The following is a 57,671-nucleotide window of genomic DNA, read 5'->3' on the forward strand; positions in this document are numbered from 1 at the left end:
GAAGGACGCGCCGAAGGCCCCGAGGGCCTGAGGAGAGTCCGAGGAGCCGGAGCGTGCGATCGCGGCCCTGCATCGATTCTCGGTGCAGGGCCGCGCGTTCCAGAGGGTGGGTGTCGTCCTGGGGCCCGGACAACGCACGGGGCCGAGCACGGCCGTACGCGGTGTCGAGGAGCCGGTTCCCGCCCGTCAGGACGGTGCCGGCCCGCTCGAGGCTCCTTTGACGAGCCGCACCGGCACGGTCTCCTGCGCGACCGAACTCGGCTCCTGCAGCTGTTGCTGCAAAAGCGTGAACGCACGGCCGCCGATGGTGTGCTGGTCTTGTTCGATGTGCGTGAGAGGTACCGCGGCCTCATCGAAGCCTGCCGGTGCGTCGAAAGAAACGACCGAGAGGTCTTCCGGTATCGAGCGGCCCGCGCGCTTCGCCGCATGCAGCACCACGAGTGCGATGCCGTATTCGCTGGTCACGCAGCCGGTCACCTCGGGGTGGTCATTCAGGAAAGTCGCAATCCGCTCGATGTCCCCGCCCGACGCCACCGGCGAACCGGGGACGATGGGGCCCACCTCGGTGAGCACATGCTCCGGGGCCAGCCGGACGTGGCGTGCGGCATGTGCGTCGACGACCCCCCGCCGGCGGGCATCAAGCGTCGAGACCGGATTGGCAGAGGTGACGAGTGCGAGCTGGGTGTGGCCGAGCTCGAAGAGATGTTCGGCAGCCAACCGTCCGCCGTTGACATTGTCGGAGGTCACGGTGCTGACGGGCGTGCCGGGCAGCGTCCGGTCCACGATCACGATGGGGAAGCGTCGACCGATCAGGGTGGCGACCGCAGGGGGTATGAACCTGGACGAGGAGGGCTGAAGGATCAGGCCGTCGATGCCGTGCTCAATCTGCTCCTCGATCAGGTCTTCCTCGAGACGGGTGTCGCCACGCGAGTTCGTGACGACGACGCGGGCACGCTTCGTCGCGGAGTGCAGGAGCCCGTTCAGCAGCCATGTGCCGAACGCGTCGTCGAAGCCGGGGAGTACGTAGGCGATAAGCGGGAGCGAGGCCGCCCGCTCACGTTGGGTCGAGGCTCGACTTGCAACGACGGTGCCGATTCGCGGCCGCCGCGTGACGTAGCCGTCGTCGCGAAGCAGGTCGAGAGCACGGTTGACGGTTATCGGGCTGACGGCGAACTCGGCCCCCAGCGACTCCTGAGACGGCAGCCGGTCGCCCTCCGACCACACGCCGTCGGTGATGCGGGCGCGCAGTGCCTCGTACACCTTCGCGTACAGCGCCTCGGTCACGCGCGTCCCTTCTCCTGAGCGTCACGGTGCGGTAGCACCGATTTCAGTATCGCCCACGCGACGTTCCGGGCTTCCACCGTGCTGGCGCACCGGCCGGAGCCGATGCTCACTCCAGTGGTTAAAGGCCTGGTTCGCCGTAGCCTTCGGGCAATTCGAAGTCCTCGAACAGGGCGAGTTGGGGTTGGACACGTGCCTGTGCCGCCTCCGCTGCCTCGCGGGGCGTGGCCGAGCCGATGAGCACGCTCTCCTGGGCGTCGCCGAGGGCGTCGCTGAAGAGCTGCCCGACGGGTAGCGGCGGACGCGAGATCGAGTAGTCGAGGAGGCTGGCCATGAATGCCTCTTCCTTGCCCGGCGGCTCATACGCCGCCAGCGTCGCCAGGTGAGTAGGGATCTTCGCCAGCGGGTTCATCGCGATGCTCTGGCCAGCGCCCCCGCAGAAGTACTTCATCAGTTCCCACACAGCAGGGGAGAGCGTCGAACCGGTTGGAGCGACGAGCGAGAACCCGCCCGACCAGGTGTAGACGTCATCGCCCGGTTCCCACACCGGCAGATACGTCACACCGAAGTCGAGATCGGGAGCGTAGTTGCGGATGTTCTGGATCAGGATCGACGCGTCGACGACCATCGCTTGCTGACCTCCGAAGAACGAGGTCTGCGCAGGGGGACTGTTCGGTGGCTGGTACGTCGCCTTGAACGCCTCGATGCGAGGGAAGCTCCACTCCTGCGCCCATGCCTGGAGCTGCTCGAGTACGTCGATCACGTCCGGCGATGTGAGTTGAATCTTACCGGTCGCCCTGTTGTAGAACTCGACGCCACGTCCGACCATCCACGTGAGTGCGCTGCCCTGCGCGTCCCACGGGATGAGGCCGAAACGGGTGTAGTTGCCCCGTCCGTCCACCTCGGCGAGGACCTCGTTCAGCTCGAGCACCCTGGCGACGGTGATCGGCCCATTCGCGGGATCGAGCTCGTCCGGATCCAGGCCGGCCTGCCGGAAGGTGGCCTTGTTGTAGAAGAGCCCTCGGGTGTCGGTGTCGAAGGGCAGTCCGAAGACGTGACCGTCGTAGCGCAACTCATCCATCGCGAACGCGGCCCAGTCGTCCTCGAAGCCGGGCGACTCCTCGGCGATGAGGTCGTCCAGCGGTTCGACCAGGCCGAGGGCGGCGTACTGGGCAGTGGTGAAGCGGTCCATCGCCCACAGGTCCGGAGCCGTACCGCCACGGACCGCGGTGATGGCATAGGTGGCGTCCCCGGGTTCTGACGCCGGGGTCATCCGCTGCCGGACGGTCACGTCCGGGTAAGAGTCGAGAAACGCGTCGATGACCTCCTGCTGGACGTCGGCCTCGGCGCCTCCGAAGCCCCACAGGCGTACCTCGCCCGGCGCACTGGTCCGCGTGCAGCCGGCCGCGAGCATGCCCACGGTGATCGTTCCCGCGGCCGTCAGGAATGTTCGCCGGTCGATCACTTGAACCCTCCGATCGTGATGCCGCGGATGAAGTACCGCTGGAAGACGAAGAAGAGCACCAGGAGTGGCAGCAGGACGAGAAAGGAAGCCGCCATCAGGAGGTTGAACTGGATGTCCTGGGCATGAACCTGGCGGAACACCTGCAGACCGATCGACAGCGTCTGACGATCGACGTCCTGCAGGTAGATCAGCGGGCCCATGAAATCGTTCCAGGCGCCCACACCGGCGAAGATCGCGACGGCGGCCAGCGCCGGCCGCGCCTGTGGGAAGACCACCGTCCATGCGATCCGCCACTCGCTGGCCCCGTCCACGCGTGCAGCGTTGAGCATGTCCTGTGGGACCTGCATGAGGAACTGGCGGAGCAGGAAGGTGAAGAATGCTGCCGCGAACATGTTGGGCAGAATGAGCGGCGCCCAGGTGTTGACCAGCCCGAGCTTGGCCCACATGTCGAACATGGGGATCAAAGTCACGGGGAAGGGCAGAAAAAGGGTCGCGATGACCACGTAGAACAGCTTGTCGCGGCCGCGCCACTGAATGCAGGAGAAGCCGTAGGCCACAATGAAGTTCGACAGGACGGCGAGCGCGACCGAGCTGACCGTGATGGCCGCGGTGTTCCGGAAGAAGGTGAGAAACGGCATCGCGGTAACCGCGTCGACGACGTTCGACCAGCGCAGCTCGCTCGGCCAGAAGGTCGGCGGGAACTGTGCCAGTTCGACGTCGCTCTTCAACGCTGAGACGACCATCCAGTACAGCGGTGTGAGGAAGAGCAGGCAGAGCGCGATGAGGACCACGCGGGAGAGCACCCTGGAGGTGGCGCTCTGGTAGCTGCCATCGGGGTTTCGCCCGCGTTCGCGGCGGGGTGCGCTCTCGCTCCCTTTGACGTTGCGGTTGCCGGTGATGGTGGACGTCAATGACATATCGGGGGCTCCCTCATCCGGCTGCGGCGTCGTAATGGACGAACCTGCGGGACAGGTAGAAGACGAGGCTGGCGAGCAGCATCCCGGCCAGAAACAACAGCACCGCCATGGCCGAGGCGAATCCCAGCTGGGCGTAGCTGAACGCGTTTCGATAGAGGTAAAGCATGTAGAACAGCGTTCCGTTGTCCGGGCCGCCGTCGGTCATGATGAAGGCCTCGGTGAAGATCTGCAGAGCCCCGGAGATGCCGGTGATGAGATTGAACAGGATGACCGGGGAGAGCAGGGGGACCGTAATCGACCAGAACTGCCGCCACCGTGAGGCGCCGTCGACACGGGCCGATTCATACAACGTCGTCGGGATGTTGCGCAGGCCAGCGAGGTAGATCAACGCCGCGTTCCCCGCGCCCAGCTGCGCGATGAGCACGATGACCAGTTTCGCCGTTGTCGGGTCGGCGAGGAGGTCGACGTTCTGGCCGCCGAACACTGCGAGGAATCGATTGAACAGTCCGAACTGCGGGTTCACGAAGACGATGAAGATGAAGGCCATCGCGAAGGCCGGGACGAGCGAGGGGACGTACAGGGCGGTGCGGTAGAAGGCCACCTCGCGGACGTTCTGGTTCATGGCCAGCGCAAGGATCAGGGCGACCACAAGGCCCAACGGCACGGCAAGCCCGGCGTAGAACAGGGTGTTCGACACCGAGATCCGCGCAAGCGGGTCGAGAAAGATCGCGACGTAGTTGCCCAGGCCCACGTACTCGGGCGTGTGCATCCCCGAGTACCGCATCAACGAGATGACGATCGAGTAGACCAGCGGATACAGCACGAAGACCGTGACTCCGACGAGCCACGGCGAGACGAACAGTAGGCCGAGCTTCAGCTGCCGTTTGTCTCGGGCCGTCCATGGGCGTCGCTTCCGGTGTCCGGTTGTGCGCGAGGAGGGTTCCGCGCCGTGCCTGTGTGTGCGCACGTCCGTCGTCACAGTCATATCGCTCCCTTGCGAGCCGTAACGCGACATATGATTGCATGGAATAGATTTAAAGACCAGAACTTCTGACTGAACCGGCCCGCCGCCTGTCCGATGGAGGAGCTCGTCATGGCGACTGTCCCTGCGATCGACGCCGGAACCGTCGGCCGAACCGAATTCGCCTCGTCTTGGGAGCAGGGAGAGCCCCAGCCGTCCGCCCGTGTGGTCGAGGCCGAGAATGTGGTGTGCGGTCCCGCGGACGGGCAGCCAGGGATGGGCATGCAGGTCGGTTCAGGACCGGATATCGCGTACACCGCCAGACGGCACGTCGGGTTCACCGGCGTCCGCGCGCTGGGATACTCCGGTCGGCAGGTCTCGTCCGGCCACGGGAGGGCGGTCGGTGAACTGTTCTCCGTCGAGCTCGACGTCACCGAGACGACTGAGTTGTCCTACAAGGTCATTCCCGCCGATCCCAGCGACGGGCGGGAGTTGCCCGCTCCGGGGGCGTTCGTCGCCGTCGACCTCGAGTTCTCGGACGGTACGCGTCTGCACCACCTCGGCGCCACGGATCAGCACGGGTACGCCCTGACGGGCGCGGGGCAGGGTGCGGCCAGGGTGCTGATGGCCAACCAGTGGAACTCCGTACGTGTAAACGTCGGCTGCGTCGCAGCGGGCAAGACCATCACCCGGATTCTGCTCGCCTACGAGCGGTCCGGGGACGCACGAGCGTTCGCCGGCTGGATCGACGACCTGGCACTCACAGCGCATCCGCCGGCCGACGAGCGTAGCCACCCTTCGGACTGGGTCGACACCAGGCGAGGGACGAATTCCAACGGGCTCTTCTCACGCGGTGGAACGATTCCCGCGGTGGCGGTTCCGCACGGTTTCAACTTCTGGACGCCGGTGACCGACGCCGGCTCGCGCAAATGGCCCTACCAGTTCCAGCAGCACAACGACGCGGACAACCTGCCCTGCTTGCAGGCGCTCGCGCTGAGTCACCTGGACTATCCCTGGGGCGTCGACCACGGCACGTTCCAGGTCATGCCCACCACCGACCCGGCGGTCCCGAACCCCGACCGAAAAGCGCGTGCACTGTCCTTCCGACGTGCGGATGAATTCGCCCGGCCGTATCACTACGCGGTCACCTTCATCGGCGGCCTCCGGGCCGAGGTGGCACCCACGGACCACGCCGCCGTCTTCCGGTTCACCTTCCGGGGAGAGGACGCGAACCTCGTCTTCGACAACATCGATGGGCAGACCGAGTGGCTCCGGTTGAACCCGCAGACCGGCTCGCTTACCGCGCAGACTGGTGACGGGCCGCACCGGATGTTCGTCCACGCCATCTTCGACCGCCCTGTCGTCCGTGGCGGGCCGCTCCAGGGCGAACGCGGTGGGATGGGGTACTTCCGCTTCGACGTCTCTGCGGGCCCGACCGTCGAGATGAGGGTGGCCACCTCCCGTATCAGCGCGGAGCAGGCCAGGCACAACCTCGACATCGAAATCGGTGCGGACGAGACCTTCGAGACCGTCCGGAATCGGGCCCGGGATGCGTGGGACGCCACTCTCGGCGTCATCAGTGACGTTCAGGGCGCGCACCGGGAACAGCTGACGACGCTGTACTCGTGCCTATACCGGATGAGCCTCTACCAGAACTCGCGGTTCGAGAACGTAGGCACCGAGGCGGAGCCGGACTACCGGTATGCCTGGACGCCGCACAGCGGATCGGTCGCCCGGGCCCGGGTGACCGAGTCGGTGCGAGCCGGACAGCTCATCCACTCCACCAACTTCTGGGACTCCTATCGAACCACGTGGCCCGCGCTTGCCCTGCTCTATCCGACGAAGACCGGCCGGTTGCTGGATGGCATCGTCGCCGCCTACCGGGAGTTCGGTTGGTTGGGTCTGGGGATGGTCGGGACGAACTCCGACGTGGCACTTGCCGACGCGTATCTGCGAGACGTGAGCGAGATGGACGTGGAGGGCGCCTACGAGTCGGCGGTGAAGAACGCCACGGTTGTCTCCGACGACCAGCGGCTGGGCCGCCCCGGACTGGCCCGGTCGATCTTCCTCGGCTACGCCCCGATTGCCGACGGTGACGTGCGCGACGGGGGGTCCTCGGACGAAAGAGCGGCGGAGGCCCTGGAGAACTACCTCAACGACTTCGGTATCGCGAACCTCGCGAAGGCGCTGCATGCCAGGACGGGCGAGCAGCGGTACCTGGACGAGTACCACTACTTCCGGAACCGGGCGTTGGGCTACGTCTTCCTCTTCGACCCGGCTACGGGCTTCTTCCAGGGGCGGACCGTGGACGGGCGCCCTCGCCTGTCACCGGAGGAGTACGACCCGAAGACCTGGGGATACGACTACACCGAGACCAACGGGTGGGGCATGGCGTTCTCGGTGCCCCACGATGGGCGCGGCCTGGCCAACCTGTTCGGCGGCCGGGAGGCGCTCCGTGCGAAGCTCGACGAGTTCTTTGCGACGCCGGAAAGGTTGCAGGACAGCGGATCGTACGGGGCCATCATCCACGAGCAACGCGAGGCCGCGTACGTACAAATTGGACAGTGGGGCCTGAGCAACCAGCCCGCCTTCCACATCGCGCACATGTACCACTTTGCGGGTAGGCCGGATCGGGCACAGGAACGTATCCGTGAGGCACTGGCTCGGCTGTTCGCCGGTGGCGACATCGGCCAGGGGTATCCCGGCGACGAGGACACCGGCTCGATGTCGGCCTGGTTCGTGCTGAACGCGCTGGGTCTGTACCCGCTCGTGGTAGGCGCTCCGGAGTTCGTCATCGGATCGCCGCTGTTCCGGTCCGCCACGGTGAATCTGGAGAACGGCCGTACCATCGAGATCAAGGCACCGCGGAACAATCCGGAGAACGTGTACGTCCAAGCCGTGCGGATCAACGGCGAGCCGTACGGGCGGGCGTCGGTGCCTCATTCGGTCCTCGCCCAGGGCGCGACGATCGAGATCGACCTCGGCCCGGAACCGTCACGGTGGGCCACCGCACCGTCGGCAGAGCCGGCATCGCTCACCCGGGGGGCCGAGCCCGCGACGCCGATGCGCGACCTGACCGGCATGGCCGCCGGGGTGGCCACGAGCTCCGGCGGTGGGAGACTCGACGCCCTGTTCGACGACACCTCCGAGACGGAACGGGAACTCGGTCAGAACCCCGCCGTGACCTGGGAGTTCACGGACGAGATTCCGCGGGAGGTGCAGTTGTACACCCTGACCTCGGGCCGGACGGTCGCTGATCCGTCGGACTGGGAACTCCAGGCGTCGACCGACGGTGCGACCTGGGTCACGATCGACCGCCGGAGCGGCGAGCGGTTTCCTTGGCGGCGTCAGACCCGCGCATTCCGAGTCACGCATCCGGGGAAGTTCGTCTACTACCGGCTCGTCGTGAGCGACGCGCCGGACGCGCGTCCGACCGGCCTGGCTCAGATCGAGCTCATCGGTCCGATCTGACGACCCCGGACGCCGGGCTCGGTCACGCCGCGGCGAAGTCCTGCGTGTGCTCGCGGGCCCACTGGCGAAACGTCAGTGCGGGGCGACCGGTTACGGTCTCGACCGTCGCCGACACCGGCTCCGGCTCCTCGACCAGGCCCGCCCAGTAGGCCATCCCGAGCTCGGCGTACTCGGGGCCCATGGCGGCGGTGATCGCCTCCCGCGCCTCGTCCTCGGGCTGTTCCTCCCACCGCACCGGCACCCCGATCTCCTCACCGATGATCCGGACCTGGTCGGCCTGACGGATCGATTCCGGCCCGCTGACGGTGTAGCTCCGGCCCACGTGGTCATCCTCGAGCAGCGCACGGGCGGCCACGGCTGCGACGTCGCGCTCGTGGACGAGGCTCCGGGAAGCCTGGCCGAACGGGGCGCGAACGACACCGCCGGCGAGCTGGTCCGCCCACTGCAGGGTGTTGCTCGACAGCCCGGTCACCCGGAGGAACGTGTACTCGCGGCCGGAACCTCGTACCGCCTCCTCGACCTGCCCCCACCCGCTGCCGGGATCGCTCGCCCCTGTCGCCGAGAGGTAGACGACTCGCGGCGCCTCACGGGTGAGCGCGTCGACCACCGGCCCGGCGCCGTCGGCGTCGAAAGACGGCCACAGCAGGTAGGCGCCGGCTGTGCCGCGGGCCGCCTCCGCCACGGCCTGCGGGTCGGTGAGGTCGCCGGTGACGGTCTCGACGCCCTCGGGTAGTCGTGCTCGCCCGGGATCGCGAACGAGTGCCCGAACCGGCGCGCCGGCGGTGAGCAACTCCTCGACGAGGTGGCGTCCGGTGTTCCCCGTGGCCCCGGTGATGAGGAAGGGCTTGCGCATGGTGATTCTCCGTTGTGGGTGACGTCCCGGCGCGGCCGGGGTGGGTGTGCCGGACCAGTCTCGAACCTCAACTAAAGATGAGGTCAAGAGGTGGGTGCGGTCGCGCGCCCCGTCGCCCGCAGCCGGAAGTGGCACGATGGTCCGCGCACGACCACCGGGAGAACACGAGGGAACGATGGGACGACTGTTCGGCACCGACGGGGTACGCGGGCTCGCCAACCGGGACATCACCGCCGAGCTCGCACTCGACCTCGGTTCGTCCGCCGCCCGGGTGCTCACCGCGCACCAGGCTGCCGGGGAGCGCCGGCCGCGCGCCGTCGTCGGCCGGGACACCCGCATCTCCGGTGAGTTCCTCTCCGCCGCCATCGCGGCCGGCATGGCCGGCGCCGGCGTCGACGTCACCGACGTCGGCGTGCTGCCCACCCCGGGCATCGCTCATCTGACCGCCAGCACCGACGTCGACCTGGGCGTCGTCATCTCCGCTTCCCACAACCCCATGCCGGACAACGGCATCAAGTTCTTCGCCCGGGGTGGGTACAAGCTCGAGGACGCCGTCGAGGACGAGATCGCCGCTGGCCTGGGCGCCGCCTGGGATCGGCCGGTCGGCGCCGACGTCGGCCAGATCGCACCCGGCTCGAGCTTCGCCGGGCGCACCTACATCGACCATCTCGTGGCCGCCGCCGGACAGCCGTTCCGCGGCCTGCGGATCGCGCTCGACTGCGCGAACGGGGCCGCCTCGGACGTCGCCCCACTGGCGCTGCGTGAGGCCGGCGCCGACGTCGTAGTCATCAACGCCTCGCCGGACGGCCGCAACATCAACGAGAAGTGCGGCTCGACCCACCCGGAGCAGCTGCAGGCCGTCACCGTCGCGTCCGAGGCTGCGTTCGGCGTGGCCTACGACGGCGACGCCGACCGATGCATCGCCGTCGACCACACCGGCACGCTCATCGACGGCGACCAGATCATGGGGCTGCTCGCCACCGCCATGAAGGAGGAGGGCACCCTCCCGGACGACACCCTTGTCGTCACGGTGATGTCCAACCTCGGCCTGCTCCTGGCGATGAAGGACGCCGGTATCGCCACCGTCCAGACCGCTGTCGGAGACCGCTACGTCCTCGAGGCCATGCGCGCCGGCGGCTACGGGTTGGGCGGGGAGCAGTCCGGACACATCATCACCACGCGCCACTCCACGACCGGGGACGGGATCCTCACCTCGCTGCTGCTCGCCTCCCGGGTGGTGGCCACCGGTCGATCCCTGGCCGATCTCGCCGCGGTCGTCCCCCGGCTTCCGCAGGTCCTGGTCAACGTGCCGGACGTGGACAAGGCGCGCGCCGGCGAGGACGACGGCGTCGCGGACGCGGTCCGACAGGCCGAGGAGCGCCTCGGCGAGACCGGGCGGGTGCTGCTGCGCCCATCCGGGACCGAGCCGCTCGTCCGGGTCATGGTCGAGGCGGCGACCCAGGATCAGGCCGAGGATGTGGCCGGTGGTCTGGCCGATGTGGTCAAGGAGCGTCTGGCGCTCTGATGTCGCCGGAACCCCGGGGCGCGCTCTCGCGTTCTCAGGGGGCAGATCCGGGGGATGACCGATGTCCGTGCGCGGACCCGTGTCGTACGGTGACAGCACCCGGCCGGGGCCAGACGTAGGGAGAGGGCATCCATGGACTTCATGGCGGCGGTGGAGGATGCCGTCCTCACCCTGGGCGCCTCGCCCTGGCTGCTCGTCGCAGTGTTCCTGCTGAGCGCGATCGACGGCTTTTTCCCGCCCGTCCCCAGCGAGTCGGTCGTCATCGCGGCGGCCGTACTCTCGGTCGCCGGCAACGGACCGAGCCTGTGGCTCCTGGTCCCCGCGGCGGCCGTCGGCGCGTTCCTCGGTGACCTCATCGCCTACTCCATCGGGACCAAGATCCCGGTGGAAACGATGCGCCTCTTCCGCGGGAGGCGCGGCCGGGCCGCGCTCGAGTACGCCAAGCGCATGCTCGCCCGGCGCGGCAGCGTCTTCATCCTCTCCGGCCGGTTCATCCCGGTCGGGCGGGTCGCCGTCAACATGACCGCCGGCGCGGTCGGCTATCCGCGGTCCCGCTTCGCCGCCATCGACGCCCTCGCCGCCGTGGTGTGGGCCGGCTACTCGACCCTGATGGGGCTGGGAGCCGGGCACGTGCTGCACGAGCACCCGGTCATCGCCGTCGTCGTCGGCGTCGTGGGCGGCGTGACCGTCGGCCTCGGCGTGGACAAGCTCCTCGGCCTCGTCCACCGGCGCTTCTTCCCGGACGTACCGCCGCCGGAGGAGCGGATGCACGTCGCCGATTCGCCCGACGACGGACCGGCCGGCCCGTCGGGAGACGGCGCGGACGGCGGGGACGGGTCCGGCCCTCCCGGCGGCACCGGGGCCACGGCGTCAGGAGCCGGAGCGGGCCACGGCGGCGACCCGGAACCGGACGACGCGGGCCGGCCGGCCCACGGCCCGGGCCAGGCCTCGTCCCGGTCACCGGTCACGGCGGGTGAGCCCTGAGCCGCCCGTTCTCAGAGCTTGCGCAGGCGCATCCGGTGCATGCGGTGGTCGGACGCCTTGGTCAGCACCAGCCGTGCACGGCCCCGGGTGGGCAGGATGTTCTGCCGCAGGTTCGGAGCGTTGATCGACTCCCAGATCGACTCCGCCTTGGCGCGGGCCTCCTCGTCGTCCAGGTCGGCGTAGCGGCGGAAGTACGAGTCCGGGTCGGCGAACGCCGTGCGGCGCAGGGTGAGGAACCGGTCGATGTACCACTGCTTGATGTCGCGGCTGCGGGCGTCGACGTAGATCGAGAAGTCGAAGAAGTCGCTCACCGCGAGCGATGACGTCCCATCGGCGGTGGCCCGTGCCGGCGCCAGTACGTTCAGCCCCTCGAGGATGAGCACGTCCGGCCGGCGCACCACCTGCCGCCGGCCCTCGACGATGTCGTAGACGATGTGGTCGTACAGCGGGGCGGCGACCTCCTCGGCCCCACCCTTGACCTCGGCGAGGAACCGGAGCAGCGCGCGGCGGTCGTAGGATTCCGGGAACCCCTTGCGCTCCAGCAGCCCCCGCCGGCGCAGCTCGGCGTTCGGGTAGAGGAACCCGTCCGTGGTCACCAGATCCACGCGCGGCGTCTGCGGCCAACGCCGCATCAGCTCCCGCATCAGCCGCGCCGTCGAGGACTTGCCGACGGCGACGGACCCGGCGATCCCGATCACGTACGGCGTCCGCGCCGGCCGTTCGTCCAGGAAGGTCGACGTCGCCCGGTGCAGCGCACCGTTCGCGGCGGCGTAGAGCTGGAGCAGCCCGGACAGCGGCCGGTAGACGGCGTCCACCTCGGCGAGATCCACCGGGTCGCCCAGGCCGCGGAGGTTCGCGACGTCGGTGTCGGTCAGCGGCAGCGGCGTCGACGCGGCGAGCCGGGACCAGGAGGCACGGTCGAACTCGACGAACGGCGTCGGGGCAGGATGGTGCTCTGTCTCGCGCGGCAAGGACACGGCGCCCAGTCTCTCGCATCCTCCGTCGCTGTCGTGCCTCGCCCGTGGTCGGCGTACCGGGGCGGAGCGACGGCGGGCGCCGCGCGAGGTCCGGGCGCCCTTAGCGCGCTGCCAGGCCCAACCAGCCCCGCGACCGCTCCGCCAACCGCCACGCCCGCCGACGCTGGGTCGGCCGCGATCCGGCGGTGGGGTCGGACACAGCTGCCGGGTCGCCTCCGGGCCGAAACGTATGCTGGCGACCATGTGCGGAATCGTCGGCTACGCGGGCCCCGGCTCGCCCAGCACACGCCCCCTCGACGTCACGCTCGACGGGCTTGCCCGCCTCGAGTACCGCGGCTACGACTCCGCCGGGATCGCCGTCGTCGGGCCGGAGGGCCTGTCCTCGGTGAAGCGGTCCGGCAAGCTCGCCAACCTGCGTGCGTCCCTCGAGGAGACCCCGTTGCCGGCGGCGACGGCCGCCGTCGGGCACACCCGCTGGGCCACACACGGGGCCCCCACGGACGTCAACGCGCATCCGCACCTGTCCGCCGACGGCAAGCTCGCCGTCATCCACAACGGGATCATCGAGAACTTCGCCCAGCTCAAGCGCGAGCTGGTTGACCTCGGCACCGAGTTCACGTCGGAGACCGACACCGAGGTCGTCGCCCACCTCCTCGCACGCACCTACGACGAGGTTCACGATCTCACCGACGCGATGCTCGCCGTCGCCCGCCGGTTGGAGGGGGCCTTCACGCTGCTGGCCGTGCACGCCGATCAGCCCGGCACGGTCGTCGGCGCCCGCCGCAACTCCCCGCTCGTGGTCGGGTTGGGTGACGGCGAGAACTTTCTCGGCTCCGACGTCGCCGCCTTCATCTCCGGCACGCGGGAGGCCATGGAGATCGACCAGGACCAGGTGGTGACCATCACCGCCGGGTCCGTGCGGGTCATCGACGCTGACGGCCGCGAGGTCGAGGGACGGCGCTTCACCGTCGACTGGGACGCCGACGCCGCCGTGAAGGACGGGTTCGATACCTTCATGGACAAGGAGATCCACGACCAGCCCAAGGCGGTCGCGGACACCCTGCTCGGACGGCACGACGACGACGGCGACCTCGTCCTCGACGAGCTGCGCGTGGACGAGTCCGTGCTGCGCACGGTGGACAAGATCATCGTGGTCGCCTGCGGCACAGCCGCCTACGCCGGCCACGTGGCCAAGTACGCGGTCGAGCACTGGTGTCGCATCCCGGTCGAGGTCGAGCTCGCCCATGAGTTCCGGTATCGCGACCCCGTGGTCAACGTGCGGACCCTGGTCGTGGCGATCTCCCAGTCCGGGGAGACGATGGACACCATCATGGCGATCCGCCACGCCCGCGAACAGGGCGCGAAGGTGCTCGCCATCGTCAACACCCACGGCTCGACCATCGCCCGCGAGTCCGACGCCGTGCTCTACACCCACGCCGGACCCGAGGTCGCCGTCGCCTCCACCAAGGCTTTCCTCGCCCAGATCACCGCCTGCTACCTGGTCGGGCTCTATCTGTCGCAACTGCGCGGTTACAAGTACGTCGACGAGGTCGCCGGCTATCTGGACGAGCTCGGCAAATTGCCCGCCAAGATCCAGGACATCCTCGACCGCGAGGGTGAGATCAAGGCGGTGGCCGAGGCGATGAAGGACACCTCCTCGGTGCTGTTCCTCGGCCGGCACGTCGGCTACCCGGTCGCGCTCGAAGGCGCGCTGAAGCTCAAGGAGCTCGCCTACATCCACGCCGAGGGGTTCGCCGCCGGCGAGCTCAAACACGGCCCGATCGCGCTGATCGAGCCCGGCCAGCCGGTGTTCGTCGTCGTCCCGACCCCGCGGCGCCCCACCCTGCACAACAAGGTGGTCTCCAACATCCAGGAGATCCGCGCCCGCGGTGCCCGCACGTTCGTCATCGCCGAGGAGGGCGACGAGGCGGTGACGGAGTACGCCGACGTGGTCTTCCGGGTGCCGCAGACCCCGACCCTGATGATGCCGCTGGTCACCGTGGTGCCGCTGCAGATCTTCGCCTGCGCGCTCGCGGGCGCGAAGGGCCTCGATGTCGATCAGCCGCGGAATCTGGCCAAGTCGGTCACGGTCGAGTGAGGACGACGGCGATGTGCCGCCGGCCGCTGTCGGGTAGGCCCGCGACGGGGCGCTCGGTGACGGAGGGGGCGCCGTGATCGTCTCGGTGGGGATCGATGTCTGCGACGTCGAACGTTTCATGGCCGAGCTGGACCGCGCCCCGCGCCTACGGGAGAAGCTGTTCACCGAGGAGGAGCGGAATCTTCCCGACGCCTCCCTCGCCGCGCGGTTCGCCGCCAAGGAGGCGATCGCCAAGGCGCTCGGTGCCCCGGCGGGAATGCGCTGGCACGACTGCACCGTGCACCGGGTGGCCGGGGGCGCCCCCGTGGTCGAGCTGCGGGGGACGGTCGCCGCACGTGCGAGTGAACTCGGCATCGCCCGGTGGCACCTGTCGATCTCGCACGACGCCGGCATCGCCTCGGCCATGGTCGTCGCCGAGCGCGACCCGGACGCTGAGGCGCGGACGCCGGGCTGACCGGAACCGATCGCGCCAGAGGGGCCGCGACGGCGCGCAAGGGCCTTGCTCGGCGACCGGTCCGTCTGCGAACCGTCCAGCGCGACGGTCAGGAGGTCGACCATGTCACCGGGTCGGCCGTGTCGAAAGCGCAGCTGGCGAGCCGCACGTCCCATCTCCGCGTCGTGGGTGACGATGACGAGCCCGTCGATGTCGGACCGCAACGCTGAGGCCAGATGGTTGGCGTCGAGGGGCTTCACATGCGGCACGATCGTCTCGGCCTCCTGCATGATCGCGTGGTCGAGCGGGACAACGTCCACGTGATCGAGGAGCGCGTGGCGTCGCCCCAGTTCGAGCCCCTCCGAGCAAGGCCCCTCGGAGCGAACATGGCTCCTCGACGAGCCTCCTTCGCTCCGGCGGGCCTTGTTCGGCGGCCGGCCCCGGTTCGGCCGCCGGTGGTGCGCTGCACACAATTGACCACTCGGCACAGCGTTGACCACTCGGCGCGAGAATGACGAGTCGGCGCGGGAGGGCGCGGGGCGGGCGGGTCGGCGGCACGATGGGGGCATGATCCGTGCCCACACCGCCGCCACCGTGCGTGAGGCCGAGGAGCCACTGCTCGCCGCCGGGGAGCCGCTCATGGCGCGCGCCGCCTGCGCGCTCACCACCGAGGTCGCCCGCGAACTGCGCGCCCGCGGCAACCGCGTCTCCGGGTCGTCCGTCCTGCTGCTGGTCGGAGGCGGCAACAACGGCGGCGACGCCCTCCACGCCGGGGCGCACCTCGCGCGCCGCGGTTGTCAGGTTCGCGCGGCACTGCTCACCGATCGTCCGCATCCCGCCGGGCTCTCGGCCGCCCGGGGCGCCGGCGTGCGCCTGCACCACGTGCTGCAGGCCGAGGACGTGGCCGGCGCCGTCCTCGATCTCGCGGGCCGGGCCGACGTCTGGGTCGACGGCCTGCTCGGCATCGGTGCCCGGGGCGGACTGCGCGAGCCGCTCGCCGGCGCCGTCGCCGCCCTCGCCGAGGAACGGGCCGCCTGGCCGGTCGAGCCGCTCGTCCTCGCCGTCGACGTCCCCTCCGGGATCGGAGTCGACGACGGTACGATCCCCGGCCCGGTGCTGCCCGCCGACGTCACCGTCACGATGGGCACCGCGAAACCTGGCCTCCTGCTGCCGCCCGCCGCCGGACTGGCCGGCCGCGTCGAGGTGGTCGACCTCGGTCTGGGACTGGACGCCCTGGCTCCGGCGGCGTGCACGCTGACGGCCACCGACGTCGCCGACCTGCTGCCGGTACCCGGGCCGGAGGACCACAAGTACACGCGCGGCGTCCTGGGCATCGCGGCGGGGTCGCACGCCTACCCCGGCGCGGCCGCACTCACCGCGACGGGCGCACTGCGCACCGGCCTCGGCATGATTCGCTACCTCGGTCCCGAGGTGCCGACGGGCCTCGTGCGAACCCGGCACCCCGAGGTCGTGACCGTCCCCGGACGGGTCCAGGCCTGGGTCCTCGGACCCGGCACCGCACCCGACGACGCCGCGCGCATGGAGGAACTCGCCGAACACCTCGGCGAGGCTGCTCGTACCGGCGTCCCCGCCGCGCTCGACGCCGGCGCGCTCGCTCTGCTTCACGAGGAGACGGAGCTCACCGGGCCGGCGGTCCTCACCCCGCACGCCGGTGAGCTCGCCCAGCTCCTGACCGCACGCGGGGAGGCGGTCACCCGGGAGGAGGTCAGCGCCGCCCCGGCCCGCCACGCCCGCCTCGCGGCCGAGATCACCGGCGGGACCGTCCTCCTCAAAGGGGCCACGACCGTCGTCGCCGCGCCGCACGGCCCGCTCTACGCCCAGCACGACGCCACGCCGTGGCTGGCGACCGCCGGATCCGGCGACGTCCTCGCCGGCGTGCTCGGCGCGCTGCTCGCCTCCTACGGAGACGTCATCGCCGACGGCGGTGACGTCCTCGCAGGCCTGCCCGCCACCCTCGCGGCCACCGCCGCGTTCCTGCACGGCCGCGCCGCCCGTCTCGCCGCCGGTCTGCCCGCCGAGCCTGCCCCCACGGCCGGTGCGGGTGTGCCGATCACCGCCACCGACGTCGCCGACGCGCTGCCCGCGGCCCTGCGCACCATCCCGCGCTGAAGCGGGGCAGACTTGGCCCCGATGAGTGCCACCCGTCTCGCGGCCGCCGACGTGCACCCGGCGCGCGCCGTCGTCGACCTCGCGGCCATCCGCCACAACGTGCGGACCCTCGCGCGCACCGCGCCGACCGCCGAGGTCATGGCGGTCGTGAAGTCGGACGCCTACGGCCACGGTCTCCTCCCGGTGGCGACGGCGGCCCTCGACGCCGGCGCCGGCTCGCTGGGCGTCGCCCAACTCGCCGAAGCCCTCGACCTGCGCGCCGGCCTCGACGCCGCCGGCCGCCACCCCCGGATCCTCACCTGGCTCTTCGCGCCCGGCGCCCCGCTCGAGCAGGCGCTGCTCGCCGACCTCGAGCTGTCCGCGTCGGCGCCCTGGGCGGTCGAGGAACTCGCCGCCGCCGCCCGCAGCACCGGCCGCACGGCCCGAGTCCACCTCAAGATCGACACCGGCATGAGCCGCGGCGGCGCACGCCCGGAGGACTTCGGCGAACTCCTCGACGCCGCAGCCCGTGCCGAGGCCGCAGGCGCTGTGGACGTGGTCGGCATCTGGTCGCACCTCGCCTGCGCCGACGAGCCGGACAGCTCCGTCACCGGCGAGCAGCTCGAGGTCTTCGGGGCGGCACTCGAGCAGGCGGCCCACGCCGGCATCCGGCCCCAGGTCCGGCACATCGCCCAGTCCGCCGGCACCCTGTTCCACCCCGCCGCCCACTTCGACCTCGTCCGACCCGGGATCGCGGTGTACGGGCTGAGCCCGAACGCGCAGGTCGCCAGTTCCGTCGAGCTCGATCTCCGGCCGGCCATGCGGCTGGAGGCTCGGCTCACCGTCGTCAAGCGCGCCCCTGCCGGCACCGGCGTCTCCTACGGACACACCGCACGCACCGGGGCCGACACCACGCTCGCCGTGGTCCCGCTCGGGTACGCGGACGGCATGCCGCGCATCGCGTCCAACGCCGGCCCGGTGAGCATCGCCGGGCGCCGCCTGCAGGTCACGGGCCGGATCTGCATGGACCAGTTCGTCGTCGACCTCGGCGCCCGGGACACCGGTGTGCACGAGGGCGATGTGGCCGTCATCTTCTCCGACGGCCGCGACGGCGAGCCGCTCGCGGACGACTGGGCGGCCGTGACCGGATCCATCAACTACGAGATCGTCAGCCGTCTCGGTGCCCGCGTGCCGCGGGTCTACGTCGACAGCGAGGAGCAGCCGTGAACCAGGTCGCCGCCACCCTGACCGTCGCCGACGCCGACCGCACCCGCGAGGTGGGCCGGCGCCTGGCCACGGCGCTGCGCGCCGGCGACCTCGTCCTGCTCTCGGGCGAGCTCGGCGCCGGAAAGACCACCCTGGTCCAGGGCATCGGCGCCGGGATGAACGTCCGCGGACAGGTCGCCTCACCGACGTTCATCATCGCGCGCGTCCACCCCGCCCTCGGTGACGGCCCGGACCTCGTCCACGTGGACGCCTACCGCCTCACCTCCCTGGACGAGGTCGACGCCCTCGATCTCGACACCAGCCTCGAGGACTCGGTCACCGTGGTGGAGTGGGGAACCGGCCGGATGGAGGCACTGGCCCAGGAACGTCTCGAGATCGACATTCGCCGGCCGCACGGGACCGGGGCCGGGACGGACGGCCACCCCGAGGACATCGACGACCTCGCCGCACCCGCCCCCCGTGAGCTGACCGTGCGCGGGCTCGGTCAGCGATGGGCCGGGACCGACCTCGCCGGGCTCCTGCGGACGTGAGCGCACCGGGCCGCCTGCTGATGGCGGGCGCGATCCTCGTCCTGGGGGCGCCCGCCACGGCGCAGGCCGCACCGACACCGGAACCGGACAGCCCCGGGGTCGAGGCGACACCCGAGGCGGCCGAGGGGGTGCCGACCGAGGTCACCTCGTGGTTCCGTGCGGACGGGTGGGAGATCCTGGCCAGCCAGGCGGGCGACCAGATCGGCCTCGGCACCGACGAGATGGACCACGCCGGCATGGGCCTGGTCCGCACCGTCTCGACCTGGTCGGACGCCTACGTCGACGGCGTCTCGACGAACCGGGCGGTGGTGGCCCTCGAGGAGTGGGTCGCGCCGATCACCGTCGACGACGCCGGGGCCGGCGTGCTCCGGGCCCGGCTCGCGGACGACGGCGAGATCCAGCTCGTCGCCGTCGAACCGTCCCCCGAGCTCGCCGCCGCGATGCCGGCGCTCGCGCCGGACGCCCCAGTCGTGCACGACGCCGTCCTCGACGGCTGGTTCACGGTCGAGGAGGATCGCGTCCGCCCCCTGGACGCGAACGCCCGGGACTCACTCGCCGGGACCCTCACCCTCGAGGCGTACCAGCCCTTCGTCACCGAGCGCTACCTCGCCGACGAGGCGCCGACCAGCCCGGAGACAACGGCGAGCACCTGGATGCCTGCCGCCTGGGCCGGAGGGATCGCCGCACTGCTGCTCGCCTGGGCCGGGGTCATTGTGTGGCTGCGCCGCGACGGCGCACGCTGACCCGTCGCCGGAGACGTCCGGGCGGCGAACTACCCTGGTGGGGTGCGCATCCTCGGTATCGACACCTCGGGCGGCTCTGCCGCCGCACTCGTGGAGACCACGGCGTCCGGCCCGTACGGCACGCTGCCCGGTGAGGACCGCCTCGGACCATTGACCGTGCTCGGGCGGAGGACCGGACTCGATCCGCGCCGGCACGCCGAGGTCCTCACCCCGCTCATCGCCGAGATGCTGGCGACGCACGACGGTGTCGACCTCGTCGCGGTGGGGACCGGGCCGGCCCCGTTCACCGGGCTGCGGGTCGGGCTCGTCACGGCCCGCGTCTTCGCCCGCGGACGTGGCATCGGCGTCCACGGTGTCAGTTCGTTGGATGTCCTGGCGCGCCAGGCGCTCGACGTGCTCGCCGACGGCAGCGAGGTCCTCGTGGCGACCGATGCCCGTCGCCGTGAGGTGTACGCCGCGCGCTACCGCGCCGCCGGTCCGGACGACGTCGAGCGACTCGCCGGCCCCGACGTGGCCGCGCCCGCCGTGGTCGGCGAGCTCCTGGAAGCCGGCACGGCGGTCACCGGCTCTGGTGCCGCTCTGTATCCCGATCTGCTCCCGCCCGCGCCGGATCTGCCGGTGGCCGTCGACCCGGCGGTGCTCGCGCGCCTCGTCGCGGTGCGTCTCGCACGCGCCGAACGCGGCGCGGAGGTCGAGCTCGGCCTCGAGCCGCACTACCTGCGGCGGCCGGATGTGCAGGTGCCGGGTGCCGCGAAGCGGGTCTCCTGAACCCATGACCGAATCCGCGGCAGGCGGTGGCGCGCACGAGGACGTGCGCCTGCGACCTCTGGGTCTGGACGACCTGGACCGGGTCATGGACCTCGAGGTCGAGCTGTTCGGTCCGGGCGCCTGGAGCCGCACCGCGTACGTCGAGGAGCTGACCACGGCTCCGGGACGGCACTACGTCGCGGCCGTCGTCGGTGACCGTCTCGTGGGCTGGGCGGGCATCGCCGTCGCCGACGAGGCCGAGATCATGACGGTCGGGGTGGATGCCGGCCACCGACGCCGCGGCATCGGACGGCTGCTGGTCGACGCCCTGCTGGAGGTGGCCCGACGGGAGGGCGCCGGCACCGCTCTGCTCGAGGTGCGGGCGAGTGACGCCGGAGCGCAGCGGCTCTACGCCCGCGCGGGCTTCACCCCGATCGGCCGGCGCCGGAACTACTACCAGGCCGAGCGGGAGGACGCGGTGGTCATGCGGGCCCGGCTGCGCCGCGGGCCCGGACCGGTCGGTGCGGAGGCGACCAGATGACCCGACCCGGCAGCGACCCGGCCGGTGCGGCGCGCGAGCAGGTGCTGGTCAGCGCCGGGGCGCTGGCCCGCGACCTGGACGGCGCCGACCCGCCCGCATTGCTGGACGTGCGCTGGGCCCTGGACCGGCCAGACGGGCGCGCGGACTTCGTCTCCGGGCACCTGCCCGGCGCCGTCTACGTCTACCTGGAGTCCGAGCTCGCTGCGCCGCCCAGCCCGGCTGCCGGGCGCCACCCCTTGCCTGCGCCTGCCGCGCTGCAGTCCGCCGCCCGTCGGTGGGGTCTGCGTCACGGCCGGCCGGTCGTGACCTACGACGACGTCGGCGGGACCTCGGCCGCGCGGGCCTGGTGGCTGCTGCGGTGGGCCGGGCTGAGCCGGGTGCGGATCCTCGACGGTGGGCTGCCCGCGTGGCGGGCAGCCGACCTGCCGCTCGAGACCGGTGCGGTCACCCCGGAACCCGGCGACGTCGTCCTGCCCGTCGCGGCCGGCGCCGAGCCGGCCATGCCGACCGTGGACACCGACACCGTCGCGGCAATGCCGGGCTCCGGCGTCGTCCTCGACGCCCGGGCGGGGGAGCGGTATCGCGGGGAGGACGAACCGGTGGATCCACGCGCCGGGCACATCCCCGGGGCCCTCAGCGCCCCGACGGCGGACAACCTCGACGCCGAGGCCAGGTTCCGCACTGCCGGTGAGCTGCGCGACCGGTTCACCCGGTTGGGCGCCACCGGCGATGCACCGGTCGCCGTCTACTGCGGCTCGGGAGTCACGGCCGCGCACGAGGTGGCGGCGCTGGCCTCGATCGGGGTGCGTGCCGCGCTCTATCCGGGCTCGTGGTCGCAGTGGTCGGCCGACCCGGAGCGACCCGCGGCCACCGGGGACTCCGCTCAGAGGACCTGGCAGGCCTGATCGAACTCCAGGCGGCCGGCGCGAGGGCGCTGGGCCGCCGGGTCCTCGGGGTCCGGGGCGTGACCGACATTGACGACGCAGAGCGTCCTCCAGCCGTTCTCCCGGTGGACCACCGAGTCCACGCCGGCTGCGTCGAGCCCGACCATCGGGCCCACGTGCAGGCCGTGCGCCCGCAGGCCCAGGATCAGATAGCCGAGCTGGAGCCAGGTGTTCTGCCGGGCCATCGCCTCACGTCGGTCCGGGTGGTCGGCGAACGTCTCGCGGGCACCGGTGCGGTGCGGGGCCAGGTGCGGCAGGTGTTCGTGCCAGTCCGGGTCGTACGCGACGACGAGGGACAGCGGCGCCGCGGAGGTCTTCGCGCGGTTCGCCTCCCACACGTGAGTGACGACCTCCTCGCGGATCTCGCGGTCGGCCAGCACTGTCATGCGCAGCGGCTGGATGTTCATCGACGTCGGTGCCCAGCGCACATCCTCGTAGACGCGCCGCACGAGGTCCGGATCGACCGGCTCGGAGGTGAACGTGTTCGTCGTGTGCGCCTCGCTGAACAGGACGGCACGGGCGTCCTGATCGAGTGCGGGCACGGTGGTGCGGGTCTCGATCTCGGTCACGTCCGCGTCCAACCGGAGCCGGTCCGGCCCGTCTTCCCGGCCGCAGCGGTGATTTGGGACACGCCGACCGGTCCGACGACGCTGCGGGAACCCGGACGCGTTCCGCATCGTTGTGCCTGAAGAGGGGCCGGAGGACCCGCAGGTGCCGCGGGGCGTGCGTGCGGCCCGCCCCCCGAGGTGGACCGAGCCGCCCTGCGCCGTCGCTAGGATCGAAGGCATGGTCACGACCCCAGCGCCGCCCGTGCCCACGGTTCCACGACGGGCGCGGTACACCACGGTGGCCCTGAAGTGGGCGATGGCGATCTCCGGGATCCTCTTCGTCCTCTTCGTCCTGGTCCACATGTACGGCAACCTCAAGGCGTTCCAGGGCCAGGAGGCCTTCGACGGCTACGCCGAGAGCCTGCGTGATCTGCTCTACCCGTACCTGCCGCACACGGGCTTCCTGTGGATCCAGCGGGTGGTGCTGACCCTGGCGGTCCTCGTCCACGCGGGCGCCGCGTTCGCGTTGTGGCGCCGGAACAACGCCGCCAGGCCGCAGCGGTACGTGGCCACCAAGCGCACCGCGCAGACGTACTCTTCGCGGACCATGCGGTGGGGTGGGGTCATCCTGCTGCTGTTCGTCGTGTTCCACATCCTGCAGTTCACGACCGTCAGCTTCGAGGTCGGCGGCAGCTTCGACAGCCCCTACGAGCGGCTCGTCGCCGCCTTCTCCGCGGAGAACTGGTGGGTGTACGCGGTCTACCTGCTCGCCATCGTGGCGTTGACCATGCACGTGCGGCACGGCGTATGGAGCGCGCTGCAGACCCTTGGCACCTCTGACCGCACCCGGCAGCGCGGCATCAACGTCGTCGCGTACGTGGCTGCGGCGGCGCTGCTGATCGGCTTCATGCTGCCCCCGACGGCAATCCTGCTCGGCTTCGTGAACTGAGGACTGATGACCACCACTGAGACGCCGAAGACGCAGCCGGCCGAGAGCGACGACCTCGTCGCGGGCCTGTACCGCGAGGGCGAGCCGATCGCCGACACCAAGGCACCGGGTGGGCCGCTGTCCGGCCGGTGGGCCGAGCGCCAGTTCTCCGCCCGGCTGGTCAACCCGGCCAACCGGCGCAAGATGCGCATCATCATCGTCGGGACCGGCCTGGCGGGCTCGTCCGCCGCCGCCACGCTCGGCGAGGCCGGCTACAACGTGGACGTGTTCTTCTATCAGGACAGCGCGCGCCGGGCGCACTCCATCGCGGCCCAGGGCGGTATCAACGCGGCGAAGAACTACAAGAACGACAACGACTCCGTCTACCGGCTGTTCTACGACACCGTGAAGGGTGGCGACTTCCGCTCGCGCGAGTCGAACGTCTATCGGCTCGCCGAGGTGTCCTCGAACATCATCGATCAGGCCGTGGCCCAGGGCGTGCCGTTCGCCCGCGAGTACGGCGGCCTGCTCGACAACCGCTCCTTCGGCGGCGTTCAGGTCTCCCGCACCTTCTACGCCCGCGGCCAGACCGGCCAGCAGCTGCTCATCGGCGCCTACCAGGCGCTGCAGCGGCAGGTGGCCGCCGGGACCGTCACCTCGCACAGCCGCCACGAGATGCTCGAGCTCATCGTGGTCGACGGACGTGCTCGGGGCATCGTCGCCCGCGACATGGTCACCGGTGAGATCGAGACGCACCTGGCCGACGTCGTCGTGCTGGCGACCGGTGGTTACGGCAACGTCTTCTTCCTCTCCACCAACGCCATGGGCTCGAACGTCACGGCCTCCTGGCGCGCGCACCGCAAGGGCGCCTACTTCGGTAACCCCTGTTACACCCAGATCCACCCCACCTGCATCCCCGTCTCCGGCTCGCATCAGTCCAAGCTGACCCTGATGTCGGAGTCGCTGCGCAACGACGGGCGCATCTGGGTCCCGAAGGACCCGGCCGACGCGGACAAGGACCCCCGGGACATCCCGGAGGAGGCCCGCGACTACTACCTGGAGCGGATCTACCCCGCGTTCGGCAACCTCGTCCCGCGCGACATCGCCTCCCGCGCGGCGAAGTACCAGTGCGACGACGGCAAGGGCGTCGGACCGGCCGTGGACGAGGTCCAGCCCGACGGGTCGACACGCAAGGTCCGGCGCGGGGTGTATCTCGACTTCGCCGACGCCATCAAGCGGATGGGGCGCCCGGCGGTCGAGGCCAAGTACGGCAATCTCTTCGACATGTACCAGCGCATCACCGGTGAGGACCCGTACCAGGTCCCGATGCGGATCTACCCGGCGGTGCACTACACGATGGGCGGGCTCTGGGTCGACTACGACCTGCAGTCCTCGATCCCCGGCCTGTTCGTCACCGGCGAGGCCAACTTCTCCGACCACGGCGCGAACCGCCTCGGTGCGTCGGCCCTCATGCAAGGGCTGTCGGACGGCTACTTCGTGCTGCCGAACACCATCAACGACTACCTGGCCGACGCGCCCTTCGAGAAGGTGCCGCAGGACCACCCGGCCGTCGTCGAGGCGCAGCAGTCGGTGAACTCGCGCGTGCAGAAGCTGCTCTCGGTGAACGGCTCCCGCTCGGTCGACTCCTTCCACCGCGAGCTCGGTCAGATCATGTGGGAGTACTGCGGCATGGAACGCACCGAGGAGGGGCTGCAGTACGCCGTCGGCCGCATCCGGGAGCTGCGGGAGCAGTTCTGGTCCGACGTGCGCGTGCTGGGCAGGAACGAGGAGTTCAACCAGGCCCTGGAACGGGCCGGCCGCGTCGCGGACTTCCTGGAGCTCGGTGAGCTCATGTGCATCGACGCGCTGCACCGTCGTGAGTCCTGCGGCGGCCACTTCCGTGCCGAGTCGCAGACCGAGGACGGCGAGGCCGTTCGGCACGACGACGAGTTCGCCTACGTCGCCGCGTGGGAGTGGGGCGGCGAGAACGGCGAGCCAGTCCTACACAAAGAGGACCTGAACTACGAGTACGTCGAGATGAAGCAGCGGAGCTACAAGTGAAGATCACCCTCAGGGTCATGCGTCAGGCGGGCCCGGACGCGGAGCCGCGGCTCGTCGACTACGAGCTCGTGGGCATCAGCGAGGACATGTCGTTCCTGGAGATGCTCGACGTCCTCAACGAGCAGCTCACCGAGCGCGGCGAGGACCCGGTCGCGTTCGACTCGGACTGTCGCGAGGGCATCTGCGGCATGTGCGGGATCATGATCAACGGCCAGGCCCACGGCCCGGAGCGCACGACCACGTGCCAGCTGCACATGCGCTCGTTCTCCGACGGCGACGTCATCACCCTCGAGCCGTGGCGCGCCGGTGCCTTCCCCGTCATCAAGGACCTCGTGGTCGACCGGTCCGCCTTCGACCGCATCATCCAGGCCGGCGGTTACATCTCGGTCAACACCGGAGCCGCCCCGGACGCGCACGCCACGCCGGTGCCCAAGGCGGACGCCGACCGGGCCTTCGAGGCCGCGGCCTGCATCGGGTGCGGTGCGTGCGTGGCGGCCTGCCCGAACGCCTCCTCGATGCTGTTCACCGCGGCCAAGGTCACCCACCTCGGCCTCCTGCCGCAAGGGCAGCCGGAGCGCGAGGCCCGCGTGGTGAGCATGCTGCAGCAGCAGGACGCCGAGGGCTTCGGCGGCTGCACCAACATCGGCGAGTGCGCCGCTGTCTGCCCCAAGGAGATCCCGCTGGACGTCATCTCCACGCTCAACGCCGACCTCGGCAAGTCCCTCGTCCGCAACAAGTAGCCCCGCCACGGCGACTCGTCGATCATGTGCCGACTCGTCAACAAGGTCCCGAGTCGTCAGCCGTGTGACGACTGGTCAGTCGTGTCCGTGCCGGAGGCGCCGAGTCCCCACCCGAACCGGCCGATGGCTAACCTGAATCCGTGAGTGAACCCCTCGTCCTCGGCATCGAGACCTCCTGCGACGAGACCGGCGTGGCCCTGGTCCGTGGGCGGGAGTTGCTGACCGATGTGACCGCCTCGTCCATGGACGAGCACGCCCGCTACGGCGGGATCGTGCCGGAGGTCGCCTCCCGTGCGCACCTCGAGGCCTTTCTGCCTACCTTGGACACCGCCCTCGAACGGGCCGACGTCGACCTGGCCGAGGTCGACGCGGTCGCCGTGACGGCCGGGCCCGGACTCGTCGGCTCCCTGACCGTGGGGGTGGCGGCGGCCAAGGCCCTCGCCCTGTCCACCGGCAAACCGCTCTACGGCATCAACCACGTCGTCGGCCACGCCGCCGTCGACGAGCTCGTGCACGGGCCGTTCCCGGAGCGGTTTGTCTCGCTCGTGGTCTCCGGTGGGCACACCTCGTTGCTGCTGGTGGATGACATCGCTACCGGGGTGCGCGAACTCGGCCAGACCCTCGACGATGCCGCGGGGGAGGCGTTCGACAAGGTTGGCCGGCTGCTCGGGCTGCCCTACCCCGGCGGCCCGCACGTGGACCGTCTCGCGCAGCAGGGCGAGAAGGACGCCATCCGCTTCCCGCGCGGGCTGACGGGCGGGAAGTACGCCAAGGACGCCGCGAAGTACGCCTACGACTTCTCCTTCTCCGGCCTGAAGACCGCCGTGGCCCGGTACCTCGAGGGCTACGAGGACCGAGGCGAGGAGGTCCCCGCCGCCGACGTCGCCGCCGGATTCTCCGAGTCGGTGGCGGACGTGCTGGTCACCAAGTCCCTCGACGCCTGCGCGCGCAACGACTGTGACACGCTCGTCGTCGGTGGGGGGTTCTCGGCGAACTCGCGGTTGCGCGAGCTCGCGGCGGAACGCGCGGCCGAGCGCGGCATCACGGTACGGATCCCCCCGATCCGCTACTGCACCGACAACGGCGCGATGATCGCTGCGCTCGGGTCCGCCGTCGTCCGCTCCGGCGCGGCGCCGTCGAGCTTCGACATCCCGACCGACTCGGCCATGCCGCTGGAGACCGTCCGCGTCTGAGCCGGTGCGTGTCCTGCCGACTCAGCCGGCGGTTCCGCGACGGCGCCCGAGTCGCCAGACCCGGGCGAAGCCGAGGAAGACCCCGACGGTGACCAGCAGCGTCCAGTGCTGGCCGTCGAGTTCCACCCACACCCGATCAGGGGTGTTCACGACCGTGAACTCCGACCAGAGCAGGTGCGCGCGCACACCGTCCTCGCCGGCGAGGGGCGCGGCCTGCACGAGCGCGATGACGAACACGACCGCGGCGAGCAGGCACACGGTCAGCCAGACGCACGCGGCGGCCCCACCGGTCGCCCACAGCGGGCGGTTCGGGCCAGGCCGCAGGCTGTCGCTGTAAGCGGCCGCGAGATGGCGGGCCTTGCCGACTTCGCCGATGGCGGCGCGCATCGAACGGCCCTCCGCGGCCGCATCGAGGTCACCGCGGAGCTGGGTGAGGACCGCTGTGCGATCCGTCGACGGTGCGTCGTCCTCGAGCCAGAGCGAGACGTGGGCCAGGTACAGCTCGCGCCGGATCCGCTCATGCCAGGAGCGGCGGCGCGTCGCGGGAGGTGTGATGGTCACGGGGCAACCTCCGGAACGGTGCGGGCGCGGTGCGGGCCCGAGGTGAGGACGACGGCGACGACGTCACCGAGCTGGTGCCAGCCTCGCCGCTGCCGGGTCAGCAGCTCGAGGCCGGACTCGGTGGGGGTGTAGTACTTGCGGGCCGGCCCTGAGCTGGACCGGACGAGGTAGGCGGTGAGGTGGCCGTCGCGTTCCAGCCGGGTCAGCACGGGGTAGACCGAGCCGGCGGCGACGTCGACCAGGCCCGCGTCCTGCAGGCGGGTGACGAGTTCGTAGCCGTAGGAGTCTCGTTCGCGCAGCAACGCCAGGACGAGCATGGGGAGCACACCCTTGAGGAGCTGCGGGTCCCGCGCCGGGGACGCTGGTGTGGCCACGGCGAGAGGTTATACCCGCTAATAGGTATAGACAAGTAGCGGGTGACGGGACCAAGCTGGCCGCCACGAGTACCCGGGCGGTCGGACTTCGACGAGCGGTTACGGACGCTCGGCTCACAGCGGTGTGCCGGCGCGCATCTCGGCCACCAGGGAATCGGTCACCGCGTCGAGCCCGTGCCCGGCTGCCACCCGCAGTTGGCGCTGGTAGGACGCGCCCTCGTCGAGGATCTGCCGGACAGCCGCCAGGTCCTCCAGACAGCCGAGGCGGTGCGCTACCGGCTCGAGCTCGACGAGCATGCCGGCGACCGTGTCGGAGACCGGTTCCTCCTCGCCCTCGCCGTCGCGGATGAGGATCGCGTCCATGCCGTACCGCGCCGACCGCCACTTGTTCTCCATGACGAACCACCGCGGCGCCGTCGGCAGCTCCTGCCCGGCGTCCAACATCGCGGAGTAGTGTTCGACGAGGCAGTGCGTCAGTGCTGAGGTGGCCCGCAGCTCCTGGACGTTCGTCGCGGCGTCGCACACCCGCACCTCGATCGTGCCGAACCGCGGCGACGGGCGGATGTCCCAACGCACCTCGGAGAAGTCCTCGATGACCCCGGTCCGGGTCATGTCCTCGACGTAACCGGCCAGCTCCGGCCAGGTGTCGAACTGGTACGGCACGCCCGCGGTGGGCAGCTGCTGGAACATCATGGCCCGGTTGCTCGCGTATCCCGTGTCCTGGCGGTCCCAGAAGGGTGAGGACGCCGCAAGCGACTGCAGGTGCGCGAATCGGGTGAGCAGGGCTCGCATGATCGGCAGCACCTTCGATCGCTGCTCGACGCCGACGTGCACGTGAATGCCGTACAGCAACATCTGCCGGCCCCACCATCGGGTGCGGTCGATGAGGCGCGCGTAGCGTTCGCGGTTGGTGACCTTCTGGAACGCCGGCCGGGCGAACGGGTGGGAACCGGCGCCGGCGAGTTCGATGCGCAGCGGTTCGGTGACGGCGCGCAGGTCGGTGATGGCGCGCTCGAGGTCGTCGGTGGCCTCCCGGACGGTCCCGCGGACGCCGGAGACCACCTCGACCGTGTTGACCAGGAGCTCGGGGTGAACGTGGGGGTGGGCGGTGCCGTCCGAGCCGCGCAACCGGTCCAGCACGGTCTCCGCGTTCTGGCGCAGGTCGCCGCTGTCCGCATCGAGGAGTTGCAGCTCCCATTCGATGCCGACCGACGAGCGCTCCGACCGTGCGAAGTCCAGGCCCACGGGTGCCAGTCTGCCCGGTCGACGCTGCCGTGCATGCCGGGTCGCGGGGCGTGGTGGGGACGTGCCGCCGTCTCGACCCCCGTCAGAGGGGCTCGACGACGAGCACGCTCTGGCGTCCGCGCAACCGCGTCAGCACGATGGTGGCCTCGCCCTCGCCCGCCAGACTCAGCTGACGGCGGAGCTTCTCCGGCTCGACGGCGGTGCCCCGCTTCTTGATCGTCAACCGCCCGACGCCGCGCTCGCGTAGGTAGCCGCGAAGGCGCTTGAGGCTGAACACGAAATGGTCGAGCACGCGGTACCCGGTCGCGAACGGGGTCCGGGCCGGCGTGTCGGTGGTGAGGTAGGCGATGTCCTCGCTGAGGAGGCCGGCGTCGAGGTCCTCGGCGCACCGGGCCACCAGGCCGGCCCGGATGACGGCGCCGTCGGGTTCGTAGAGGTAGTCGCCGACGTCGCGGACCGCGGCCGCCCGGGGCGGAGCGTGGGGGGCGGCCGCGTCCGTGCCGCGCACGGCGTCGGACTCGGTGAGGGTGTGCGCATCCTCGCCGGCGAGAAGCAGTGCGGACCGGCCGGGCCCCTCCGGCGCGAGTGGGCCGAACCACAGGCCGGCCTCGACGACGTCGCCGTCCACGGAGACCCACTGGGCGTGCGTGTCCGCAGGCAGCTCGGCGCGGTCGACGCCCGGTGCGATCTTCACGCCCAAGGCCGGCACCTGCTCACGCAGGGCGAGGACGTCGGCCAGCGGGGGAGCGTAGGCGGCCGGGTCGAAGACGCGACGTCCGGAGCGCGTCCGGCGTGCCGGGTCGGCGAAGACCGCGTCGACCCCCTCGGCGGCGAGGTCGAGCTCGAGGGCGTCCGCGTGCCGCACGGTCGCCGTGGGGAAGAACCGCAGGTTGACGGTCGCCAGTGCCGCCGTCGCCTCGTCCGCCTCGACGGCGAGAACCGGGATGCCGAGGGCGGACAGGGCCATCGCGTCACCGCCCAGGCCGCATCCGAGATCGGCGACCAGCTGTGAGCCGGCCGCCCGGTACCGGCGTGCGTGGTGGGCGCCGACGCCGAGCCGCGTCGCCTGCTCCAGACCGTGCTGGGTGAAGAGCATGCCGGCGGCGAAGTCGCCGAACTTGGTAGCCGCACGCGCCCGCAACCGGGACTGGGTCAGTGCCGCCGAGACCAGATCGGGGTCGACCCCGCGGGCGCGCAGGCCGTCGGAGAGCCGCAGCGCCGCCTCCTCGGAGTAGGGCGGGAGCTTCTCCAGCAGGGCCCATCCGTCCGGTTGCAGGAGCCTGGTCAGGGCGGCGGAATCCACCCGGCGATCCTAGATGGCCTCCATCGTTCGACGGATCCGCGCTGGTCACGGCCCCGCTAGTGTCCTGGTCGAGAATGCGTCGTGGACAGGGGGAGCAGTGGCCGGGAGCTGGCGACGACGGCGGCGGCTGAAGAAGGTCAAGCCCGGCGACGGCCGGCCGTTGCGTCCCTACCGGCGCAGGCACGGGCTGTGGCGCTCGGTGTTCGAGGTCGACCTCGAAGGGCATCGGTACGCGCTCGACGTCGACCATTTCGACCTCGACGGCCGGGCACGCCTGTACCTCGACGGCCGTCGGCACGCCGTCGCCGAGATGCCCGCGGCCTTCCCGGTGCCCGGCGGGGTCATCGAGGCGGAGTCGTCGACCTACGGCCTCAAGCGCGCCCATCTCGTCCTCGACGACGGCACCGAGTATCAGCTGCGTCCCGTCCCGCACAGCCCCGAGGCGTGGCGCGCCGACCTCGGCCGGCGAAGCCCGGGGGTGAGCAAGGCCATGGCAGGCGGTGCGATCACGGTTCTCGTGGTGGCCCTGGTGCTCGGCCTGCCGCAACTCGCTGAACAGATCACCGCCATCCCAGCGGTCGCCGAACGCGTGGGAACCGTGACCGCCCCGATCACGCTGCCGGCCTGGCTGAACACCGCGCTCACCGTCGGCGGCGTCCTCGCCGGCCTGGAGCGTGCCCTGACGTTGCGATACCACTGGCTCATCGACGGCGACACCGGCTGGTTCGGTGAGTGAGACGAGTTCCCGTGACACGTTCGGAGATCGACGACGACACGTCGTCAGGGGTCTAGCACTCACCTTGACCGAGTGCTAACTCCCGGCCTAGATTTACTCGCGGCGCGACCCTCACGGTCGCGGCAGTCTTCACCGAAGACGGTGCGTCCGACACCCGCGACGGCGGCCGCACGGCGACGGTGATGCACCCATTGTCCGTCCCATCTCATGCGAAGGGGAGGTCCGCAGTGTCGGTCTCCATCAAGCCGCTCGAGGACCGTATCGTCGTGCAGACCCTCGAGGCCGAGCAGACCACGGCCTCTGGCCTGGTCATCCCGGACACCGCCAAGGAGAAGCCCCAGGAGGGCACCGTCCTGGCGGTGGGCCCGGGTCGTGTCGACGACAACGGCAACCGCATCACGCCCGACGTCAAGGAGGGCGACGTCGTCATCTACAGCAAGTACGGCGGCACCGAGGTCAAGTACGGCGGTGAGGAGTACCTGATCCTCTCCGCTCGCGACGTCCTCGCCGTCGTCGACAAGTGACGCGGTAGTCCAGCACGGACGAAGCCCCGGCCGATCGGCCGGGGCTTCGTTCTGTCTCGGCGTCAGGCCGCAGCCGTGCGGCGACGAGTGAGTTCGTCGAGGCGCTCGTCCTCGCTGAGTCCGCCCCAGACCCCGTAGGGCTCGCGGACCTGGAGCGCGTGCTCGCGGCACTGCTCGATGACCGGGCACGTGGCGCAGACGGCCTTGGCGGCGGCATCGCGGCGCCGTCGGGTGCCACCACGTTCACCCTCGGGGTGGAAGAACAGGTCCGGGTCGGCTTCTCGGCACGCACCCTCGTACTGCCATTCCCACAGGTCCATCACCGGGCCGGGAAGACGGGACAGCTCAGCCATGTCACCGATCCTTTCGTCGGGTTCCTCGCCACGTGGGCGAACAACGCACTGAACAAGTTGCTGAACAACTTGCTGAGCAAGCTAGCAACCGATGCGTGCATTGTTCAAGGGGGTTGTTCAGAACGGCAGGGCTGGCTGTTCAGTGACACGATTCATTGCGTGGGCCAGCGCGTCGGGTAGCGTCCGTTTCGCCGGCGCGTCAGTATCGATCCCATGAAGGCCGTGCACGGCGGCGCCGGCCCGTCCCCTACCTCCGGAAGCGATACCCACGTGTCAGGCGACATCCAGCCGGACAGCCACGCGAACGGGCACCTCAACGGCTCGAGCGAGCGTCCTGCGCCGTTGACCGTGGCCGGCGTGGCTCAGCGTCTCGGTGTCGCCGCCTCGACTCTGCGGACCTGGGACCGGCGTTACGGGCTCGGGCCCTCGGCCCACGTGGCCGGCTCGCACCGCAAGTATTCGCCGGACGACGTCGCGCGCCTCGAACGCATGCGGGAGCTGACGCTGCAGGGCGTCGCCCCGGCGGACGCTGCGCGGGCCGCCGTCGCCTTCGATCCCGCCCACCCGGAGGCGAGTCCGGCACCCTCGCAACTCGTGCGGGAACGAGCGCCGGTCGAGCGCCTCCTCGTCGACCCGCTCTCGCTGGCGGCTGCCGCCGTCGAGCCGGACCCGCGGCGAGTCAAGCGCATGGTCGAGCAGGAGGTCGAGGACCGTGGCGTCGTGCGCGCCTGGACCGGGGTGGCCGGACCGGCCCTGGAGATGCTCGCTCAGCGAGAGAAGACGGACCTGCCGGGGGTGGAACCGGAGTCCGTCCTGCGTGCGGCCTTCCTCACCGCCGTTCGTGATGCGGCCGTCCGCGACGACGCCGCTCACCGCCGCGCCGACCTCGTCCTCCTCTGCGCCGACGAGTCCCAGCGCCTCCAGGCGCACGTGGTCGGTGGTGGGCTCGCCGAGGTGGGGGTGCAGGCACGTGTCCTGCGGGCCGAGGTGGTGCAGGATCCCTCGCAGGTCCTCGACGTCGTCGACCGTCGTCGGGCCGGGGTGCTGGCGGTCTTCGGGGCCGTCCCCGGGGCGGAGGACCTGGTGACAGCGGCATCCGAGCGTGGCGACGTCGCCATCTTCCTCGTCGGGGACGCCGCGCCGAGTCTGTGGTTGCCGCATGTCCACCGCGTGCGCACTCTCAGTGCCGCCGTCGAAGAGATGGCTGCCGCGATATCCACCCACGTCTGAGCCGTTCGCGGCGCCTGTGTCGGCCGCCACGCCCGCGGGCCTGCCCGTCCCCGGCCCGCGCACGTAGGATCGAGGCGTGGCTGAGACGGTGACCGAGACGAGTCAGCTTGCTTCCGCTGCCGGCGAGCCGCGTGAGGTCGCGGCCCCGGCGCCGCCCGCAGGCAAGCACGATCCCTTCGGTCAGCTCGGTCTGACCTACGACGACGTGTTGCTGCTCCCCGGGTACTCGGACTTCGCCCCGGCCGACATCGACACCACCTCCCGTCTGACCCGTGAGCTCAGCCTGCGGGTGCCGCTCATGAGCGCCGCGATGGACACCGTCACCGAGTCCCGGATGGCCATCGCCATGGCGCGTCAGGGCGGCATTGGCGTTCTGCACCGCAACCTCTCGATCGCCGACCAGGCCTACCAGGTCGACCTCGTCAAGCGGACCCAGACCGGCATCATCACCAACCCGGTCACCATCGGTCCCGACTCCACCCTCGAAGAGTTGGACGCCCGCGCCGGCGAGTACCGCATCTCCGGGTTCCCGGTCGTCGATGCGGAGGGTCGGCTGATCGGCATCATTACCAACCGGGACCTGCGCTTCACCCCGGCGGCCGAGTGGGCGAGTACCACGGTGGCGGACGTGATGACGCCCATGCCCCTCATCACCGGGCCGGCGGGCATCTCCCGCGAGGACGCCACCCTCCTGCTCCGCAAGCACAAGCTCGAGCGGCTGCCCCTCCTGGACCAGGACGGGCGCCTTACCGGGCTGATCACCGTCAAGGACTTCGTCAAGTCCGAGCAGTTCCCGCGCGCCTCGAAGGACGCCCAGGGCCGGCTGCTCGTCGGCGCCGCGGTCGGATACTTCGGCGACGCCTGGGAGCGGGCCACCACGCTGATCGACGCCGGCGTGGACGTCCTGGTCGCGGACACCGCCCACGGTCACGTCCGGATGCTCATCGAGATGGTCGAGCGTCTCAAGAAGGATCCGGCCACCCGGCACGTGCAGGTCATCGGCGGCAACGTCGCCACCCGCGAGGGGGCCCAGGCGTTCGTCGACGCCGGGGCGGATGCCGTCAAGGTCGGCGTCGGACCGGGATCGATCTGCACCACGCGCGTGGTCACCGGCGTCGGCGTCCCACAGGTCACCGCCGTCTACGAGGCCTCCCGGGCCTGCCGGCCGGCCGGTGTCCCGGTCATCGCCGACGGTGGAATGAAGCACTCCGGTGAGATCGCCAAGGCGCTGGTCGCCGGAGCGGACACGGTGATGCTCGGGTCCCTGCTGGCCGGATGCGAGGAGTCGCCCGGTGAGACGGTGCTGGTCGGCGGCAAGCAGTACAAGGCCTACCGCGGCATGGGCTCGCTCGGCGCGATGTCCTCGCGCGGGAAGAAGTCCTACTCCAAGGACCGGTACTTCCAGGCCGAGATCGCCAGCGACGACGAGATCGTCCCCGAGGGGATCGAGGGCCGTGTCGCCTACCGCGGCACGCTCGCCGGAGTCGCGCAGCAGCTCATCGGCGGCCTGCACCAGTCGATGTTCTACGTCGGCGCCCGGACGGTGCCGGAGTTGCAGGCCAAGGGCACGTTCACCCGGATCACCCAGGCGTCGCTGCAGGAGAGCCACCCGCACGACGTCCAGATGGCCGTCGAGGCGCCGAACTACACCGGTCGCTGAGCCGCTCGTCAGCCCGCGGCGGCCAGCGCCACTGGCAGTGGCCACGACGGGTCGACCGGAGGGCGCGCATGCTCGTCGGCAAGGCGGCGGGCGTTGCACCCTTCGGCCCAACGGCGGTACTGACGCGCCTGCCACGGTTGCAACTCCGCCACCGTCAGTTCGCCGATGCCCGGGAAGGCGGCCGCGATGCCGGTGAGGACTTCCAAGGTGGCCAGCACGTCCACGTCGGCCGCGTGCAGGTCCGCGCGAGTCTGCACGCCATAGTGCCCGCACAGGTCTCCCAACGTCCGTGGCCCCTCCCGCTCCGTGTCCAGGCCACGGTCCAGCACGAGCGGGTCGATGACCGCCAGCGGGCCGCCGACCCGTTGCGTCAACCGCGGGAGCCGATGCCGGTCGAGCTCGTGGTCGAGCAGGGCGAGGTCGAACGTGGCGTTGTAGGCGACCAGCGGCACGCCGGCATGCTGCGCGGCGGCGATCGCGGTGGCGATCTCCTCGAGCGCCATCGCCGACCGGACGCCCTCGGCGCGGACCTGACGGGTGGTGAGGCCGTTGACCTCGCTCGCCGCCGTCGGGATGGGCACACCGGGGTCGATCAGCCAGGTCCGGACCCGGGTGCTCGGGCCGGCACGGTGGACGAGGGCCGCGGAGACGATCCGGTCCGACGCGACGTCGACCCCGGTGGTCTCGGTGTCGAAGCCGAGGAACTCGCCGTCACACCAGCTGCTCACGTGGACCTCCTTGCCCCAGCACTGTGCCAGCACCCGCCCACATCGCCGAGCAGGGCGCGCTGACCGGCATGTCGCACCCTCGCTGCCTCGGTCGGCGGCGGGCACCGGAGCCAGCGGGTGTGACGCCACCTGTGGTCGAATGCCTCTCGTTGGGAGGAGCAGCCATGACACAGTCGAGCAGCGCGGAGGAGTGGCGGGCGCAGCTCGCCGAGCTCGTGGCGCGCTCCCGGGCCGGGACGCTCGCGCCGCTCGGCGGTATCCACACCTACGACCCTCAGGCCGTCACCGGGTACCGCGAGGCCGCCGTCCTCATGCTCTTCACGACGACGACGCCAGGGTCCGGGCCGGCGAGGGCCCGCCGGCAGGCCGCCTCGGCCGAGGACGACAGCACCGGCCTGCCGGACGTCTTCCTCGTGCAGCGTTCGCGGGAGCTGCGTCAGCACCCGGGCGAGATCGCGTTGCCCGGCGGCCGCCTGGAGGTCGACGAGGACGCCGTCTCCGGAGCGCTGCGGGAGGCGCACGAGGAGATCGGCCTGCACCCGCGATTCGTCGAGGTGATCGGCCCCATCGCGCCCCTGGCGATGCCGCACAGCCGGTTCGTCGTCACGCCCGTGCTCGGCTGGACCGACCACCCCGGGGCAGCCACCGAGATCGAACCGGGCGAGGTGCTCCACACCATCCGGGTACCGGTAGCGAGGCTCGTCGCCCCGGAGGTGCGGTGCTCGGCGACGTTCGCCGGCCGGCGCTCGACCGGCTTCCTCCTGCCCGACGGCCTGGTCTGGGGGATGACGGCCAACCTGCTCGACCACGTGCTCGCCGAGCTCGGCTGGGCCGGTCCGTGGGACCCGGGGCGGGAGGTGGCGATCCGCCGAGGCCCGGGCGGGGTGTGGGAGATCGCCGCGCTCCCCGCCGACCACGAGCCGGCCGGCGGCGGCAGGTAACCTGCCACGGTGAGCAACGAGTTCGAGATCGGCAAGGCCAAGTTCGGCCGGCGGGCCTACAGTTTCGACGACGTCGCCGTCGTCCCCTCGCGCCGCACCCGTGACCCGGAGAACGTCTCCGTGAGCTGGCAGATCGACGCCTACCAGGTGGACATGCCCGTCCTGGCCGCGCCGATGGACTCGGTCATGTCGCCCGCGACGGCCATCGAGCTCGGCCGGCTGGGCGGCATCGGGGTCCTCGACCTCGAGGGACTGTGGACGCGGTACGAGGACCCGACGCCGGTGCTGCAGGAGATCGTCGACGTCCCCGCCGAGGAGGCGACGGCGCGCATGCAGCGCCTGTACGCCGAGCCGATCAAGCCCGGGCTCATCACCCAACGGCTCGGTGAGATCCGCGACGCCGGCGTCACCGTTGCCGGCAGTCTGAGCCCGCAACGTACCCAGGAGCACTGGCGCACCGTCGTCGAGGCCGGCGCCGACCTGTTCGTCATCCGGGGAACCACCGTCTCCGCCGAGCACGTCTCCTCCCGTGCCGAGCCGCTCAACCTCAAGCGGTTCATCTACGAGCTCGACGTGCCGGTGATCGTCGGCGGCGCGTCCACCTATACGGCGGCGCTGCACCTCATGCGCACCGGCGCGGCGGGCGTGCTCGTCGGCTTCGGCGGGGGAGCGGCGCACACCACCCGCATCTCGCTCGGCATCCACGCGCCCATGGCCTCCGCGGTGGCCGACGTCGCCGCCGCACGGCGCGACTACCTGGACGAGTCGGGCGGTCGGTACGTCCACGTCATCGCCGACGGCGGCGTCGGGCGTTCGGGTGACCTGGTCAAGGCGGTCGCGTGCGGCGCCGACGCGGTCATGCTCGGCGCGGCGCTCGCGCGGGCCGAGCAGGCACCTGGGCAGGGGTGGCACTGGGGTCCGGAGGCCCACCACCCCGAGTTGCCGCGTGGCGAGCGTGTGCGGGTGGAGACGGTCGGCACGCTCGAGGAGATTCTGCACGGGCCGTCGACCAGCGCCGACGGCACGTTGAACCTCGTCGGTGCGTTGCGCCGGGCGATGGCCACGACGGGCTACTCCGATCTCAAGGAGTTCCAGCGCGTCGAGGTCGTCGTCTCGCCGTACAGCCCGTTCTGACTGTGGCCGCCGTGGCCAGACCGGACCGTTGCGGCGGGGCTGAGCGAGGCGGCGACGGACCGGCGTGTTCGGTGCCCGTGATCGGTGAGATGACCGAGGGGGAGGGGCCCGCCGTCGTCCGGCTGTGGGAGACCTGTGGTCTTACCCGACCGTGGAACGACCCGACGGCGGACCTCGACCAGGCCCGTCGCGGCGCCACCTCCACGGTGCTTGTGGCACGGGACGACGGCGTCGTCGTGGGGTCTGTCATGGCGGGCATGGACGGGCACCGCGGGTGGATCTATTACCTCGCCGTCACCCCTGAGGTTCAGGGCACGGGCGTGGGAGCAGAGCTGACCCAGGCCGCGGAAAGCTGGCTCGCGTCGGCGGGCGCCCGTAAGGTCCAGCTCATGGTCCGCGACGGCAACCCGGCTGCGGGCTTCTATGAGCGGCTCGGCTACGAGCGCCAGCACGTCACGGTGCTCGGGCGTTGGCTCTCGGTAAGGGAATGACGCGGCGGATCAGTGTCCGTCGAGGTGCCGCACCGTCGCGCGACCAGGGCGCGGTGGCTCCCGGAGCAGACGAGCCGCGCTGAGTTCCGGGTGCCATGCCGGCGTCGTGCCGGTTCCCCGGGACGTGCCCGTCTGTCGTACCCTCCCTGTCACCAGGTGCGGAACGGACCGCATCCGGACAGGAAGGACCGTCCATGGCCCAGCGAAGTGCCGTCGTCGCCGCCAAGGTCGGGCTGCACGCCCGTCCCGCCGCCGTGTTCAGCAAGGCCGCCGCGGAAAGCGGGCTTGCCGTGAAGATCTCCAAGTCCGGCGCGGACCCGGTCGACGCCAGCAGTGTGCTCGCCGTGATGACCCTCGGTGCCAACCAGGGCGACGAGGTCACCCTCACCGCGGACGGGGAGCGGGCAGAGAAGGTGCTCGACGAGCTCGCCGACCTCATCACGCGCGAGCTCGACAGCTGACTCGGGACGAGGCAGGTCCGTCGTCCGTCGCCGGGGCGCGCTGCGGGTGAAAGAATGGCCGGGCCGTTCAGCGCGACAGACCGACGAGGAGAGGCGCCAGGTGAGCCAGGAGCAGACCGCCAGCACCGAGGACTTTCGCATCGAGCACGACACCATGGGTGAGGTGCGTGTCCCACGTGACGCGCTCTACTCGGCGCAGACGCAGCGCGCGGTGGAGAACTTCCCGATCTCTGGGCGCGGCTTGTCGGGCCACCACATCTCCGCGCTCGGTCAGGTCAAGCGTGCCGCCGCGATCGCGAACGCGGAGCTCGGCGTGCTCGACCAGGACGTCGCCGAGGCGATCGTCGCCGCCGCGGAGGAGGTCATCGCGGGCACCCACGACGCGCACTTCCCGGTGGACGTGTTCCAGACCGGCTCGGGCACGTCGTCGAACATGAACACCAACGAGGTGGTCGCGAACCTCGCCTCGGCCCGGCTCGGCCGCGCCGTGCACCCGAACGACCACGTCAACGCATCGCAGTCCTCCAACGACGTCTTCCCGTCCTCGATCCACATCGCCGCCACCCAGGCCATGGTCGACGACCTGCTGCCCGGGCTGGAGACGCTGGCCGCCTCGCTCGAGCGCAAGGCGGAGGAGTTCGCCGACGTCGTCAAGTCCGGCCGGACGCACCTCATGGACGCCACTCCGATCACGCTCGGGCAGGAGTTCTCCGGCTACGCCACCCAGATCCGGTACGGCGTCGACCGCGTCCGCGCGACCATGCCGCGGCTCGCGGAGCTGCCCTTGGGCGGGACCGCCGTCGGCACCGGGATCAACACCCCGGCCGGCTTCTCCCAGCGGGTGATCGAGCTCATCGCCGAGCACACCGGCCTGCCGCTGGTCGAGGCGTCGAACCACTTCGAGGCCCAGGCCGCACAAGACTCCCTCGTCGAGACCTCGGGCGCGTTGCGCACCATCGCCGTCTCGCTGACGAAGATCGCCAACGATCTTCGGTGGATGGGGTCCGGGCCCAACACCGGGCTCGGGGAGCTGCGCCTGCCGGACCTGCAGCCGGGCTCATCGATCATGCCGGGCAAGGTCAACCCGGTGATCCCGGAGGCGACCGTCATGGTCGCCGCCCAGGTCATCGGGAACGACGCCGCCATCGGCTTCGCCGGCGCGCAGGGGAACTTCGACCTGCTCGTCACGCTGCCGGTGATGGCGCGCAACCTGCTCGAGTCGATCACGCTGGTCGGCAACATCTCCCGGGTGCTGGCCGAGCGGACCGTCGACGGCCTCGTCGCCGATGAGGAGCGCTGCCTCCAGCTCGCCGAGTCCTCGCCGTCGATCGTCACCCCGCTCAACCGCATCATCGGGTACGAGGCCGCCGCCACCATCGCCAAGCACGCGGTGGCCAAGGGCATCACGGTGCGGGCGGCCGTCGAGGACCTCGGCTACGTCGAACGCGGCGAGGTCACCGCCGAGCAGCTCGACGCCGCGCTGGACGTGCGGTCGATGACCGGCCCGGCCCAGGGCTGACGTGACCGGCCGCGGCGGCGTCGTCTCGAGCTCGTGCTCGGCCCGCGGTTCGCGCGGATGGGCGGCACCGACGAGGTCATCGAGCTGACCGAGACAGAGTCCACGGCTCGCCTGACCTACCGCACCCTGCCCGGGCACGCGGAGCGCGGCGAGCAGACGTTCGAGCTGGCGACCGACGGCGGACGCCTGCGCTTCCGCGTCTCGTCGGAGTCGGTGACCGCACACCGCCTGCTCGCGGCGTTCGGAACCGCGGCCCGGCTGGGCCAGCAGTACATGGCGATGCGCTACGTCGGCGCCATGCGACGCCTCTTGGTTCGGGGGCCGGCCGCTGCGCGACCACGATGGACGAGTCGAGGTGCGAGTGACGAGGGGGGCTGGGCCCGAGTCGGCACAGGATTGACGAGTCGGCACAGAGTTGACGAGTCGCGGGTCAGGGCGGTCAGCGCAGCGAGGCGGCCTGGCGGGCGATGGCGAGCTCCTCGTTCGTGGGGACGACCAGTACGGTCACCGCCGCGCCCTCCGGTGAGATGATCCGCTCCCCGGCCGAGTCCGCCTCGTTGCGTGCGGCGTCCACCTCGACACCGAGGAACTCCAGCCCCTCGGCCAGCCCGCTGCGGACGCGGCCGTCGTGCTCGCCGACCCCGGCGGTGAACGTCAGCGTGTCGATCCCGCCCATGACGGCGGCGTAGGCGCCGACGTACTTGCGCAACCGGTGCAGGTAGACCTCGATCGCCAGCGCGGCGTCGGCGTCGCCGGCGTCGACCAGGCGCCACACCTCACGCATGTCGTTGTGCCCGGTCAACCCCTTCATGCCGGACCGGCGGTTGAGCAAGTCGTCGACCTCGCCGAGGCTCATGTCCGTGTTCCGCACGAGATGGAAGACCACGGCCGGGTCGATGTCGCCCGTGCGGGTGCCCATCACCAGCCCTTCCAACGGCGTCAGGCCCATCGAGGTGTCCACGGCACGGCCGCCCACCACCGCCGATGCGGATGCGCCGTTGCCCAGGTGCAGCACGACCTGGCGCAGGTCGTCCCGGCCGAGCAGGTCGTGCACGCGTCCCGAGACGTACTCGTGCGAGGTGCCGTGCGCCCCGTAGCGGCGGATCCGGTGGTCCGTGGCCACCTTCCGGTCCAGCGCGTAGGTGGCCGCACGCGCCGGCAGCGACCGGAAGAACGCCGTGTCGAAGATCGCGACGTGCGGGACGTCCGGCAGCAGCTCCCGGGCCACCTCGATACCGGCCAGGTTCGCCGGGTTGTGCAGCGGCGCGACGGGGGAGAGGCGCTCGATCTCGCGGGTCACGGAATTGTCGATGAGGACGGGCCCGTCGTAGCGCAGCCCGCCCTGGACCACCCGGTGGCCGACGGCCACGATGCCCGCCTCGGCGAGCGAGGGCCCCGCCTCCTCGAACAGGTCCAGGACGGTGCGCAGCCCGGCGCCGTGATCGGGCACCGGGTCCGATCGCTCGGTGGTCCGCGTCCCGGCGGTGTGCTCGACGTGGCCGCTGTCCTCGCCGATCCGCTCCACGAGGCCGGAGGCGAGCACGTCACCGGATCCCGGTTCGAGCAGCTTGTACTTGATCGAGGAGGACCCCGAATTGATGACCAGGACCGTGCCGGTGCCGCCGGTCATGCCGCACTCCCGTCCTCGGGCGCCTGCGACTGCACGGCGGTGATCGCCACCGTGTTGACGATGTCGCGGACCAGGGCCCCGCGGGAGAGGTCGTTGACCGGCTTGTTCAGCCCCTGCAGCACCGGCCCGACGGCGACGGCGCCGGCCGTGCGCTGGACCGCCTTGTAGGTGTTGTTGCCGGTGTTGAGGTCCGGGAAGACGAACACGGTGGCCCGGCCGGCCACGTCCGAGCCGGGCAGCTTCGCCGCCGCCACCGAGGCGTCGACCGCGGCGTCGTACTGGATCGGTCCCTCGACCACGAGGTCCGGCCGTCGCCGGCGGACCAGCTCGGTCGCCGTGCGCACCTTGTCCACCTCCGCCCCGGAGCCGGACTCGCCGGTCGAGTAGGACAGCATCGCCACCCGCGGGGTGACCTCGAACCGGGCGGAGGTCTGCGCCGAGGAGATGGCGATGTCGGCGAGCTGCTCGGCGGTCGGTTCCGGGTTGACCGCGCAGTCACCGTAGACCAGGACGCGGTCCGCAAGGCACATGAAGAACACCGAGGAGACGATCGAGGTGCCCGGGGAGGTCTTGATGATCTCGAACGAGGGCCGGATGGTGTGTGCCGTGGTGTGCGCGGCGCCGGAGACCATGCCGTGCGCCGCGCCGGTGTGGACCATCATCGTCCCGAAGTAGGAGACGTCCTGGACCACCTCACGGGCCCGCTCGACCGTCATGCCCTTGTGGGCGCGCAGCCTGGCGTACTCGCCGGCGAAATCCTCGAGCAGGTCCGAGGTGGCCGGGTCGATCACCTCCGCGCCGTCGAGATCGAGCCCGAGTTCGGCGGCGCGGGCGCGTACCTGCGTCGGGTTGCCCAGCAGCGTCAGCTCGGCCACCCGGCGGGAGAGCAGTGTCGAGGCGGCCCGTAGGATCCGGTCGTCGTCACCCTCCGGCAGCACGATGTGCCGCGGGCTCTCGCGGGCTCGTTCGATCAGCCGCGACTCGAACATCAGTGGCGTGACGACCTCGGAGACCGGCACCTCGAGCGCGGCCAGCAGCCGGTCGGAGTCCACGTGCTCCTCGAACAGTGCCAGTGCGATGTCGCGCTTGCGCTGCGTGCCGCGCGAGAACGTCCCCCGCGTGCGTGCCACCAGGGACGCCGTCGGGTAGGTGTCGTGCGGCGTCGTCATGATCGGCAGACGCTGCCCGAGCCCCTCGACCATCCGCAGCACCTGCTCCGGGGGACGGAACCGTCCGTTGAGGACGATGCCGGCGAGTGTGGGGTACTGATCGGAGGCGTGCGCCGCGACCAGTGTGACGAGCACCTCCGGCCGGTCCGCCGCGGCGATGCACAGTTGCCCGTCGTGCAGCCGCTCGAGGATGTGCTCGGTGTTCATCCCGGCGACGAGCATGTGCTCGGCCTCGCGGTCGAGCAGGGCCTCGTCACCGAGCAGCAGGTCACCGTCCAGCGCCGCGAGCAGGTCACGCACCGTCGGTGCGGACAGCAACGGCACCTCGGGCAGCACCCACGCGGCCCGGCCCTCGGCGGACAGCCGGCCACGCACCTCCTCGACGAGGTCCGGGGGGCACCGGTTGACCACGACGCCGACCGTCCGGGCGTGCTCGTGAGCGATCTCCGCCGTCGAGGCCTCCACCACACGCACGATCTCCTCGGCCGTGCGATCGACGCCGGAGACCACCAGCAGGACCGGGGCGCCGAGGTTCGCGGCCACGCGTGCGTTGAACGCCAGCTCCGCCGGCGCCGCGACGTCGGTGTAGTCCGACCCGACGACGATCGTCACCTCGTGCTCACGCGCCACCGGCGGGAAGGCGTCCACGATGCGGCTCAGTGCCCCGTCGGCGTCGGCGTGGACGTCGTCGTAGGTCACCGCCAACGCGTCGTCGTAGGCGAGGTCCAGGCCCTGGTCGAGCAGCAGCTCGACCACCGTGTCCCGTCCGGACCGGCTGCGGGTGACCGGCCGGAAGACCCCGACGCTCTCCACCCGTGCGGCGAAGAGCTGCACCAGGCCGAGAGCGATCGCGGACTTTCCGGTGTGCCCCTCGGAGGAGGCGATGTAGATGCTGCGCCCCATCGAGGATTACTCGTTGTCCGCGCCGGTGGTCTGGCTGGCGTTCGGGCCACCGAGCTCCGTGGCGGTCTCGCCCACGTCGGGCCAGACCCAGTCGCGCACGTGCGGGATGTCCTCGCCGTACTCGCGGGTGTACTGCCGCGCGTCGAGGCGGGCGTCGATCATCTGCTGCTTCAACGTCCCGTACCGCTCCACGAGCCCGGGGGTGCGGTCGAGGACGTCGATGACCAGGTGGTAGCGGTCCAGGTCGTTGAGCATGACCATGTCGAACGGCGTCGTCGTCGTGCCCTCCTCCTTGTACCCGCGTACGTGCAGGTTCGGGTGCCCGTTGCGCCGGTAGGTCAGGCGATGGATGAGCCACGGGTAGCCGTGGTAGGCGAAGATCACCGGCTTGTCGGCGGTGAAGATCGCGTCGAAGTCGGAGTGGGACAGCCCGTGCGGGTGCTCCTTCTCGTCCTGCAGCCGCATGAGGTCGACGACGTTGACCACCCGGACCTTGAGGTCGGGGATCTCCTCGCGCAGGATGCTCGCCGCGGCGAGGGTCTCCAGCGTCGGCACGTCCCCGGCGCACGCGAGGACGACGTCGGGCTCTTCGCCAGGCCGTTCCGTGCCGGCCCATTCCCAGATGCCCAGGCCGCGCGTGCAGTGCTTGATCGCCTCGTCGACGCTGAGGTAGCTCGGCCCCGGCTGCTTGCCGGCCACGACGACGTTGACGTACTGCTTGGAACGCAGCACGTGGTCGAACGTGGACAGCAGGGAGTTGGTGTCCGGCGGCAGGTAGACCCGCACGATCTCCGCCTTCTTGTTCACCACGTGGTCGATGAAGCCGGGGTCCTGGTGCGAGAACCCGTTGTGGTCCTGGCGCCACACGTGCGAGGACAGCAAGTAGTTCAGGGACGCGAGCGGGCGGCGCCACGGGATGTGGTTGGTGACCTTCAGCCACTTGGCGTGCTGGTTGACCATCGAGTCGACGATGTGGATGAACGCCTCGTAAGAGCTCATCATCCCGTGCCGGCCGGTGAGCAGGTACCCCTCGAGCCACCCCTGGCACTGGTGCTCGGAGAGCATCTCCATCACCCGGCCGGCGCGGGCGAGGTGGTCGCCCTCGTCCGTGTCCAGGTACCCGGCGTTCCACTGCTTGTCGGTGGCGTCGTAGACCGCTTGCAGGCGGTTCGAGGCGGTCTCGTCCGGGCCGAAGATGCGGAAGCTGTCCGGGTTGAGCCGGACCAGCTCACGCAGGAACTCCCCGAGGACGCGGGTGGCCTCGGCCATGGGAGCACCGTGTGTGGTCACGTCGACGGCGAAGTCCCGCCAGTCCGGCATGCGCAGATCCTTGAGCAGCAGGCCGCCGTTGGTGCTCGGGTTGGCGCCCATCCGCAGGTGGCCGGCCGGTGCGAGCGAGGCGATCTCCGCCTTGAGCCGGCCGGTGGCGTCGAAGAGCTCCTCCGCGCGGTACGAGCGCAGCCACTGCTCGAGGTCGTGCAGGTGCTCGTCGGTGTCGCGCGCGGAGGCGAGCGGGACCTGGTGCGAGCGCCAGTGGTTCTCCGTCATCTTGCCGTCGATGGTCTTCGGGCCCGTCCACCCCTTCGGGGTGCGGAAGACGATCATGGGCCAGCGGGGCCGCTCGCCGTCGGGGTCCTGCGCCGCCTGAGCTTTGATCTGCGCGATCTCGTCGAGGACGGTGTCGAGCAATTCGGCGAACCGGCGATGGACCGCAGCGGGGTCCTCATCGTCGAAGCCACCGGAGAAGAAGTGCGGGTTGTGGCCGTACCCGCGCATGAGCTCGGCGAGCTCGTCGTCGGGGATGCGGGCGAGCACGGTCGGGTTGGCGATCTTGTAGCCGTTGAGGTGCAGCACCGGCAGCACGACGCCGTCGCGGGCGGGGTTGAGCCATTTGTTGGAGTGCCAGGAGGTGGCCAGCGGCCCGGTCTCGGCCTCGCCGTCGCCGACGACGGTGAAGGCGAGCAGGTCGGGGTTGTCGAACACCGCGCCGTAGGCGTGGGACAACGCGTACCCCAGTTCCCCGCCCTCGTGGATCGAGCCGGGCGTCTCCGGTGCCACGTGCGACGGGATTCCGCCGGGGAAGGAGAACTGGCGGAACAGGCGCCGCATCCCCTCCTCGTCCTGGGTGATCTCCGGATAGGTCTCGGAGTAGGTGCCCTCGAGGTAGGTGTTCGCCACCAGGCCCGGCCCGCCGTGGCCCGGCCCGGTGAGGTAGAACGCGTTCAACTCACGCTCGGCGATGGCGCGGTTCATGTGGGCGTAGAGGAAGTTCAGGCCGGGGGTGGTTCCCCAATGGCCGAGGAGACGCGGCTTGACGTCCTCCTTGCGCAACGTGGTGCGCAGCAGCGGGTTGTTCAGCAGGTAGATCTGGCCCACCGACAGGTAGTTCGCCGCGCGCCACCAGGCGTCGATCTGCTCGAGGGTGGCATCCTCGAGCGGGCCCGGATTCGCGTCGGCTCGCGTGGGCCAGGTGGCTCCCGATCGACCGGTGGACGGTGACGTCGTCGTGGTCATGCCGATCTCCCTCGTCGTCGTGGTCGGCCGCCCCGGACGGGGCAGTCGGGCCTACGCGCCCAGTCTGGCCCAATATCCGCCAGGTCGGCAGGCCGAGAGCGCGTCGCACTCGTGCGACGGGCGCGCCGTCGTGCCCCGTGGCCGCGGCTGGGCCGACGTAACCTGGTGCGGTGACGACCCCCGGTCCCCGCCAGCAGCCCGCGGCGGACGGGACGGCTCGCGACGTCCTCCGCTCCGCGCTCACCCCGCGCATGCTCGGGCTGCTGGTGCTGCTCCTCGCCGCCGCGGCGGTGTGCGTGCGCCTGGGCGCCTGGCAGCTCGACCGGGCGAGCGTCCGTGGTGAGGAACAGGCCGAGGCCGAGCACCAGGCCGTCCTCGACCAGGACGTGCGGCCCCTCGCAGACGTCCTGACGCCCCAGACGACGTTCCACGCGGACCAGCTGGGCGTCCCGGTGGAGGTCACCGGCGAGTACCGGACCGACCAGCAGGTGTACGTGACCGGCCGGTCGGTCGACGGACAGGACGCGGTGCTCGTGGTCACCGCCCTGTGGGTCAACCAGGGCCCGCACGCCGGAGCCATGATCCCGGTGCTGCGCGGCTGGATCGACCCGGGCGACGTCGACATCGCCGGCGATGAGGCCGAGCCTGCCGGGCAGGAGACCGCGCGGGTGCTCGAGGTCCCCGACGGAGAGCAACGCGTCACCGGCTGGCTCCGCGACAGCGAACAGGCACAGCCTGCCGGTGCGGCGGACAACGTCGTCGGATCGATCAGCTCGGCCGAGCTGGCCGGGCTCTGGGGCGGCCCGACATGGAGCGGATATCTCGTCGAGTTCACCGAGGAGCCCGGTGGCGCCCGCGCCGACGTCTCGCCGACCGGCCTGCGGCACGCGCCGCCGCCCGGTCAGGCCGAGAGCACCGGGCTGAATCTGCAGAATCTCGCGTACGCCGTCGAGTGGGTCGTCTTCGGCGGCTTCGCCCTCGCCCTGTGGGGGCGGATGCTTCGCGACGACGTCCGCGGCCGCCGGGAGGACGCGGAACTGGCCCGGCCGGACGGTGCGGACGACGGCGCGGCCGAGCACGAGGCGTCGGGGGAACCCGCCCGGGGACGGTGAGGGCGGAGCCCTGCGTCGGGCTCAGTCCTGCTGCCAGGACCGCCACAGGGCGGCGTACTCGCCCTCGGCCGCGACCAGCTCCTCGTGCGGTCCGAGCTCGACGATCCGCCCGTCCTCGACCACGGCCACGCGGTCGGCGTCGTGCGCGGTGTGCAGCCGGTGCGCGATCGCGACCACGGTGCGGCCCTCCAGCACCGCCGAGAGCGACCGCTCCAGGTGCCGTGCCGCGCGTGGATCGAGCAGCGACGTTGCCTCGTCCAGGACCAGCGTGTGGGGGTCGAGCAGCACCAGGCGCGCCAGAGCGAGCTGCTGCGCCTGGGCGGGCGTGAGCTCCTTGCCGCCGGAGCCCACCTTCGTCTCGAGGCCGTGGTCGAGCCCGTTCACCCAGTCGGTCGCGTCGACGGCGGCGAGCGCCCGGCACATCCGTTCCTCGTCCGCCGCGGCGTCCGCCAGACGCAGATTGTCCGCGAGCGTGCCGACGAACACGTGGTGCTCCTGCGTCACCAGGGCGACGTGCGAGCGCAGGTCCTCCTCCGGCAGGTCGACGAGCGGGACGTCGCCGACCGTGACGCGGCCGCCGGTGGGCGGGTGGATGCCGGCGAGCATCCGGCCGAGCGTGGACTTGCCGGCACCGGACGGGCCGACGACCGCGAGCCGCTCCCCGGGTACGAGGTCCAGGTCCACCCCGTGCAGCACGTCCTGACCCTCCCGGTAGGCGTAGCGCACCTGCTCGGCCTCGATCCGGCCGTCCGCCGGCCGCTCACCGGAGGGGGCCCGGTCCGGCTCCACAAGGCCGACCCCGAAGATCCGCGCGAGGCTCGCTACGGCCACCTGCATCTCGTCCACCCAGAAGAGCAGTTCGGAGACCGCCGGCCGTACCTGCATCGTGTACAGCGCGACCGTGGTCACCGCGCCCACGGTGGCCAGGTCGAGGCCGACCAGCCAGGCGCCCCACAGCACGGTGGCGGCGACCGGCAGCATGAACGAGACGCCGAGCCAGAAGAACAGCGTCACGCGCAGCCGGAGCGTGACCACCTCGGTCTCCCAGGTGTGGTTGATCACCTCGTCGGTGTGCCGGCGGCGGCGTGGGCCGAGCGCCAGGGCGTCGATGGTGCGGGCGTGCTCGACCGACTCGGTCAGCGTGCCGTTCATCCGGGCCCAGGCGGCGGAGTTACGCAGGTAGGCGGGTGTCGCGCGGCGCAGGTACCGGCGCGTGACGATCACGAGGATCGGGACACCGGCCACCATTGCGATCGCCACGAGCGGCGAGGCGAGTACCGCGGCCAACACGGTGAGCAGGATGGTCGCGGACATCACGAGCACCTGCGGCACGCCGAAGCGGACCATCCACTGGATGCGGTCGACGTCGTTCGTGGTGCGGCCGAGCAGATCCCCGGTCCCGGCACGCTCGACCGTGGACAGCGGGAGATGGGTCACGGTGGTCAGGAAGGTCTCGCGCAGTTCGGCGAAGACCTCCTCGCCGAGCACCATCGCCGCGCGGTGGGCGAACCTGGTCATCACCGCCTGGACCAGCACCACGGCGACCAGCACCCAGCCGAGCCGGTTGACGACGTCGGCCGTGGTCCCGGTCGCGACGGCGTCGACCAGCCGGCCCAGCAGGAACGGCAGCGCGAGGGCGCCGACGGTCGCCAGGGCCTGCAGCCCCACGACGCGTGCCAGGCGTCCTCGGTAGCGACGCAGCAGGTCGAGCGCGAGGCGCCGGACCGTCGGAGTGTCGGCGATGGGCAGGTGCATCAGCGCACCTCCTGTCCTGAGCCGGCCGGCGTTGCCGGGGTGGCATGGCCGGCGGTCGGTGGGGTGCCCGCCGAGGAAGCGCTCGCGGTCGAGGCCCCGGCGGTCTGCCGGGTGACGACCGCGTGGTAGCGGGCGGCGTCCGTCTCCCCGGCGGCCGCCCGGTCGAGTAGATCGCGGTGCCGGCCTCGCGCGCGCTCGCGGCCACCGTCGAGGAAGACGACGTCGTCCGCGTGCTCCAGGACCAGCGGCGAGGCCGAGACGATCACCGTGGTGCGGCCGGCGCGGTGGGCGGCGAGACGCTCGGCGATCCGGGCCTCCGTATGCGCGTCCACGGCCGAGGTCGGCTCGATGAGTACCAGCGTCTCCGGCTCGGCCAGCAGGGCGCGGGCCAGGGCGACGCGCTGGCGTTGCCCTCCGGAGAGGGATCGGCCCTTCTCCGCGATCTCACCGTCGAGCCCACCCGGGACGGAGGTGAGCACATCGTGGGCGTCGGCCACCTCCAGCGCGCGGTGGAGTGCGGCGTCGTCCGCGCGGTCGCGGATGTCGAGTTCCTGGCGCAGCGTGCCGGTGAAGAGCTGGGGCGTGGCGTCCCCGACCACGATCCGCCGCCGGACCTCGGCCAGTGGCATGGCGGTCAGCGGAACACCGCCGTAGAGCACCTCCCCGCCGGTGTCGTCGAACCGGCCGAGGCGCGTGGCCAGCGCCGCCGACTCCTCGGGCCGCTCGGACACGACGACGGTGGTCCGGCCGGCGACGAGGCGTACGCCGGTGGTGAGGTCCACCAGGGGCATTCCGGGGCCGGCCGGCGTGCCGCCGTCGTGCATGCTGTCGGAGTCCCGGTCGCGCGGGGGCGTGTGCCCGCCGTCGGCGACCTCGGACTCGGCGATCGACCCGGCCGCCGGCTGCACGCTGAGCACCCGGATGATCTTGCGCGCGCCCACCCGCGCGCGGGTGACGAGCTGCATGAACTGGGTAGCGGCACGCAGCGGCTCGGCCAGGAAGGCGGTGTAGCCGTAGAACGCCACGAGCTGTCCCGGGGTGATCGTGCCGGCGATGGCGAGATGGGCGCCGTACCAGACCACCCCGGCGACGAAGAGGCCGGGCAGGAGGACCTGCATCGCCTGCAGGATGGAGGAGGTGCCGGCCACCGCGACACCGGCGGTGCGGACCCGCTGGGACTGCTCGGCGTAGCGGCGGGCGAAGACGTCCTCCCCGCCGATGCCGCGCAGCACGCGCAGGCCCGAGACGGTGTCCGACCCAAGGGCGGTCAGGCGCCCGGTCTCCTCGCGCTGTCTGGCCTGCCGCACGTGCAGCGGACGGACCAGGAGGGCGAGGATCGCCGTCGTCACCGGCAGGCCGAGGAGGATCACCAGCCCGAGCGGGACCGACTGCTGCAGGACGATGACCGCGACGAGGACGAACGCGACCACCGAACCGACGAACCGCGGGAAGACTTCCATCATGTTGCCGACGTGGAAGGCGTCCGACGCCACGGTCGAGACGACCTCGCCGGTGGGCAGGTCCTCGGAGACGGCGTCACCGGTCCGGGTGACGTGGTGGCCGACCAGCCGGGAGGTGCGGAACGCGCCGTGGATCCAGCCCGACGTCTCGCCGATGTGCATCAGGGCGCTGGCCGCAGCGCCGACCAGGCCCGCGAGCAGCAGCCAGCCGCCCGCGACGAGCAGCTCAGGGGAGACGCCGCTGCTGAGTCCCGCGTCCAGCGCCATGCCCAGCAGCAGCGGGACCGCGGCGAGCGACGCGGCCTCGAGGACGGCGAAGACCGACGCGAACGTGGTTACCCCGGCCTGCTGCCGGAACACCCACCGCAGGTAGGCGCCCGGACTCGTCAGCGGCGGGTGGCCCGGGTGGCCGCGCAGGGGAGTCAGCACGAGCAGCCAGCCTACGGACGGCCCCTGACGCGCAGCCACGGCTTTTCGGTGCCCGCTGCGCTCGGTGCGCCGGCGAGGGCGTGCCGTGGTGCGGCCGGTACGGCGGGAGGACTCGGTCAAGGTCATGATCACCAGTCTCAGACCTCAACATTAATTGAGGTCAACCCCCCCGCCGGGTGCACGTGACGATCTGCCGCGGCCGCACCGTCCCCGCGTCTGCGAAACTGGAGGAAACACCACGCCGAGGAGAACCGTGACCACCGAGCCCGCCCGCCAGCCGAACTCCGCCGTCGCCGAGCGTGAGGGCAAGGCTCGTGGCGCCTTCCGCTACTACCGCGTCATGGCGTTCGTGACCGGCGGCATGCTGCTCCTGCTGTGCGCGGAGATGGTCATGAAGTACGTCCTGCACCTCAACGGCGACGAGCCCGTGCTCGGCACGTGGGTGGCGATCGTCCACGGTTGGATCTACGTGATCTACCTCGCCACCGTCTTCAACCTCTGGTCGATCATGCGCTGGGACCTCGGGCGGGTCGTGGTGCTCATCGCGGGCGGCGTGGTCCCGATTCTGTCCTTCGTCATGGAACGTCGCGCCGAGCGGTGGTTCACCGCCGACCTGCCGGGCATCCTCGAGCGCGTCGCCGCCTTGCAGGAGCGCCGGGCACGGGAGGCTTGACCGGCAGGCGGGGCCGGTCACGGACCGGGCCGTCACGGTCGATATCCTGGCGGGCGTGAGCACTCCAGAGCCGGTCGAGCCGGCGCGCGCCGAGGATCCTGACGCCGCACCCGCCCCGGCCGAGCCGGGGACCGCGACCCCTGCGGCGGAGCCCGTCATGCCGCGCCCGGTGCTCGTGGTCGACTACGGCGCGCAATACGCCCAGCTCATCGCGCGGCGCGTGCGTGAGGCCAGCGTCTACTCCGAGATCGTCCCGCACTCCATGCCGGTCGATCAGATGCTCGCCAAGGATCCGGCGGCCATCATCCTCTCGGGCGGGCCGTCCTCGGTCTACGAGGACGGTGCCCCGGCGACCGATCCCGCGCTGTTCGAGACCGGCGTGCCCGTCCTGGGTATCTGCTACGGCTTCCAGTCCATGGCGCGCGCCCTCGGCGGCGAGGTCGCGCGCACCGGCACCCGCGAGTACGGCGGTACCGTCGTGGACGTGCCCGGCGGGTCCGGGTCGCAGCTCCTCGCGGGCTCCCCGGAGCGGCAGACCGTGTGGATGTCCCACGGCGACTCGGTCCACGCCGCACCCGAAGGATTCGACGTCCTCGCCACCTCCGAGGGCTCGCCCGTCGCGGCGTTCGAGGACCGCCGTCGCCGGTTGTACGGCATGCAGTGGCACCCGGAGGTCAAGCACTCCGTCCTCGGGCAGGAGGCCCTCGAGCGGTTCCTGTACGACGGCGCCGGTCTGCGGCCCGAGTGGACCCCCGGCAACGTCATCGCCGAGCAGGTCGAGGCGATCCGGGCTGCCGTCGGGGGCGACCGCGTGATCTGCGGTCTCTCCGGCGGCGTGGACTCGTCGGTGGCGGCCGCGCTGGTGCACAAGGCCGTGGGCGATCAGCTCACCTGCGTCTTCGTCGACCACGGGTTGCTCCGGGCGGGCGAGGCCGAGCAGGTCGAGCAGGACTTCGTCGCCGCGACCGGCGTCAATCTCAAGGTCGTCGACGCCTCCGAGACCTTCCTGGCCGCGCTCGCGGGCGTCACCGACCCCGAGGCGAAGCGCAAGATCATCGGGCGCGAGTTCATCCGCACGTTCGAGAAGGCCGCGCGCGAGGTGGTCGCCCAGGCGGACGCGGAGGGAACCACGACCGGTGAGGTGAAGTACCTCGTCCAGGGCACCCTCTACCCGGACGTCGTCGAGTCCGGCGGCGGTGAGGGCGCGGCGAACATCAAGAGCCACCACAACGTCGGCGGGCTGCCGGACGACCTGCAGTTCGACCTCATCGAGCCGCTGCGCACCCTGTTCAAGGACGAGGTCCGGGCCGTCGGCCTCGAGCTGGGGGTGCCCGAGGGTATCGTCTGGCGCCAGCCGTTTCCGGGGCCCGGCCTCGGGATCCGGATCATCGGCGAGGTGACCCACGAGCGCCTGGAGATCCTGCGGGCCGCGGACGCGATCGCGCGTGAGGAGCTGACCCGGGCCGGGCTGGACCGGGACATCTGGCAGTGCCCGGTGGTCCTCCTCGCCGACGTGCACTCCGTCGGGGTCCAGGGCGACGGGCGGACGTACGGCCACCCGATCGTGCTGCGCCCGGTCTCCTCCGAGGACGCCATGACGGCCGATTGGTCGCGGGTGCCCTACGAGGTGCTCGCCACGATCTCGAACCGGATCACCAACACTGTCCCGGAGGTCAACCGCGTGGTGCTGGACGTCACGTCCAAGCCGCCGGGCACCATCGAGTGGGAATGAGTCTGCGAGATTGAGTCCGGAGACTGAGCCCGGCGACGGCGGCGATATGAGCCGGAAGGCCGACGGCGGCGCCCACCCGCCGCAGGGCACCCGGCGGATCGTGCATGTCTCGGACTGCTTTCCTCCGCGCGTGGGCGGCATCGAGACCCAGGTCCACGACCTGGCGGTGGAGCAGGCGCGGCGCGGGGCGGACGTCCACGTGCTCACGGCGACGGCGGATCCCGCGCTGCCCGGTGGTGGCCGCCGGGCGGTGACGACGACGGTCGACGGGGTCACGGTTCACCGGCTGGCCTCGGTGGCGACCTTCGGACTGCCCTTCCATCCGCTCGAGGACCTGCTGCTGCCGCCGGTGCTGCGCGCACTGCAGCCCGATGTCGTCCACGTCCACGCCGGAGTGGTCTCGCCGTTCGCCTACGCCGGCGCCCGCGCCGCCCGCCGTGCCGGGTTGCCGCTGGCGGTCACCTGGCACTGCATGCTGGACGGCATCGCACCGTTCTACGCCGCGGGGGCCCGGGTGCTCGGGTGGGGTCGCGCCCGATTCGCGGCGAGCGCGGTCTCCGGGGTGGCGGCCGAGCGGGTGGCCGCCGTCCTCGGCAGGGACGATGTCGCCGTCGTGCCCAACGGGTTGGACGTGGTGTCTTGGAGCCCGGATGCCGGCGGACCGGTGCCCTCGTCCGGGAGTGCGGAGCCGGCAGTGTCGGGAGTCGAGCGGTCGGAAGACGAGCGGCCCGGACATGCGGAAGTCTCCGGGCCGCTCCGGGTGGTCGCCACGCAGCGACTGGCGCCACGCAAGCGGGCGGTGCCGCTGGTGCGCATCCTCGCCGCGGTGCACGAGCGGCTCGGCCGGGACGAGGCCGGCCGCCCGCGCGTGCACGCCGAGCTCATCGGCGGCGGGCCGGCGACCTCCGCGGTGCGCTCCGAGGTGGAGCGACGGGGACTCGGTGACGTGGTCTCGGTCCTGGGCCGGCTACCCCGCACGGAGCTGGCGTCCCGGTACGCCGGACGGCACGTGTTCCTCGCGCCCGCGCGGCTGGAGGCGTTCGGGATCGCCGCGCTCGAGGCCCGGGCAGCCGGGCTCGCCGTGGTCGCCGGTCGTGGCACCGGGATCAGCCAGTTCGTCACCGACGGCGTCGACGGACTGCTCACGCCCGACCGCGCGGACGGGCTCGATGACGCCGCTGCCGACCAAGCCCTGGCCGACGCGTTGGTGCGCCTCGCGACCGAGAAGGGTCTGCTCGCCGCCATCCTCCGGCACACGCGCGAGGTCCCACCGGCCGCGGACTGGTCGGACGTGGTACGGGCGGCGGATCGGCTGTACGAGTCGGCACGGCGGACCTGACGAGCTCGAAGGACAGTCAGAGCTCACGGGGCTGGCGAACCAAGCGATCGCACGAGCGGGGCAACCTGCTGTCGATCAGTTCCTGCGTGAGTCGGAGCGGAGGCTCGAGGACGTCGAGTGGTGATCCGGCACAGCGACGTGGTCTGGGTCGACTTCGCCCATCCCGAAGGCTCGACGCCGGGCAAGGTCCGTCCTGCGGTGGTGTGGCAGGAGGACTGGCTGCTCGCCTCGGCGATCGCCACCGTGCTGGTGGTGCCGTTGACCTCCAATACGGCCCTGGAGGTGTTCCCGGGCAATGTCCTGATTCCGGCTGAGGTCTCCGGGCTCGACAAGGACTCGGTGGCGGTCGTCTCGCAGCTCGGGCCGGTCAGTCGTGAGTACCTCGACCCGTATCCGGCCGGACACGTGCCGGCGTACCTCTCGGCGAGGATCGCGGCCGGTGTCCGCCTGGTCACGGGGACCTGACACGGAGGTTCCGGGCGTCGATTACTTGGGTGATCGGCGCTGGAGCAGCGGGCTGGCCAGCAGGATCACCGCCGCGACGACGAGCAGGGCGGCGAGGGCGAGCTGCAGGTCGAGCCGGAATCCGAGGCCGGTGACGATCGCGCCGAGGCCGATGAGGGCGATGAGGATGCCGAAGACCAGCGTGCCGGTGCGGATCCGGCGTGGTAGCTCCTCCGAACGCTCGGACAGGGTCGCCGCGGACCACACCGGCGGCTCGTCCCCGTCCGACCGCTCGGACGCGGGCCGCCAAGGGGTGGCGCCGGCCGGACCGGACGGTGCTCCCGGCTCGGGCGCCGGTGGGCCCGCGGGCTCGCCGGCCTGCTGCACGGGCTCGTCGGCAGGCTCCGAGCCGGCGTAGTCGAGGGGTTGGGTGGTCGGTTCCTCGGTGGCGTGCCCGAGCGGCTGGGTGGCCGGTTCCTCGGCGGCGTGCCCGAGTGGCTGGGTGGCCGGGTCACTGTCCGGTGTGGGGGTCTCGGCGGGTCGGTCGCTCACGGGGTCTCCTCGAGTCGGATGTTTCCGCCGCCGACCGTGGCGCGGATGATGAGGTCCGGGTCGTTCTCCTGCGCCTGCGGCGAGCGGTAGGTGCCGTCGAACATGCCCTCCATGCGGAAGACGCGGTCGAGCTCGTGGTACGTCGTCCCGCTGCCGTCGTCCCGGACGAACGGCCCGGTCCATCCGCCGCCGGTCTCCGCGAACAGCCGGCCGCCGCCCATCTGGACGGTGAACTCGACGGCGGCGTCGGAGGGTACGACCAGCCGCAGGTCCCCGGCGGCCATGCTGATGGGCACGACGACCGGCTCGGCCCGGTCGAGGTCCAGCGCAGTCAAGCGGACGTCCATGTCGCCGGCGACCAGGGAGTAGCCCGCCTCGGCGTCGGAGACGGACACCGGAACATGTGTGCGCTCACCGAAGGAACCGGGGCCCTGCCAGGAGACGTTCCAGTCCTCGGAGACCGTGGCGCCCGCCGTCACCGGCGCCATGACGAGGGCGAACAGCACGCCGAGCGCGGTCAGGCCGCGGCCCCTGCGGCCTCGCAGGGCGGTGACGGTCACCCCGAGTCCGAAGATCAGCACGATAGCGCCGCACCCCACCAGCGCGAGCGCCCACGGATGACCGGCCGGGCCCAGGCTCCAGCCCACGCTGTCCCACAGGAGCATGAGCGCGAGGACGAGCAGGCTCAGGCCGACGACGATGGCACTGGTCACCCGCCCGGGCCCGGGCACCCGTGGGCGCGGCGGCCGCGGCGGAGGTGAGGGTGGCGGTGTTGCCGTCGATCCTGTCGAGGTCGGCGTCGTGGGCGGTGGGCCGGCGGGCCCCGATGTCGCCGGTGGGGTCCCGTACGCCGCCTGACCGTACGCCGTGGTCGGTGCGCTGGCCTGGTCCGGACCTGCCCCGTCCGTGCCGGGGGTCACACCGCCCGCTGCGGGCGCGGTGGGTCCAGGACCGCTCGGCTGCGCTTCCGAGGCCGGTGCGGTCGCTCCGTGCGGCTGTCCCGCGGCGGGCGGTGGCGACGTCGACGGGCCGCCGCCGTCGCGGCCACGCGCGACGAGTGCGACGAGGAACCCGACGAGTGCCGCGATCAGCAGGAAGAACCACCCGGCCGCCCAGAACTCGTCGAACCACCAGAAACCGGGCCGGACGAGACCGATGAGGACGAAGACGGCGGCACCGGCGAGTGCGGCGTCGACGTTCCCGCGCAGCGCCTCCTGCAGGTGGATCCGGCCGTCCGACTCCTCGGGCAGGAGGGCCCATCCGAGCCCGTACAGCAGCAGGCCGAGTCCGCCGAAGAACGTCATCACGACCAGGACGCCGCGGACCAGCAGCGGGTCGATGCTCAGGCGCCGCGCGAGTCCGCCCGCGACACCACCGATCCACCGCTCGTCCGTCCGCCAGATCCCGGTGCGGCGCATGGATT

General features: G+C 71.3%; 51 protein-coding genes (1 of these 51 cut by a window edge). 31 read left to right on the forward strand and 20 right to left on the reverse strand.

What is annotated here, in order from left to right; translation table 11 throughout:
- Window positions 1–186: 186 nt before the first annotated feature.
- The 4 genes from ACFSE6_RS01955 to ACFSE6_RS01970 all read right to left on the reverse strand — a co-directional run bounded on the left by ACFSE6_RS01955 (window position 187) and on the right by ACFSE6_RS01970 (window position 4,648).
- On the reverse strand, window positions 187–1,284 hold the full coding sequence (locus ACFSE6_RS01955) for a GntR family transcriptional regulator (protein WP_388002013.1): 1,098 nt from the start codon (window positions 1,282–1,284) through the stop codon (window positions 187–189).
- A gap of 118 nt (window positions 1,285–1,402) precedes the next feature.
- Complete coding sequence (locus ACFSE6_RS01960) at window positions 1,403–2,746, reverse strand: ABC transporter substrate-binding protein (protein WP_388002014.1); 1,344 nt, start codon at window positions 2,744–2,746, stop codon at window positions 1,403–1,405.
- Window positions 2,743–3,663, reverse strand: a complete 921-nt coding sequence (locus tag ACFSE6_RS01965) for a carbohydrate ABC transporter permease (RefSeq protein WP_388002015.1) — start codon at window positions 3,661–3,663, stop codon at window positions 2,743–2,745. Before ACFSE6_RS01965 ends, ACFSE6_RS01960 begins: the two co-directional genes overlap by 4 nt.
- A gap of 13 nt (window positions 3,664–3,676) precedes the next feature.
- Window positions 3,677–4,648 (reverse strand): carbohydrate ABC transporter permease, encoded by a 972-nt coding sequence (locus ACFSE6_RS01970; RefSeq protein WP_388002016.1) that lies wholly within the window; start codon window positions 4,646–4,648, stop codon window positions 3,677–3,679.
- A gap of 108 nt (window positions 4,649–4,756) precedes the next feature.
- On the opposite strand from ACFSE6_RS01970, the gene ACFSE6_RS01975 reads away from it, so the two are divergent.
- Window positions 4,757–8,095, forward strand: coding sequence for a GH92 family glycosyl hydrolase (locus ACFSE6_RS01975; protein WP_388002017.1), 3,339 nt, complete (start codon window positions 4,757–4,759; stop codon window positions 8,093–8,095).
- Between the two features lie 22 nt (window positions 8,096–8,117).
- Here the strand turns inward: ACFSE6_RS01975 and ACFSE6_RS01980 are convergent, their stop codons facing one another.
- Window positions 8,118–8,948 (reverse strand): SDR family oxidoreductase, encoded by an 831-nt coding sequence (locus ACFSE6_RS01980; RefSeq protein ID WP_388002018.1) that lies wholly within the window; start codon window positions 8,946–8,948, stop codon window positions 8,118–8,120.
- 175 nt (window positions 8,949–9,123) lie between these two features.
- On the opposite strand from ACFSE6_RS01980, the gene glmM reads away from it, so the two are divergent.
- Together glmM and ACFSE6_RS01990 are read left to right on the forward strand one after the other, a co-directional pair.
- Complete coding sequence (gene glmM, locus ACFSE6_RS01985) at window positions 9,124–10,473, forward strand: phosphoglucosamine mutase (protein WP_388002019.1); 1,350 nt, start codon at window positions 9,124–9,126, stop codon at window positions 10,471–10,473.
- Window positions 10,474–10,605: 132 nt separating this feature from the next.
- Window positions 10,606–11,457 carry a DedA family protein gene (locus tag ACFSE6_RS01990; protein WP_388002020.1) on the forward strand — a complete coding sequence of 284 codons (852 nt, stop codon included), beginning with the start codon at window positions 10,606–10,608 and terminating at the stop codon, window positions 11,455–11,457.
- An 11-nt stretch (window positions 11,458–11,468) separates the two neighbouring features.
- Here the strand turns inward: ACFSE6_RS01990 and coaA are convergent, their stop codons facing one another.
- Window positions 11,469–12,434: a type I pantothenate kinase gene (coaA, locus tag ACFSE6_RS01995; RefSeq protein ID WP_388002021.1), complete on the reverse strand. Its 966-nt coding sequence runs from the start codon at window positions 12,432–12,434 to the stop codon at window positions 11,469–11,471.
- A 241-nt stretch (window positions 12,435–12,675) separates the two neighbouring features.
- Between coaA and glmS the strand changes: the two genes are divergently transcribed.
- The 9 genes from glmS to ACFSE6_RS02040 all read left to right on the forward strand — a co-directional run bounded on the left by glmS (window position 12,676) and on the right by ACFSE6_RS02040 (window position 21,767).
- A complete protein-coding gene (glmS, locus tag ACFSE6_RS02000; protein WP_388002022.1) occupies window positions 12,676–14,532 on the forward strand; it encodes a glutamine--fructose-6-phosphate transaminase (isomerizing) in 1,857 nt (618 codons plus the stop codon).
- Between the two features lie 73 nt (window positions 14,533–14,605).
- Window positions 14,606–14,986 carry a holo-ACP synthase gene (locus ACFSE6_RS02005; RefSeq protein ID WP_388002023.1) on the forward strand — a complete coding sequence of 127 codons (381 nt, stop codon included), beginning with the start codon at window positions 14,606–14,608 and terminating at the stop codon, window positions 14,984–14,986.
- A gap of 546 nt (window positions 14,987–15,532) precedes the next feature.
- Window positions 15,533–17,095 carry an NAD(P)H-hydrate epimerase gene (locus tag ACFSE6_RS02010; protein ID WP_388002024.1) on the forward strand — a complete coding sequence of 521 codons (1,563 nt, stop codon included), beginning with the start codon at window positions 15,533–15,535 and terminating at the stop codon, window positions 17,093–17,095.
- A 21-nt stretch (window positions 17,096–17,116) separates the two neighbouring features.
- The gene (alr, locus tag ACFSE6_RS02015) at window positions 17,117–18,301 is read left to right on the forward strand and encodes an alanine racemase (RefSeq protein WP_388002025.1); all 1,185 of its coding nucleotides are present in this window, start codon (window positions 17,117–17,119) and stop codon (window positions 18,299–18,301) included.
- Window positions 18,298–18,831 carry a tRNA (adenosine(37)-N6)-threonylcarbamoyltransferase complex ATPase subunit type 1 TsaE gene (gene tsaE / locus ACFSE6_RS02020; RefSeq protein ID WP_388002026.1) on the forward strand — a complete coding sequence of 178 codons (534 nt, stop codon included), beginning with the start codon at window positions 18,298–18,300 and terminating at the stop codon, window positions 18,829–18,831. The genes alr and tsaE overlap by 4 nt, the downstream gene beginning before the upstream one ends.
- A complete protein-coding gene (locus ACFSE6_RS02025) occupies window positions 18,828–19,574 on the forward strand; it encodes a hypothetical protein (RefSeq protein WP_388002027.1) in 747 nt (248 codons plus the stop codon). Before tsaE ends, ACFSE6_RS02025 begins: the two co-directional genes overlap by 4 nt.
- A 42-nt stretch (window positions 19,575–19,616) precedes the next feature.
- Window positions 19,617–20,342 (forward strand): tRNA (adenosine(37)-N6)-threonylcarbamoyltransferase complex dimerization subunit type 1 TsaB, encoded by a 726-nt coding sequence (gene tsaB, locus ACFSE6_RS02030; RefSeq protein ID WP_388002028.1) that lies wholly within the window; start codon window positions 19,617–19,619, stop codon window positions 20,340–20,342.
- Between the two features lie 4 nt (window positions 20,343–20,346).
- Window positions 20,347–20,862, forward strand: a complete 516-nt coding sequence (gene rimI / locus ACFSE6_RS02035; protein WP_388002029.1) for a ribosomal protein S18-alanine N-acetyltransferase — start codon at window positions 20,347–20,349, stop codon at window positions 20,860–20,862.
- A complete protein-coding gene (locus ACFSE6_RS02040; RefSeq protein WP_388002030.1) occupies window positions 20,859–21,767 on the forward strand; it encodes a sulfurtransferase in 909 nt (302 codons plus the stop codon). The genes rimI and ACFSE6_RS02040 overlap by 4 nt, the downstream gene beginning before the upstream one ends.
- Here ACFSE6_RS02040 and ACFSE6_RS02045 read toward each other — a convergent pair.
- Window positions 21,746–22,375 (reverse strand): malonic semialdehyde reductase, encoded by a 630-nt coding sequence (locus ACFSE6_RS02045; protein WP_388002031.1) that lies wholly within the window; start codon window positions 22,373–22,375, stop codon window positions 21,746–21,748. The genes ACFSE6_RS02040 and ACFSE6_RS02045 overlap by 22 nt on opposite strands.
- A 217-nt stretch (window positions 22,376–22,592) precedes the next feature.
- On the opposite strand from ACFSE6_RS02045, the gene ACFSE6_RS02050 reads away from it, so the two are divergent.
- The 4 genes from ACFSE6_RS02050 (at window position 22,593) to tsaD (ending at window position 27,276) form a co-directional block, all read left to right on the forward strand.
- Window positions 22,593–23,303, forward strand: coding sequence for a succinate dehydrogenase cytochrome b subunit (locus tag ACFSE6_RS02050; protein WP_388002032.1), 711 nt, complete (start codon window positions 22,593–22,595; stop codon window positions 23,301–23,303).
- A gap of 6 nt (window positions 23,304–23,309) precedes the next feature.
- The gene (locus tag ACFSE6_RS02055; RefSeq protein ID WP_388002033.1) at window positions 23,310–25,343 is read left to right on the forward strand and encodes a fumarate reductase/succinate dehydrogenase flavoprotein subunit; all 2,034 of its coding nucleotides are present in this window, start codon (window positions 23,310–23,312) and stop codon (window positions 25,341–25,343) included.
- The gene (locus ACFSE6_RS02060) at window positions 25,340–26,083 is read left to right on the forward strand and encodes a succinate dehydrogenase/fumarate reductase iron-sulfur subunit (protein ID WP_388002034.1); all 744 of its coding nucleotides are present in this window, start codon (window positions 25,340–25,342) and stop codon (window positions 26,081–26,083) included. The genes ACFSE6_RS02055 and ACFSE6_RS02060 overlap by 4 nt, the downstream gene beginning before the upstream one ends.
- A gap of 140 nt (window positions 26,084–26,223) precedes the next feature.
- Entirely contained in the window at window positions 26,224–27,276 is a 1,053-nt protein-coding gene (tsaD, locus tag ACFSE6_RS02065; RefSeq protein WP_388002035.1) for a tRNA (adenosine(37)-N6)-threonylcarbamoyltransferase complex transferase subunit TsaD, read from the forward strand.
- A gap of 21 nt (window positions 27,277–27,297) precedes the next feature.
- Here tsaD and ACFSE6_RS02070 read toward each other — a convergent pair whose 3' ends face one another.
- The 4 genes from ACFSE6_RS02070 to ACFSE6_RS02085 all read right to left on the reverse strand — a co-directional run bounded on the left by ACFSE6_RS02070 (window position 27,298) and on the right by ACFSE6_RS02085 (window position 30,759).
- Window positions 27,298–27,837 (reverse strand): hypothetical protein, encoded by a 540-nt coding sequence (locus tag ACFSE6_RS02070; RefSeq protein WP_388002036.1) that lies wholly within the window; start codon window positions 27,835–27,837, stop codon window positions 27,298–27,300.
- The gene (locus tag ACFSE6_RS02075) at window positions 27,834–28,211 is read right to left on the reverse strand and encodes a PadR family transcriptional regulator (protein WP_388002037.1); all 378 of its coding nucleotides are present in this window, start codon (window positions 28,209–28,211) and stop codon (window positions 27,834–27,836) included. The genes ACFSE6_RS02070 and ACFSE6_RS02075 overlap by 4 nt, the downstream gene beginning before the upstream one ends.
- 114 nt (window positions 28,212–28,325) lie before the next feature.
- Window positions 28,326–29,456, reverse strand: a complete 1,131-nt coding sequence (locus tag ACFSE6_RS02080) for a glutamate--cysteine ligase (protein WP_388002038.1) — start codon at window positions 29,454–29,456, stop codon at window positions 28,326–28,328.
- An 82-nt stretch (window positions 29,457–29,538) separates the two neighbouring features.
- Window positions 29,539–30,759 (reverse strand): class I SAM-dependent methyltransferase, encoded by a 1,221-nt coding sequence (locus ACFSE6_RS02085; protein WP_388002039.1) that lies wholly within the window; start codon window positions 30,757–30,759, stop codon window positions 29,539–29,541.
- Between the two features lie 97 nt (window positions 30,760–30,856).
- On the opposite strand from ACFSE6_RS02085, the gene ACFSE6_RS02090 reads away from it, so the two are divergent.
- Window positions 30,857–31,495, forward strand: a complete 639-nt coding sequence (locus ACFSE6_RS02090) for a hypothetical protein (RefSeq protein WP_388002040.1) — start codon at window positions 30,857–30,859, stop codon at window positions 31,493–31,495.
- Between the two features lie 227 nt (window positions 31,496–31,722).
- Window positions 31,723–32,019 carry a co-chaperone GroES gene (groES, locus tag ACFSE6_RS02095; RefSeq protein ID WP_388002041.1) on the forward strand — a complete coding sequence of 99 codons (297 nt, stop codon included), beginning with the start codon at window positions 31,723–31,725 and terminating at the stop codon, window positions 32,017–32,019.
- A gap of 62 nt (window positions 32,020–32,081) precedes the next feature.
- Here groES and ACFSE6_RS02100 read toward each other — a convergent pair whose 3' ends face one another.
- Complete coding sequence (locus ACFSE6_RS02100) at window positions 32,082–32,372, reverse strand: WhiB family transcriptional regulator (protein WP_388002042.1); 291 nt, start codon at window positions 32,370–32,372, stop codon at window positions 32,082–32,084.
- Between the two features lie 270 nt (window positions 32,373–32,642).
- On the opposite strand from ACFSE6_RS02100, the gene ACFSE6_RS02105 reads away from it, so the two are divergent.
- Both ACFSE6_RS02105 and guaB read left to right on the forward strand, forming a co-directional pair.
- A complete protein-coding gene (locus ACFSE6_RS02105; RefSeq protein ID WP_388002043.1) occupies window positions 32,643–33,602 on the forward strand; it encodes a MerR family transcriptional regulator in 960 nt (319 codons plus the stop codon).
- Between the two features lie 190 nt (window positions 33,603–33,792).
- Window positions 33,793–35,262 carry an IMP dehydrogenase gene (gene guaB, locus ACFSE6_RS02110; RefSeq protein WP_388002353.1) on the forward strand — a complete coding sequence of 490 codons (1,470 nt, stop codon included), beginning with the start codon at window positions 33,793–33,795 and terminating at the stop codon, window positions 35,260–35,262.
- A gap of 8 nt (window positions 35,263–35,270) precedes the next feature.
- Here guaB and ACFSE6_RS02115 read toward each other — a convergent pair whose 3' ends face one another.
- A complete protein-coding gene (locus tag ACFSE6_RS02115) occupies window positions 35,271–35,990 on the reverse strand; it encodes an exonuclease domain-containing protein (RefSeq protein ID WP_388002044.1) in 720 nt (239 codons plus the stop codon).
- A gap of 164 nt (window positions 35,991–36,154) precedes the next feature.
- On the opposite strand from ACFSE6_RS02115, the gene ACFSE6_RS02120 reads away from it, so the two are divergent.
- The 6 genes from ACFSE6_RS02120 to ACFSE6_RS02145 all read left to right on the forward strand — a co-directional run bounded on the left by ACFSE6_RS02120 (window position 36,155) and on the right by ACFSE6_RS02145 (window position 41,067).
- The gene (locus tag ACFSE6_RS02120) at window positions 36,155–36,931 is read left to right on the forward strand and encodes an NUDIX hydrolase (protein WP_388002045.1); all 777 of its coding nucleotides are present in this window, start codon (window positions 36,155–36,157) and stop codon (window positions 36,929–36,931) included.
- A gap of 9 nt (window positions 36,932–36,940) precedes the next feature.
- Entirely contained in the window at window positions 36,941–38,065 is a 1,125-nt protein-coding gene (locus ACFSE6_RS02125; RefSeq protein ID WP_388002046.1) for a GuaB3 family IMP dehydrogenase-related protein, read from the forward strand.
- A gap of 71 nt (window positions 38,066–38,136) precedes the next feature.
- Entirely contained in the window at window positions 38,137–38,556 is a 420-nt protein-coding gene (locus ACFSE6_RS02130) for a GNAT family acetyltransferase (RefSeq protein ID WP_388002047.1), read from the forward strand.
- Between the two features lie 194 nt (window positions 38,557–38,750).
- Window positions 38,751–39,017, forward strand: a complete 267-nt coding sequence (locus ACFSE6_RS02135) for an HPr family phosphocarrier protein (protein ID WP_388002048.1) — start codon at window positions 38,751–38,753, stop codon at window positions 39,015–39,017.
- A 100-nt stretch (window positions 39,018–39,117) separates the two neighbouring features.
- Entirely contained in the window at window positions 39,118–40,536 is a 1,419-nt protein-coding gene (locus ACFSE6_RS02140; protein WP_388002049.1) for a class II fumarate hydratase, read from the forward strand.
- A gap of 33 nt (window positions 40,537–40,569) precedes the next feature.
- Complete coding sequence (locus tag ACFSE6_RS02145; protein WP_388002050.1) at window positions 40,570–41,067, forward strand: DUF1990 family protein; 498 nt, start codon at window positions 40,570–40,572, stop codon at window positions 41,065–41,067.
- On the opposite strand, the gene ACFSE6_RS02150 is transcribed toward ACFSE6_RS02145, so the two are convergent.
- From ACFSE6_RS02150 to ACFSE6_RS02160, 3 genes are read right to left on the reverse strand one after another with little or no spacing between them, the layout of a single operon-like run.
- Window positions 40,976–42,166, reverse strand: coding sequence for an acetate/propionate family kinase (locus ACFSE6_RS02150; RefSeq protein ID WP_388002051.1), 1,191 nt, complete (start codon window positions 42,164–42,166; stop codon window positions 40,976–40,978). The genes ACFSE6_RS02145 and ACFSE6_RS02150 overlap by 92 nt on opposite strands.
- Entirely contained in the window at window positions 42,163–44,238 is a 2,076-nt protein-coding gene (pta, locus tag ACFSE6_RS02155; protein ID WP_388002052.1) for a phosphate acetyltransferase, read from the reverse strand. Before pta ends, ACFSE6_RS02150 begins: the two co-directional genes overlap by 4 nt.
- Before the next feature lie 6 nt (window positions 44,239–44,244).
- A complete protein-coding gene (locus ACFSE6_RS02160; protein ID WP_388002053.1) occupies window positions 44,245–46,752 on the reverse strand; it encodes a phosphoketolase family protein in 2,508 nt (835 codons plus the stop codon).
- A 170-nt stretch (window positions 46,753–46,922) separates the two neighbouring features.
- On the opposite strand from ACFSE6_RS02160, the gene ACFSE6_RS02165 reads away from it, so the two are divergent.
- Window positions 46,923–47,864: an SURF1 family protein gene (locus ACFSE6_RS02165; protein ID WP_388002054.1), complete on the forward strand. Its 942-nt coding sequence runs from the start codon at window positions 46,923–46,925 to the stop codon at window positions 47,862–47,864.
- A gap of 21 nt (window positions 47,865–47,885) precedes the next feature.
- Here ACFSE6_RS02165 and ACFSE6_RS02170 read toward each other — a convergent pair whose 3' ends face one another.
- Window positions 47,886–49,619 carry an ABC transporter ATP-binding protein gene (locus ACFSE6_RS02170; RefSeq protein WP_388002055.1) on the reverse strand — a complete coding sequence of 578 codons (1,734 nt, stop codon included), beginning with the start codon at window positions 49,617–49,619 and terminating at the stop codon, window positions 47,886–47,888.
- Window positions 49,619–51,634, reverse strand: a complete 2,016-nt coding sequence (locus ACFSE6_RS02175; protein ID WP_388002056.1) for an ABC transporter ATP-binding protein — start codon at window positions 51,632–51,634, stop codon at window positions 49,619–49,621. Before ACFSE6_RS02175 ends, ACFSE6_RS02170 begins: the two co-directional genes overlap by 1 nt.
- A 127-nt stretch (window positions 51,635–51,761) precedes the next feature.
- On the opposite strand from ACFSE6_RS02175, the gene ACFSE6_RS02180 reads away from it, so the two are divergent.
- The 4 genes from ACFSE6_RS02180 to ACFSE6_RS02195 all read left to right on the forward strand — a co-directional run bounded on the left by ACFSE6_RS02180 (window position 51,762) and on the right by ACFSE6_RS02195 (window position 55,717).
- The gene (locus ACFSE6_RS02180; protein ID WP_388002057.1) at window positions 51,762–52,181 is read left to right on the forward strand and encodes a DUF3817 domain-containing protein; all 420 of its coding nucleotides are present in this window, start codon (window positions 51,762–51,764) and stop codon (window positions 52,179–52,181) included.
- Window positions 52,182–52,338: 157 nt separating this feature from the next.
- Entirely contained in the window at window positions 52,339–53,913 is a 1,575-nt protein-coding gene (gene guaA / locus ACFSE6_RS02185; protein WP_388002354.1) for a glutamine-hydrolyzing GMP synthase, read from the forward strand.
- Between the two features lie 46 nt (window positions 53,914–53,959).
- Window positions 53,960–55,252: a glycosyltransferase family 4 protein gene (locus tag ACFSE6_RS02190; RefSeq protein WP_388002058.1), complete on the forward strand. Its 1,293-nt coding sequence runs from the start codon at window positions 53,960–53,962 to the stop codon at window positions 55,250–55,252.
- A gap of 120 nt (window positions 55,253–55,372) precedes the next feature.
- A complete protein-coding gene (locus tag ACFSE6_RS02195; protein WP_388002059.1) occupies window positions 55,373–55,717 on the forward strand; it encodes a type II toxin-antitoxin system PemK/MazF family toxin in 345 nt (114 codons plus the stop codon).
- A 21-nt stretch (window positions 55,718–55,738) separates the two neighbouring features.
- On the opposite strand, the gene ACFSE6_RS02200 is transcribed toward ACFSE6_RS02195, so the two are convergent.
- Together ACFSE6_RS02200 and ACFSE6_RS02205 are read right to left on the reverse strand one after the other, a co-directional pair.
- The gene (locus ACFSE6_RS02200; RefSeq protein ID WP_388002060.1) at window positions 55,739–56,248 is read right to left on the reverse strand and encodes a hypothetical protein; all 510 of its coding nucleotides are present in this window, start codon (window positions 56,246–56,248) and stop codon (window positions 55,739–55,741) included.
- Window positions 56,245–57,671: the 3' portion of a PspC domain-containing protein gene (locus ACFSE6_RS02205; protein WP_388002061.1), read on the reverse strand. It continues 127 nt past the right edge of the window; only the last 1,427 of its 1,554 coding nucleotides appear in the window; its start codon lies beyond the right edge, outside the window; it ends in the stop codon at window positions 56,245–56,247. The genes ACFSE6_RS02200 and ACFSE6_RS02205 overlap by 4 nt, the downstream gene beginning before the upstream one ends.

The sequence above is a fragment of the Georgenia deserti genome (genome assembly GCF_042680605.1).
GTDB lineage: Bacteria > Actinomycetota > Actinomycetes > Actinomycetales > Actinomycetaceae > Allobogoriella > Allobogoriella deserti.

Bases quoted from the DNA above. Each gene is read 5' to 3' on its own strand.
- ACFSE6_RS01965 (WP_388002015.1), bottom strand. From the start codon at position 3,663: ATGTCATTGACGTCCACCATCACCGGCAACCGCAACGTCAAAGGGAGC.
- ACFSE6_RS01970 (WP_388002016.1), bottom strand. From the start codon at position 4,648: ATGACTGTGACGACGGACGTGCGCACACACAGGCACGGCGCGGAACCC.
- ACFSE6_RS01975 (WP_388002017.1), top strand. From the start codon at position 4,757: ATGGCGACTGTCCCTGCGATCGACGCCGGAACCGTCGGCCGAACCGAA.
- ACFSE6_RS01980 (WP_388002018.1), bottom strand. From the start codon at position 8,948: ATGCGCAAGCCCTTCCTCATCACCGGGGCCACGGGGAACACCGGACGC.
- glmM (WP_388002019.1), top strand. From the start codon at position 9,124: ATGGGACGACTGTTCGGCACCGACGGGGTACGCGGGCTCGCCAACCGG.
- ACFSE6_RS01990 (WP_388002020.1), top strand. From the start codon at position 10,606: ATGGACTTCATGGCGGCGGTGGAGGATGCCGTCCTCACCCTGGGCGCC.
- glmS (WP_388002022.1), top strand. From the start codon at position 12,676: ATGTGCGGAATCGTCGGCTACGCGGGCCCCGGCTCGCCCAGCACACGC.
- ACFSE6_RS02010 (WP_388002024.1), top strand. From the start codon at position 15,533: ATGATCCGTGCCCACACCGCCGCCACCGTGCGTGAGGCCGAGGAGCCA.
- alr (WP_388002025.1), top strand. From the start codon at position 17,117: ATGAGTGCCACCCGTCTCGCGGCCGCCGACGTGCACCCGGCGCGCGCC.
- rimI (WP_388002029.1), top strand. From the start codon at position 20,347: ATGACCGAATCCGCGGCAGGCGGTGGCGCGCACGAGGACGTGCGCCTG.
- ACFSE6_RS02040 (WP_388002030.1), top strand. From the start codon at position 20,859: ATGACCCGACCCGGCAGCGACCCGGCCGGTGCGGCGCGCGAGCAGGTG.
- ACFSE6_RS02050 (WP_388002032.1), top strand. From the start codon at position 22,593: ATGGTCACGACCCCAGCGCCGCCCGTGCCCACGGTTCCACGACGGGCG.
- ACFSE6_RS02055 (WP_388002033.1), top strand. From the start codon at position 23,310: ATGACCACCACTGAGACGCCGAAGACGCAGCCGGCCGAGAGCGACGAC.
- ACFSE6_RS02100 (WP_388002042.1), bottom strand. From the start codon at position 32,372: ATGGCTGAGCTGTCCCGTCTTCCCGGCCCGGTGATGGACCTGTGGGAA.
- ACFSE6_RS02120 (WP_388002045.1), top strand. From the start codon at position 36,155: ATGACACAGTCGAGCAGCGCGGAGGAGTGGCGGGCGCAGCTCGCCGAG.
- ACFSE6_RS02135 (WP_388002048.1), top strand. From the start codon at position 38,751: ATGGCCCAGCGAAGTGCCGTCGTCGCCGCCAAGGTCGGGCTGCACGCC.
- ACFSE6_RS02150 (WP_388002051.1), bottom strand. From the start codon at position 42,166: ATGACCGGCGGCACCGGCACGGTCCTGGTCATCAATTCGGGGTCCTCC.
- pta (WP_388002052.1), bottom strand. From the start codon at position 44,238: ATGGGGCGCAGCATCTACATCGCCTCCTCCGAGGGGCACACCGGAAAG.
- ACFSE6_RS02160 (WP_388002053.1), bottom strand. From the start codon at position 46,752: ATGACCACGACGACGTCACCGTCCACCGGTCGATCGGGAGCCACCTGG.
- ACFSE6_RS02170 (WP_388002055.1), bottom strand. From the start codon at position 49,619: ATGCACCTGCCCATCGCCGACACTCCGACGGTCCGGCGCCTCGCGCTC.
- ACFSE6_RS02175 (WP_388002056.1), bottom strand. From the start codon at position 51,634: ATGACCTTGACCGAGTCCTCCCGCCGTACCGGCCGCACCACGGCACGC.
- guaA (WP_388002354.1), top strand. From the start codon at position 52,339: ATGCCGCGCCCGGTGCTCGTGGTCGACTACGGCGCGCAATACGCCCAG.
- ACFSE6_RS02190 (WP_388002058.1), top strand. From the start codon at position 53,960: ATGAGCCGGAAGGCCGACGGCGGCGCCCACCCGCCGCAGGGCACCCGG.